The organism is Candidatus Roseilinea sp. NK_OTU-006 (genome assembly GCF_012931985.1).
Lineage (GTDB): Bacteria > Chloroflexota > Anaerolineae > J036 > Brachytrichaceae > JAAFGM01.
In genome coordinates, this window is sequence record NZ_JAAFGM010000012.1 from 1 (window position 1) to 57,306 (window position 57,306).

Below are 57,306 nucleotides of genomic sequence, written 5' to 3' on the forward strand. Positions count from 1 at the left end.
CATGTGCCGGACAAGGAGAACGCCCAAAAAAACGCCAGCGCAAGCCGGGCCGACGCAAGTCGCGCCGCTGGGTGGTCGAAGTGACTCATTCATGGCTCAATCGCTTTCGTCGGTTGCTGATTCGCTGGGAGAAGAAGGCGAGCAATTATCTGTCCCTGCTGTTTTTCGCCTGCGCCATCATCTGTTGGCGCAAATGCGAGGTTTAGAGATAGGCTCTAAGTCATTGTCGCTTCTGGAAGCCAGCCTACTATCTCCACCAAACGCATTTCCATGTTTGCATGGAGGAGATAGTCATGTCCAACAAGCGCATCCCCGTGATCGCCGGAGCGCTGGTCGTGCTCTTCATCGCCCTGTTGTTCATCGTCGGCCGTTCGCTGACTGCGCCCAGCGCGCCGCCAGCGACTGTCGCCTCACCCACCACAGCGCCTCAGGCACAAGCAACGCTTCCGGTGCAGGCCCAAACCGCAAGCCAGCAAACCCAAGAGGCTGCCGGCAAACCACCGGGCCTGTATGACGCCGAGCTGGCTATCTCGGCAATGCAGAAAGGCGGCTGCGGCGCATGCCATATCATCCCCGGCGTGCCGAACGCCGTCGGCACTATCGGCCCCAACTTGACCGACATCGCTACGATGGTGCAGACGCACTTGCAAGAGGGCAAATACACCGGCTCGGCCAAGACCGTGGAGGAGTTCCTGCATGAATCCATCGTTTCTCCCGATGCCTTTCTCGCGCCGGATTGCGGCGGCGCACCTTGCCAGAAGGGGTTGATGCCGGGCAACCTGGCGAACGTGCTCACGGCTAATGAGATCAATAGCGTCGTGGCCTATCTGATGCGCGGCCCGCAGGAGGCTGCTGCCAAGTCGGAGGCAGAAAGCGCCGCGCAGCCCGTGCCCGTCGCCGCCAGCGAATCGCCGATGCTCACCGAGGCCGAATTCGCCTGGGCCAAGCAGACCTACTTCGAGCGCTGCGCCGGCTGTCACGGCACACTGCGCAAAGGCGCTACCGGCCCGGCGCTCACGCCCGACAAGACGTTGCCCAAAGGCACGCTCGCACTATCCACCATCATCTTCAACGGCACGAACCGTGGCATGCCGGACTGGGGCAAGCAGGGGTTCATGACTCAGGCGCAAACCGAGGTGATGGCTAAGTTCCTGCAAAACGAGCCGCCTGCGCCGCCGGAGATGTCGCTCGCGCAGATGAAAGCCACCTGGAAGCAGTTCGTTCCACCGGCCGATCGCCCGACTACAGTGCAGACCGACCGCGACTGGCGTAACTACTTCGTCGTCACCTTGCGCGATGCCGGTAAGGTGGCTGTGATTGACGGCGACACACACGAGATCGTCGAGACCGTGGACACCGGCTATGCCGTGCATATCACCCGCATGTCGGCCACCGGCCGCTATGCCTACGTCATCGGGCGCGATGGTAAGTTGGCAATGGTGGACTTGTGGCCGGAGAAGCCGCAAAAAGTGGCCGAGGTGCAGGTGTGCTACGACGCACGCTCGGTCGAAGTGAGCAAATACAAGGGCGAGCTAGGCGACTTCACCGACAAATATGCCATCGTCGGCTGCTACTGGCCGCCGCACTTCGTCATCCTCGATGGCCAGACGCTCGAGCCGTTCAAAGTCGTCAGCACGCGCGGCTACACCGTGGACGCCAACGAGTTCCATCCCGAACCGCGCGTCGCCAGCATCGTTGCCTCGCACTTCAAGCCGGAATGGATCGTCAACGTGAAGGAGATCGGCCAGATCTGGCTGGTGAGCTATGCCGATCCGCACAACCCAACGATCAAGATGATCGAAGCCGCGCCCTTCCTGCACGATGGCGGGTGGGATGTGAGCAAGCGTTACTTCCTGGTAGCGGCCAACCAGTCCAACAAAGTGGCTGTGGTGGATGCGAAAGAGAGCAAACTCGTCGCGATGGTGGACACGCCGGCCGTGCCGCATCCAGGCCGCGGTGCAAACTGGGTGGATCCGCAGTACGGCCCGGTGTGGAGCACTTCGCACTTAGGCGACGCAGCGATCACGTCCATCGGCACCGACCCCGAAGGCCATCCTGACGCCGCATGGAAAGCTGTGCGTGTGACGAAGTTGCCAGGCGCTGGCAGCTTGTTCATCAAGACGCACCCCAAGAGCCAGTGGATCTGGGTGGACATGACGCTCAACCCCGACCCGGTGCTGGCACGCACGATCTGCGTCATTGCCAAAGCGCAGCCCGACCGCACGCACAAGTGCTGGGAAGTCGCCAGCTACGGTCGTGCCGTTCACCTGGAATACAACCAGCAGGGCGATCAGGTGTGGGTGAGTGTGTGGGGCGACGCCAGCAAGCCCGGCGAGACTGGTGAGATCGTGATCTACGACGACGCGACGCTGCAGGAGAAGGCGCGCATCCCGAATCTGATCACGCCGACGGGTAAGTTCAACGTCAATAACACAGTGGAGGATATCTACTGACGGCGTGTTCGGAATCTGGAGTCTTTCAACAAGTGTTCAGAACCTCGGTTTTTCGGAGAAACCGGGGTTCTGGCAAGTAGGCCAGATGCCGGCCCTGCACCCAGTGAGCGTGCATAAATCGGCGCACAGCGCGTTTATAATCGCAACCTATGCGCAGCACTGTCGTCCACCTCAGCTACCAACGCCTAAACGCAGTTTTCTGGCTCGCCGTTGCCTCGTTCATCTGCTTGAGCATGTGGACGGCGCGCGTTATCTACATCGGCTCGATCTCCTACCGCTTCCTTGTGTGGAACTTGTTCTTGGCCTGGATTCCGCTGCTGTGTGCGTTGATGGCCGAACGCAGCCGAGGGCCGCTGGCCGTCGCGTGTGGTGCGGCCTGGCTGCTGTTCTTCCCTAATGCCCCCTACATTATTACCGACCTGGTACATCTGCGCGATCATGGGCGTTGGATGTTCTGGGTGAACCTGATCACGTTGTTGTCGTTTGCTATGACCGGCCTATTGCTCGGCTATCTCTCGCTCTACGTAATGCAAAAGCGGGTGGGACAGCGCTTCGGCTCAATCGCCGGCTGGGTCTTTGCCCTCAGCACGCTGGGGTTGTGCAGCTTTGGCATCTACCTGGGACGTTTCGGGCGGTGGAACAGTTGGGACGTTGTGCTCGAACCGGTTTCGCTGTTGCGCGACATCTGGCAGATCATCCGGCACCCTGTCGGCAACGGGGAGGTGTATGCCATCTCTGCGCTGCTCGCTGCGTTCCTTGTCGGCATGTATCTGGTGCTGTATCACTTCGCGCGGCATACACCTGATCCCGTTCAACCAGTGCGCCAGCCTGCCGATAGCCGTTGAGACAGGCCTGCCGTTGCGCTTTCGGCCGGTGGTGCTCTAATGGACGCCATGATGACCCCGCCTGCCGAAACGCATACCGAACGCTACTTTTCGCCCGATCCCGCCGTGCGTGACGTGGCGCGCACGCTCTATGCGTCCATCGCTGCGCTACCGCTCGTTTGTCCGCATGGCCATGTGGACCCCCGCGTCTTCGCCGATCCCGACTACCACTTCGGCACGCCGGCCGATCTATTCATCATCCCCGATCACTACGTGGTGCGCATGCTGTATTCGCAAGGCGTGCCGATGGAAGACCTGCTGCCCACTGCTGAGGAGGAAGCCCACCTGTCGGCGGAAGATAAGGCGCGTCGCCATCGCGCAATCTGGCAAATCTTCGCCGAGCGTTTTCACCTCTTCCGCGGCACCCCCACCGGTCTGTGGATTCGCGACGAGCTGCGCGACATCTTCGGCATCCACGAGAAGCTGACCGGCGCGAACGCACAGGATATCTACGACCGCATCGCAGACCAGCTCGCGCAGCCCGGCTTTCGCCCGCGCGCGCTCTATGCCCGCTTCAATATCGAGGTGTTGTGCACCACCGACGCCGCAACCGATTCGCTCGAACATCATCAACGCATTCGACAATCCGGTTGGGGCGGGCGCATCCTACCCACCTTCCGGCCCGACGGCGTGATTAATATAGACGCACCCGATTGGCGCGCGAACATTGAGCGTCTCGCTGAGGCGAGCGGTATCTCTATCACCCATTACGCCTCATTCCTCGCCGCAATCGAGCAGCGCCGCGCCTACTTCAAGGCGATGGGCGCCGTGGCCACCGATCACGCCGCGCTTACGCCGTTCACCGTCCTGCTGAGCGCGCGCGAGGCCGATGCGATCTTCCAGCGCGCTTTGCGCGGCGAGACCATGCCGGACGATGCGTCTCGCTTCACGGGGCACATGCTGATGCAGATGGCGCGCATGAGCGTCGAAGATGGTCTGGTGATGCAACTGCATGTCGGCGCGCTGCGCAACCACAATCGCGTGGTGTTCGAGCGCTTCGGGCCGGACAAAGGCGCCGATATTCCGGTGGCTACCGAGTACACGCGCAACCTACAGCCGCTGCTGAACGCCTTTGGCGACGACCGGCGCTTCCGGCTGATTCTATTCACGCTGGACGAGGCGACCTACGCGCGCGAACTGGCGCCGTTGGCCGGGCATTACCCCGCCGTCCGGCTCGGCCCACCGTGGTGGTTCCATGACTCGCTCAACGGCATGCGCCGCTTCTTCAATCAGGTGATGGAGACCGCAGGAATCTACAACACAGCCGGATTCAACGATGACACGCGCGCCTTCTGCTCCATCCCCGCTCGGCACGACCTGTGGCGGCGCGCAGCGTGCGATTGGCTGGCCGGGCTGGTCGTGCGTCACGTCATTGATGAGCAGGATGCCCATGAGATGGCGCGCGCCTTGGCCTATGACTTGACCAAGATCACCTATCATTTATAATAGCTGTCAAACTTAGATTGATGCGCGCTGTAAATTCGTGTTGATCGCGTTAACGCGTTTGAGCCAGGCGCGCTTGTAAGGAGGTAAAAATGATTTCCGAACAAATGACATCCGCTTTGAACCAACAGGCCGCGGAAGAAGCCTATGCGTCGAGCGTCTACCTGTCCATGGCGCTGTGGTGTGACGCTCAGGGCTACGAGGGCGCAGCGCGTTATCTCGCTGCCAGCTCGCAAGAGGAGCGCGAACACATGGAGAAGTTCTTGCAGTACGTCGTGGATCAGGACAGCCCGGCCCGCGTGCCGGCCGTACCCGAGCCGCCCCACGAGTTCAACTCGTTGCCCGAGATTATGAAGTCTGTGCTCGAATTGGAGATGGATGTGGCGCGCAAAATTCATCGCATCGTGGATCTAGCCATCGCCGAGAAAGACCACGCCACCTGGAACTGGCTACAGTGGTTCGTGGCCGAGCAGCGCGACGCCGAGATCAAGGCGCGCAATATCCTCGACCGCATCGAGGTGATCGGCACGGACGCCACCGGCTTGTATGAGATTGACAAGATGCTCGGCAAGATGGCCAAGTCAGAGGAGGCGTAGCCCGCGGCGGCCAGGCTGCGCCGCGCAGTCTGACCGCCGCGGGCAATATAATCCAGCGCGTGGCTATCCTGGGCTTCTCCGTCCGCCGCGCGTGGCTGAACCTCCGGAATCGCTGGCGCCGGCGGCGCAAGTTTCCCCCTTTCGTCATCGTCCCTCTCGAAGGCGAAATCGTCGAGCTGCCGCCTTCATGGCCGGATCTGCCGTTGTTTCTCTCGCGGCTGGTGCCGATGCCTTTGGGGCCGCTCAGCGTTAGCGAGTTGCGCCGCACCTTCGAGCAGCTAGCACTTGACCCTCGGGTGAAGGGTGTCGTGCTTCGGATCGCGTGCGCGGCCAATCCGGCAGTCTATCAGAGCTTGCGCGATTTGTTGACGCGCTTTCGCAGCAGTGGCAAGCGCCTCGTCGCCTATGCGGAATCGCTCGGCCCTTTTCAGTATTATCTGGCGTGCGCCTGCGATCAGGTCGTGATGCCGCCCAGCACCGAGTGGAATGTGCTCGGCTTCCACGATGAATATGTTTTCCTGAAGGATGCGCTCGATCGTCTGGGCGTTGGCGTAGATGTGGTGAACGTCTCGCCGTTCAAGTCTGCCGGCGACATCTTCTCGCGCAACGACTTCTCGCCCGATTCACGCGCGCAGGCCGAGTGGCTGCTGGACGCGCGCTTCAACGAACTGGTACGCGGCATCGCCGAAGGCCGGAATCTCAGTCCGGAGCGCGTGCGCGAGTTGATGGATAGTGCGCCCCTGAGCGCTTGGGAAGCCGTGCAACAGGGCCTGCTCGATGCGGCACTCTACGAAGATGAACTCGAGCGCTTCCTCATGCCTGAACCGCCCGCAGCGGTGGATGGGCGCATCGCGCGCTTGGCGCAGCGCATCGAGAAGGTGGCGCCTAGACTCGCCGACGACCTGCGTCGCGCTCAACATGCGGCTGCCGAGCGGGCGCGGCGTGCCTGCGTCCACTTAGAGGAAGTGCGCAGGTCGCTGCTCATCCCCGTCGTCGAATATGCGCCCAGGATGATTGGCGTGGTGAAAGTCGAGGGACTGATTGCGCCCGGTGCCAGCCGGCGTCTGCCCATCCCGTTCCCGCTCGCCGGCGAGCAAATTGCCGGATCCAGCAGCGTCGCGCAGGCCATCCGGCGCGCCGAGGCCGATGATCGTATTGCCGCAGTGATCCTCTATGTGGATTCCGGAGGTGGTTCGGTGTTGGCGTCCGACCTGATCGCGCGTGAGATGCGCCGTCTGCGCGCCAGGAAGCCAGTTGTAGTTTACATGGGTGGCACGGCGGCGTCGGGCGGTTACTATGTGTCGGCGCTTGCGAATTGCATCGTCGCTCAGCCGCTGACCATTACCGGCAGCATCGGGGTCATTGCGCTCAAGCCGAACACGCGCGAGGTGTTCGAGAAGCTTGGCGTGCATCGCGTGACGCTGCAGCGTGGCAGGCGTGCTGCGCTATTCAGTGACGTTGAGCCGATGGACGAGGAGTCGCGCGCGGTTTTCGCCGGTCTGGTTGCACGCGCTTATGATGACTTCAAACGAGTGGTGGCGGAAGGGCGCGCCATTGCGCCAGACGCCCTGGAACCCATCTGTGGTGGGCGTGTGTGGACCGGCGCACAAGCGAAGGATCACCGGTTGGTGGATGCGTTAGGGGATTTCACGGTAGCGGTAGAGAAGGCGCGTGAGCTAGGTGGCTTGCCCAGCGACAAACGTGTTGGTGTGGTTGTCGTCACATCCCCGCGCAGGCCGATGCTGCCGCCGACCTTTTCGGCGGTTGCGCACCTGGGGCGCGCTATCTTTGATGGCTCGCGCGAGCTGCGTGAGCTGCTCACTGAAACGAGCGCGTGGGCAGTATCGCTTTGGCGCAGCAGCGTCACGCGTTAGCGTGGCCGAGCGCTTGCATCGCCCGCTACAGCGATGCGAACGCGTGTCGGTGACGGTGCAGCGCGCCGTCACTTTACACGCCACTCGCCGTCAATCGTCTCCGGGTGTTTTGTGCGGCCCGCGTCGGTGGATGAATAAGACCGGCGGCCCTCGATCTGGGCGCGATGTTCCTCGACGACGTACGCCGGGCAGATCGCGATGAACGATTCGATGCCCACGAGCAACACGCCGAGGTCGTCCAGTTGGCCGAGCAGCGGCGCGATGTCGGGGAAGAAGTCTACGGGCGACACCACATAGAGCGCCGCAGCAATCGGCAGCGCCTTGAGATAGATGGGCACACGTGGGTCGCGCAGCAAACGCCAGACCAACCGCGCGCGGTTGATCAGCGCCCTGAATGCCTCGACCTGGGGTGTGACCTTCTGACCGTTCGACACTTCGCCCTCCTCGCTTGCGCTTCGTCGCACGCCTCACCGGCGGCTTCGGCAAGCAGCGTATTCAAACCATATGGGATAAAGGCCAGCGGCGATCACGCGCCGATGCGATGCTGTGCATGCGCTATTCTAGCGCGAAGCCCGGCGCCCAGGGGCGCGCGGCGCCCTGTTCTCGCCAACGCTGCGTTTGTCCACGCAGCGTTGGCGCGTTCCGCATGCGCTAGGCGCCTCCGAGTTGGTGCGATTGGATAACGGGCTAACCCGGGCGTCTCGCCTGCGCCAGACTGCGCGCCTGGGCAATCCAGCCGGCGTAGTCCGGCTTGCGCAGCTTGTTGGGCGGGCAGATCTTCATCAGCCGTTCGATGGGCGTGTTGGCCAGCGCTTTGTATGTGCAGATGCCGGCGTCGTAGAGTTTACGCTCATACACGCTCCCGATGCCTTCGAGCAGTTTGAGGTCGTCGGGCGCTGTGCCTTGCCACATGCGCCCGACCGAATTCGTCTCTATCGCCAGGCGCTGCGCGTCGGCGCGAACTGCTCCGAAGTCCACGCGCAACAGCGTTGGGCCGTCTAATACGAGGATGCGCTTGAAGTCATCATCGGTGAGGTGGGCCAGCTCCCAGAACGTGCCGATGCCGGCGGCGTACAGCCGCTGCTCGAAGACTGTGCCGATACCCTTGGCCATTGCCAGGTCTTGTGGGCATTCGGAGAAGCGCACCTCGCTGCCGGACTCGACGGCGGCGCGCATCGCCGCCTCTTTCGTCCGCTTGACATACTCGCGTATGAGCGCCAGCCGTTCGTCGGGGGATGCCTCGGTGACCGGCGTCGTCGCTTTAGCCTCGATCGTCGCCTTGAGCGCATCGCGTTCGGCGATCGCCGCGTTCAACCGATCCTGGAGTTCGGCCAATTGCGTGTGGAGTTCGGCTTGGGCCTGAGCGCCGGTTTCCAGATCGCGCTGGAGCTTGGCTAGTTGCTCGTTCAGGCGGGTGAGTCGGGCATCGCTCTCCTGCAGCCGCGCTTCTGCATCTTCCTTGGCCTGCTTCAGGGCATCGGTGATGGACCGGAGCAGCGCCAGCTTGCTCGTTAAGTCGGCAGGAATCTCGCCTTCCGGCACTTTGAGCTGTGTGAGCAGCCAGGCCTGGAGGTCGGCCTCGACGGCGGAGAGTTGGGCGCGCAGGTCGCCGAGTTGGGCGGTTTGGATGTCGAGTTGAGCCGTCAGTTCGGCTTTTTGAGCGATCTCTGTGTCAAAGTCGGCGCAGAGCGCCTCGTATTTCTTCTGTAGTTCCTGCAGCGCCGTTGTGTGCGCTTGGAGCTGCGTCTCTAATTCAGCCTTGTCGGCGAAGACGGCGTCGAGTTCAGCCTGGAGCGCGTCGAGTTGTGACCGTAGCGCTGGGGTTGGCTCGCCCGGCTGCGTCGCTTCGGCTCGCGCAGCGCCGCCGGCAGCGCGCTCCGCGGTTTGGGCTGGGGGGATGCCTTGCTGCTCAGTCGTCTCGGGAGACTGCGCCTGCAGGTGCCTGAGCCGATCCTCATACGCCTTCGCGCGCTCCTCGTACATGGCGACGAGCTCCGCGCCGGCGAAGGCGAGTGTGGCAAGTCCATCGCGCAGGGAGCGAACTTCGTTCTGCAACGCTGCGACGCGCGCTTCGAGTTCTGCTGTGGCTATCTGCGGCGCTGCGCCGGCGGCAGGTGTGGCCTCAGCGGCCACTGCGGCGTCCGCTGGAGCGGTGAGCTTCCCCGGCGCTGCGGCGATCACTTCGGTCTCAAATTCAGGTGTTGTCGGCATGGCCTGGAATCCGGCGGTATCTTCCTGGGTGGTCTCAGTCGCCAATTGAGCGCGCAGCGCAGCGATCTCGCGTGGTGTTTCGATTGTAATGCGAGCGCGGAGCTCATCGGCTTCTGCCAGCGCTCTGGCCAGTTGCGCCCTTAGCTCGTCTAACTGGGCGTGGCACCGGCGCAGCTCGTCTTGCAGCTGCGCGATAGCCGCTTGCGACGCTTCTCGCCCTTGTTCGGCTAAGCGCCCCTTCGCCTGGAGGATGCCGATGTGGGCGTTGAGAGTCTGGATGTGCGAGTCCTTGACGACCAGCTCGGACTGCGCGTTTGTGAAGTCGCGCTTGGCGCTCTCTGCGAATGTCTGCGCTGTTCGCACGCGCGACTCCAGCTCGCGGATAATCTCCCTCGTCCGGCCTTGCGCTAAGAGCGAGCCGATAATGAAACCGATGACGAGCGCAGCGATCAGTACAGGGAGGTTGGTATCCATAAGCTCTGCTCCGGGATGTGTGGGGGCCGCACCGGCGCTTCCGCGCCCTCGGGCTAACTTGCAGTCAGCTCTCGTCGGGGGCCGGCAGTCCCGCTTCGCTCAGACGAGATTTCAATGCATGGATGTGCGCCATCGCCTTGCTCAACGCCTCCTCCTTCATCTTGATGAGGGTCGCGGTGTATAGCGCAAGTTCGGCGGCTACATCGTTGCGTGCGCGGGAGAGTTTGGCTTCCAATTCTTCTTTCTCGGCGCTGAGCGTTTCAACCTCCTGGCGCAGCGTTTGCGCACTGGCGGCGAGTGAATTGAGCGCTGCTTCTTTGTTGCTGAGCACGCTGATGATCGCGTCGTAGTTGGTCTTCATCGTCGCGATTTCGGCGTTGGCGCCGTCGAGCTGCGCGGTCAGTTCGGCGACGTGGGCCGTTGCTGCATCGAGTTGCCCGCGGATCTCGTCAAAGGCCGACTTCAGTTGCGCCCACTCGGTTGCCCGCTCGCTTAAGCGGGTTTCTAGGTCGGCCTTTTCCTCCGTCAATAATTGAAGGCTGGCTTCGAGGGCAGCCTTCTGGGTGTTGAGCGACTGGATGCTGGCTTCTAGCTTGTTCTTCTCGTCGCTGAGCGCGCGGACATGGCTCTCTGACGTGGCGAACCGTTGACGGGAGTCGAGCAGGTTGGCTTCGGCCGTGCGGAGGTTGGCTTGGAGCGTTTGCACTTGGCTGCGCGCGTCACTCAGGTCTCGTTCGGCGCTTTGGAGTTTCGCGTGTAGGTCACAGATGCGGCTCTCAACTTCTGCAATGCGCCGGCGATAGGGAATGAAGGTGAAGAGCGAGCCGACGACGATGCCGATGATCGCAGCGACGACGTGGGAGAACCAATCCATATTTCCTCCTGATGGGCTTTGTCCTTCGGAAACTGAGTTTGAACGAAGGTGAGGCAAAAGTCAATGAGTGTGCTGGCACGTGCTTGCGAGGATGATTTGCGCTGGGGATGGCTATCCGTTGCGGGCTACAATGGTGTCGCCATGAATCGGGGGTTCAAGGCGCTGGTCATCGGCGAGCGGCCGGAAGGTGGGTTCGAGCGGTCAGTGAAGACGCGCCAGCTTGCCGATCTGCCGGCGAATGACACGCTGATTCGCGTGCGTTATTCGTCACTGAACTACAAAGATGCGCTCTCGGCAACGGGCAATCGTGGGGTGACACGTTGCTATCCGCACACGCCGGGCATTGACGCCGCCGGGGAGGTCGTCGAAAGCGCAAACGCGGACTTTAGGCCGGGTGATGCAGTCATCGTCACCGGCTATGACCTAGGCATGAACACGCCAGGTGGCTTTGGCCAATACATCCGCGTTCCGTCGGCGTGGGTGGTGCGCAAACCGGATGGGCTGACCTTGCACGAGAGTATGGCGCTGGGCACCGCAGGCCTGACGGCTGCGCTCAGCGTGTATCAACTCCAGCGCCACGCGCTGACGCCGGAGCAGGGTGAGGTGTTGGTCACCGGCGCGAGTGGGGGCGTGGGCTGCTTGACCGTTGCCCTCTTGAGCAAGCTGGGATACGCCGTTGTGGCGGCAACAGGCAAGGCCGATGCCGGCGACTGGCTCAAGCAGCTTGGCGCTCAAATGGTCTTGTCCCGCGATGACCTGCGCGACGTGAGCGGCAAGGCGCTGCTCAAAGAGCGTTGGGCCGGTGTGGTGGATGTCGTCGGCGGGGATATCCTCGCCACGGCGATCAAGACGACGAAGCGCGGCGGCTGCGTGGTGTGCTGCGGCAACGTCGCCTCGCCTGAGTTGCGCATGACCGTGTATCCGTTTATCCTGCGTGGCGTAACCTTGCAGGGCGTGGACTCCGCCGAAGCGCCGATGGCGCTGCGGCTGCAAATGTGGCACAACTTGGCCAACGCCTGGAAGCCATCGCCGATGGTGTTCGCGGCGATTGCGCAGACCGTCGCGCTCACCGAGCTTGATCCGATGATAGATGCCATCTTGCAGGGCGGAATACGCGGGCGGGTCGTGGTGGATTTAAGTGGTTGATTAATTGGAGGCGAGATGACGGCCGTTCAGATTTTCAACCAGTATTCGTTTCTCCTGCTGTCGGCGATTGCTCTGGCGATTGTGGCTGTGGTGTTGACCCGCCAGCGAGCCAGGCCGATCTTCTGGGTGGTGTGGGGTGGGGTGTTCGTCGGCGTCGTTGCCTACGCGCTGATGAGCCGTGTGCCCCAGACGGCCACGGTGAAGTTAGACACTGCCGCTGACATCCGCATCGCGATCCAGACGGCGGGTAAGCCTGTCCTGGTCGAGTTCTACTCCAATTACTGAAGCGCATGCATCAGTGCGCGTCCGGCCGTGCGCCGGATCGAAGAGGAATGGAAAACCGGTCAGGTGCTGTTGCTCGACATGGCTAATCCTGGAACGCGACAATTCGCGGCTCAGGTTGGCTTCGAGTTCACGCCCACATTTATCTTGTATGACCCGCAGGGGAATGAAGTGCGGCGCTGGCGCCGGCCTCCGGAGCTGAGCGAGTTACCCTAAGCAGCGGCATGGGGCGTTGCCGCTCGTTGGAGGATGCCCATGCGCCTCTAGCCCTCGATGGCGCACTCGATGTGTTCGAGCTGCGGCGCGGCGTTGTGTCGGTCTAGCTCGATGGCGATGACATCAATCTGCCATTGGGCATCTTGAAGGCCGTGTGCGTCTAGGTAAGCCTGGGCGGTGGTGATCAGCTTAGCGCGCTTGCGCCGAGAGAGGGTCTCCTGCGGCCGGCCGTAGGCATCGCTGCGCCGGGCGCGCACTTCGACAAAGATGATCGTATCGCCGCGTTCGGCCACGATGTCGAGTTCGCCGTGGTCGTGACGCCAATTGCGCGCGCGCAAGACGTAGCCGCGCTCGGTGAGATACCTGGCGGCGATGGCCTCGCCCCAAGCGCCGACGTCTCTGCGCTTTGCCATCAAGCGTCTTCTTCCGCCTCAGGGGGGTGCGCCGTCTCGCGCCCGGCGATCGTGGCAGCGATCAGGCTGATGCCCAGGCTGATCAGCCCGAAGATGAGAATTAACCCGGGCCGGACATCTATCCCCGGCGCCTGTCCGCCGAGGACAAGGGTGGAGGCTACCAGCCCCATGACCGCGCCGACGCCCACCCACAGGCCGATAGCGCCACCGAGTATCCGACCGATGCGCGGGTCGGTGAAACCGGTTGCAGCTTTTCGACCTGCCATGATGGCGACGGTGGCGGCGGTGGCGAGATTGCCCCACCAACCCGCCGAAAGCGCCGCGCCGGCCATGAGCGCTTGATTCTGCTCCAACAGCGAGAGGATGAAGAGCTGAACGAGGACTGCGACTATTGCTGTGGCAATGAACGAAATGATCAAATACCGCAAATGTAGACGATTCATATCCTCTTATTCCCTGCCGTGGACTCGTGGAGAAGCCGCGCGTCGCGCGTTCAGTGTCTGAAGTGCCGCACGCCGGTAAATACCATCGCAATCCCAGCTTCGTCGGCGGCGGCAATGATCTCGGCGTCGCGCATGGCGCCGCCGGGTTGCACAATGGCCTTCACCCCGACCTTGGCCGCTTCGCGGATGCCATCCGGGAAGGGGAAGAAGGCATCGCTGGCCAACACGGCGTTCTTCGCCCGGCGGCCGGCGCGTTTGGCGGCGATCTTCACGCTATCCACCCGGTTCGGTTGTCCCCCCCCGATGCCCACCGTTGCCAGGACGCCGCGGCTTTCGCGGGCGATCACAATCGCGTTACTGCGTACGTGTTGGCAGGCCTTCCAAGCGAATCGCAGCGCGCGCAGGTCGTCCTCGCCGGGCTGCGCCCGGGTGACGACGCGCCAGCTTGCTGGGTCTGGATCGCCGCGATCCACCGTCTGGCGCAGCAAGCCGCCGGTGATGCTGCGATACTCGTAGGCGGGCGCCGTCGTTGCGGCAGGGTCTTCGATCTCGAGCAGCCGGCAGTTCTTGCGATGGCTCAACATCGCTTTGGCTTCGTCGGTGAACCCGGGCGCGACGATGCACTCGATAAAAAGGTCGCCCATCGCCTTGACCGTCGCTGCATCCACTTCCCAGTTCGAGGCGATCACCCCGCCGAAGGCGGATATGGGATCGGCATTGAAGGCCGCCGTGTAGGCCTTGTGCAACTCGTCGGCGCAGGCGATGCCGCACGGGCTGAGGTGCTTGACGATGACGATGGTTGGCTGTTCAAACTGTAAGGCTGCGCGCCAGGCGGCGTCGAGGTCGAGCAGATTGTTGTAAGATAGTTCTTTGCCTTGCAGTAGCCGGCCGCCGAGTGGGCCGGCGCATCCGTTGCCGTTGACGCTGAACAGCGTCGCTTTTTGGTGAGGGTTTTCGCCGTAGCGTAAATCCTGCACCTTGTGCAGGGTGAGGGTGTAAATCGGCGAGTCGCTCGATTGAATGCCCATCAAGTAATCGCGGATGGCGGCGTCGTATGCGGCGGTATGCGCGAATGCCTTCAGCGCCAGCACCTCGCGCGTCTCCAGCGAGACGCCGCCGTTTTTGGCGATGTCTTTTAGCACCAGGTCATAGTCGCAGGGGTCACAGACCACGGCCACGCGCGTGTAATTCTTGGCTGCGGCGCGGATGAGCGCGACGCCGCCGATGTCTATGTGTTCGATGGCGTCTTGCAGCGTAACATATCTCTGGGCGACGGTCTTTTGGAACGGATAAAGGTTGACTACAACCAGGTCAATCATCGGCGCGCCGATGCGCGCCAGATCGGCGCGGTCTTCTTCCGTGTCGCGCGCCAGGATGCCGCCGTGGATCATCGGGTGTAACGTCTTCACACGCCCTTCGAGAATTTCGGGCGAGCCGGTGAGTTGCTCAACGGTTATGACGGGCAATCCGGCGTGCTGGAGCACGCGGGCGGTGCCGCCGCTGGCGATCAGTTCAACGTTATGCTGGTGCAAGCTGCGCGCGAATTCAATCAAGCGTGTCTTGTCCGACACGGAGAGAAGGGCTCTCATGATGCGCGCATTATAAGACCCGTCCTCGTCTCGCCATCCCCCGCGCGCGTTGTAGGCTGTAGTTGTAGGGGATGTCCTTCTGCTCCTTGTCTGGGGTTCTCGATTACTGCTCTGATCGCTGCCACGAGCAGCTCGTGCTCCGCCGCGTGGTCGTTCGGATTGTCGGTGGGGTGGATGGGCACTTCGCGCGTCGCGATCACTGGCCCGGTATCCACGCCTTTGGCGACGTAGCGCGCCATTACTCCGGTGCGCCGGGTTTCGCCTCGCCGGAAGGTCTGGTATGCGGCTGCGATGCTGTGCATCCCGGGGAACATGCCGGGGCGTGCGGGGTGCAGATTGATGACCTTGTCGGCGAAGCGCCGCGCGAAGGGAGGACTGAGGATGTGCATCCGGCCGGCGCAGACGATCAAATTGGGCTGAGAGTGTTCGATGACCTGGGCCAGCGCTTCATCGTAGCCGGCGCGGTTGCGGTGCAGATTCTGCAAAACGGGAGTGGGATGGCCGGCATGCCGGCATCGCTCGCCCGTTGTAAGCCGAAAGCGTCGGCCCCGTGGTTGATGACCGCCACGACCTGCGCCGGCAGGCGTCGAGGATAGCCCGCGGATTGCTCCCGCAGCCTGAGAGCAAAACGACGAAGCGTTTCGCGGGTATGGCCGGGCTACGCCGCGTCACTGGGTTTTGTAGCAATCCACGATCACATGCCGCGGGATGGTGGTCGTAGTGCCATCGGACTTGACGACGTAGATTGTGAACAAATAGTAGCCCTTGTCGGGGATCGTGAATTGGAAGGTGCCGCTGGGCAGCAGCATGGGCATGCGTTTGTTCACGGCGTCGCTCGGCGCGATGCTCGATAAGTTGCCGGCCGGACAGTTCGCGAAGATGCCGGGCCCCTGCTGTGTGGTGATCTCCAGTTCGGCCTTTGTCGCGCCGTTGATTTGCCATTCCAAGGTTGCCGTCTTGGGTTGGCCTTGGTAGCCGAGCGGAACATCGCCGATGTCGTCGCGTGGCGAGAAGCGCACGTTCTGACTATAGGGCAACACCGCTGAAGCTGGGATGGGCGGCGTGGGTGTTGGCTGAGGCGGCGCGGGTGTAGGCGCGCTCGCGGGCATAGCTGCCGTGGGCGGCACCGGCGCGACGACTATAGGGACGGTTGCCGCGTCACCGGTCAAATCCACTAACTGCCCAAACACCCAGGCTACGCCTCCTGGCGCGCCGTCAAACGCGATTTGCCACCACTGGCCGTTGGCGCTCCTGCCCTTCACCGCGGCGGCATTTTTCCCCGTCGCCTGTAATTCGCCCACTTTCTGGTAAGCCGTGTCCGGTCCGGTGCGGAGGTTGGCGAATTCTTGCCCGGCCTTCAGCGTGACGAACGGCGGCTTCAGGCCGGTCGGATTGGTCGGCGAGGCGGCCGCGGATGTAGAGGCCGCCCGTGGCGTAACTACCGGCAGCGTCTCTGTTGGGCCGTTGATGCTGACGACGGGCGCGTACACCCATCCGGCGCCGTCGGCGCCGGACGGGAAGTTGATTTGATACCAGGAGCCGTCGGCGTTCTTGCCGCGCACAGGAACGCTCTGGCCTTTGTTGATCTGGCCGATGAGCCGCGCGTTGAGATCGGGGAGTTCGCGCACGTTAACAAAATCGTTCTCGGGGCGCGGGCTAAGCAGCACGTTGACGACGGCCGCCGGTGCGCCGGAGGCAGCAGGTGTCGCTGCCGGCTGCTCGGCTGCAAGGGGCGTGGCCGTCGGTATCGGCGTTGGCTCGGGGGTGGGCGTCGCCGTTGGCAGCGGGGCCTGAATGGTGATGAAGACCGCATCCGAAGCGATGACGGATTCGCCTTGGTCGTTGATGCCCTTGATTTGGATGACGCTTGTGCCGACAATTTCTGACGGTGCGATCCAGGTCACGCTAATCTCGAACTCGTTAGGACGGATGGCCTGATCCACGGTGGCGAATCGCTCGTTGTTGATGAAAACGTCCACCTGCTTAATGGCGCTGCCGACCACTTTGCCGGAAATTTGGATTTCGTCTCCGGCCCGAAACTGTGCGTTGGGCGCCGGCGAGGTGAGCAGCGCCGCAGGCGGGGGAGCAGGATTGCCACAGGCCGCAAGCAGCCCGACTGCGATCACCATCCCGCCGATGAAGAGTTTGTGGGCGAAGAGTGGCTTCATCATACATATCATCCGCGCATTGGCAATTCATCCTCGCGCCATGGCCGCTTTCGGCTCGTCTTCGGCAGAAAAGGGCGGCGTGACTCAGATGATTTCGGCCAATGACGTTAACCGAGATCGGCGCCGGCCCTCACCGAGGGTCGGATGGCGCGTTTTGGCGCGGATCGAGCGAAAATTCTAGCACCGGTTATGCCAAAGAGCAGCGCGGTGCCGGCTAGTGTGAACCACCATCCCGCCCCTACGCCGACCGGGCTGCGGTAGAGCGCTTCGATGGATGGCTTGACCGCGAAATAACCGATGAGCGGCACAGTTGAGGCAACTGCGCAAGCGATTGAGCAGGCCGCGTGCACTGGCGTTGGGAGCGCGTTGGTCAAGAGTATCGCGATGACCAGCGCAAAGACGCCCAGGGTGATGAAGAATTGCAGCCGATAATCGGGTTGGGCGTAGGCGGTCAGGGTGTGCGGATAAGCCGGCAGCCCCAGTGAAGCAATCAGCAGGGCGAAGGCGCCGCCGAGCGCGCGCTGCGGCCAGGGGACGTTGCGAATTGTCAGCGCCATGAGCACAGAGGCGGACCACAGCGGAAGCAAGAACCACTCGTTGAGGAAGATGCCGGCGCCGGGCGTGAAGTTGGTCGAGATAGACAAGTCGTGGCCGCTGCGAGTTAACGGCGCGACGGCGTGCGCTGCCCAGGGCAAGAAGTGGCCAATGAGGAGCGCGAGCGCTGCCGTGAAATCGAGAGCGGGGAATTGAGAATCGAGGACTGAGAACCGCCCGCGCTTGCTTATCTGCTCGGTTCTCATCTCTCGTCTCAATTCCCTTGTGGGTAAGTTTCTAACTGCTCGGTTCAGATCTTCCCAAGCGCCTGAAGCACGTTTTTCGGGTTCATCGGTAGCACGGTCATGCGCACGCCGGTGGCCCGATAGATGGCGTTGGCAATCGCCGCGGCCGGCGGGACGATGGGCACTTCGCCGACGCCCTTCACACCAAACGGATGGTTGGGGTTGGGCACTTCGACGATCACCGCCTCAATCATGGGCAGGTCGAGCGCTGTCGGCATGCGGTAATCGAGCAGGCTGGCGTTCATCAGGTGGCCATCTTTGTCGTAGTAGTACTCTTCGTTCAGCGCCCAGCCGATGCCCTGCGCCACACCGCCGTGAATCTGGCCCTCGACGTAGCTGGGGTGGATAGCGCGCCCCACGTCTTGCGCGGCGGTATAGCGCAGGATGTTCACCTTGCCCGTCTCGGTGTCCACCTCGACGTCCACCACGTGCGTCGCCAGCGCAGGAATAGCGCCCTTCGTGTCCAATGACACGCTTACGCTCATGGGGCCGCCGGTCTCATCCAGCTTCGCGCACAACTCCTTAAAGGTGATCCGCTTTTCGCCGTAGGAATACACGTCGCCTTCGACGTTGATGTCATCCGCCGGCACTTCCCACAGCACGGCGGCGCGCTGTTTCATCTCCCTGATGATCTCTTTGCCGAGATGATACGCGGCCATGCCGGAACCGTAGGTGGTGCGGCTGCCGCCTGTGCCGTCGTTGTAACCCACGGTCTGCGTGTCGCCCACCATCGGCTTGACATCTTCGTAGTGGATGCCGAGCGTCTCGGCCAGCATCATCGCCAGCGAGGCCCGTGTGCCGCCGATATCGGTGCTGCCTTCCAGGTAGGACACGGTGCCATCCGGGTTGACCACGGCCGAGGCCGACGACTTGCCATCCCAGTTGTACCAGAAGCCACAGGCCACGCCGCGCCCAACCTTCATGTAAGGCGCGCGAGGCTCGGGCAGCGGCGCGTGGTAGTGCGGATGCTTCTCGATAGCGTCCAGCGTCTCGATGAAGCCGATCCGGCCGTAGATCGGGCCATCGGCGCGTCGGTCGCCTTCCTTGGCCGCGTTGATGCGGCGGAACGTGATGGGATCCATGCCCAGTTTCTCGGCCAGCTCGTCTATCACCGTCTCGCCGGCGAACGCTGCGTTGGTGCCGCCAGGCGCGCGGTACGCCTTGGCAGCCGGCTTGTTCACTACCACGTCGTAGCCGTCAATTTGTACGTTGTCGAGCTTGTAGGGCGCGAAGATTACGCCCATGCCTGCGCCCACCGGCGAGCCGGGGAAGGCGCCGGCCTCGTAAGCCAACCAGGCCTGTGCGGCGGTGATCTTGCCGTCTTTGCGCGCGCCCATCTTCACGCGGATGACCGAAGCGCTGGTTGGCCCGGTGGCCTTCAGCACTTCGTCGCGCTGCATCCACATCTTCACCGGGCGATGGCCGGACTTAAGCGAGAGCAGGGCAGCCAGCGGCTCCAGGTAGACCGGGAACTTGCCGCCGAAGCCGCCGCCGATCTCCATCGGGATGACGCGAATCTGCGAGAGCGGCACGTGTAGGATTTCGCTCAGGTCGCGGCGCTGATCCCATGCGCCCTGCGTGCTGGTCCACACGGTGATCTGGCCATCGGCATTCCACAGCGCCGTGCCGTTTTGCGGCTCGATGTAGCCCTGGTGCACGGTGTTGGTGTGGAACTCGCGCTCGACAATCACGTCGGCCTCGGCGAAGCCGACGGCCAAGTCGCCGCGCGCATGCTGTTCGTGGCTGGCGATGTTGGTCGGCTTGTCGCTGACCACCTCGCCCAGTTCTTTGGTGCGCAAGTTGGGCAGCAGGATGGGGGCGTCGTCCTTCATCGCGTCGAGCACGTTCAGCACCGGCGGCAGCACCTCGTACTCGACCTTGATCAGCGCCAGCGCTTCCTCGGCGATGTGGATGCTTGTGGCAGCAACCGCGGCAACCGGGTGGCCGTGATATAGCACTTTGTCCTGCGCCAAGACGTTCTGGCTGAGATAGCTGTAGTTCACGCTGCTCTCGCCGCTCTTGGCTACCTTGTCCTCGGCGGGTTTGAGGTCTTTGCCGGTGATGACGGCCTTCACGCCGGGCAGCTTCTCCGCTGCACTGGTGTCGATCGAAAGGATGCGGGCATGCGCGTGCGGGCTGCGCAGCACCTTGCCGTACAGCAGGCCCGGCAGGATCACGTCGGCGCCGTATTGAGCGCGTCCGGTCACCTTGTCCACGCCGTCTGGTCGGATCACGCGCTGGCCGATGACCTTGAAGGGCTTGCCGTTCGTCTTCGCTTCTGTCTTCTTAATCACTGGGGTCATTTCCTCAACCTCCGGTCTTTCTGCAAGGAGCGATAAGCGATGGTTGATGTGCGTACACTTGGGGGTTACGCGGCCTGCTTCTCCGCGCGCAGGGTCGCCGCGGCGTCGAGCACGGCGCGTACGATTTTGTCGTAGCCGGTGCATCGGCACAGGTTGCCGGCCAGCCAGTAGCGCACCTCTTGCTCGGTGGGGTTGGGGTTCTTATCCAGCAGCGCCTTGGCGGCCACGATGAACCCCGGCGTGCAGATGCCACATTGCAGCGCGGCGTCTTCCAAGAACTTTTGCTGCAGCGGGTGCAGGCCTTCCTTGGGGGTGATGCCCTCGATGGTCGTGATGGCCGCGCCGTTGGCCTCGACGCCCAGCACCAGGCATGAATTCACCAACACGCCGTTCATGATCACGGCGCATGCGCCGCAGTTGCCGTTGTTGCAGCCTTCCTTGGCGCCGGTCAGGTGGAGCACGTCGCGCAGCACCTCGAGCAGGCTCTGGCGCGGCTCGCACACGAATGACCTCTCTTCGTCGTTGATCGTTGCGGTAACGAGAACTTTGTTGGACATGGTCTGGAGATTGGTAATTGGTAAAGTGGTGAGTGGTAAGTGGTGATTAGAGATCAGAGATTAGAGATTCGCATTCCACCTCCAATCTCGAATCTCCAATTACCAATGACGAATAACTAGCCGCCACGCGCTCGTTCGATCGCCCTCAACAACGCGCGCTTGGTCATGACGTACGACAGGTGCTTGCGCTGTTCGGCGCTGCCGCGCATATCGGTAATGGGTCGCGCCGCGGCTTGCGCGGCCCGCGCTGCGGCCTCGATCGCCTCGTCCGAGACCGGCTGTCCGGTCAACGCTGCGCCGGCTTCTGGCACGAACAGCGGCGTAGGGGCCACGGCGCCGAGCGCGAGGCGCGCGCCGACGAAGCGCCTCTTATCCTCGTCGAGCACGACCATCGCACCCGCGCTGGTCACGGCGATGTCCATCTCGTTGCGCGGGATGAAGCGCAGATAGGCGGCGCCGGAGTTCGGCTTGGGCGGCGGCAGCTTGAGTGCGACCAGGAGCTCGCCCGGCTGCAGCACCGTGCGGCCCGGCCCCACGAAGAACTTCTCCAACGGGATGGCCTTGGTGACGTTGCGCGAGGCGACGATACACGTTGTTTCATAGGCGATCAGGATCGGGATGGAATCGCCGGCGGGTGAAGCCGTGCACACGTTGCCGCCTAAGGTGGCGCGGCCTTGAATGGCAATGCCGCCGATCAGCGTCGCCGCGTCAATCAGCCCCGGATAGTGTTCGATCACGTGAGCGTCGTTGTAAATCCGGTGCAGCGGCACGGCGGCGCCGATGGTCAACCCCTCCTTAGGGCTGTAACCGAGCTGATTGAGTTCGGGGATGCCCTTGACATCCACCACGACTTTTGCGCTGCGCCGACCCTCGCGCAGGAAGACGATGAGATCGGTGCCGCCGCTCAGACACTTGGCCTGGTCGCCCTCGCGGGCCAGGATATCGGCAGCTTCCGAAAGTGTGCGCGCGGAAACGTAGGAGAATGCTTGCATATTTGGGCTTATACCACAGACTGGCTATACTGACACGCCTAGGGAACGGAGCGCGAGCCTCTGGCGTCTTTGTGGAACGATGAACGATCAACGCGATGCTGATCGCCGCACGCGGCGGATGGTTCGCAACACGCCGCCCTCGCAGCGCGCCGGCTATGTGCCGGCGGGGGCGCCCACCGCGTCGAAGCCAGCGACGCCCCGCGTCATTCTGGCCGGCGACGCTGCCGCGCGGGCTGTGGATCGCGCTGCGGCGCCGCAGCCCAAGTCACGATCGCTCGGCGTGCGACTGGCGCGCCTCTTCTTTGCTTTCGCGCTGGTCACCTTCGTCGCGTCTCTCGCTGTCGTCATCCTGGGTCTGACCGGTTATCTGCTGATCGTCCGCGAGATTCCCGACCCCGGTCAGCTCGCAGCGGCGCAGAGCGCGTTCGCCAGCACGAAGATCTTCGACCGCGAAGGCAACCTGGTCGCGGAGCTGACCGATCCGACTGACCCGACGGCCGGCCGGCGCACGCGCGTACCGCTCAGCCAGATCAGCCTTTACCTGATTCAGGCTACGCTGGCGACTGAAGATCCGAACTTTTACCGCTACGCGCACGGTGTGGGCTTTGACCCGGTCGCCATCGCTCGCGCGCTGTATTACGCCGTGACCGAACGCGAGTTCGTCAGTGGCGGCAGCACCATCACGCAGCAGGTGGCGCGCAATTTGCTGCTCTCGCCGGCCGAGCGCAGCGCGCGCACGCTGCAGCGCAAGATTCGCGAGATTGTGCTGGCCAACGAACTGACGCGCCGCTACACGCGCGATCAAATTTTGGAGATCTATCTCAACGAGAACTACTACGGCAATCAGGCCTACGGCGTCGAAGCGGCGGCGCAACTCTACTTCGGCAAGCCGGCGAGCGCGTTGAACTTGGCCGAGGCGGCGATGTTGGCCGGCATCCCGCAATCGCCGGTGTTGTGGGATCCGGTGACGAACAAGCCCGGTGTGCTGCGCCGGCAGAACGACGTGCTGCGGCTGATGGCGAAGGCTGGCTACATCACCCCCGATCAGATTTACGAGGCGCAGCGCGAGATCGAGCGTCGTGCGTTCACCGCCACGTTGCCGAACATCTCCACGATCGCGCCGCACTTCATGCAGTTTGTCAAGCAGCAGCTCGACGCCGAGTATGGCGCGCAGGGCTTGTATCGCGATGGCTTGCGGGTGTACACCTCGCTCGATCCGCGCATCCAGGCCATCGCCGAGGACGCCATCCGCCAGCAGATCGCCCAACTGCGCGATAAGAACGTGACCAACGGCGCAGCCGTGGTGATCGAACCGAAAACCGGCGAGATCCTGGCCATGGTGGGCAGCGCCGACTTCAACGACCCCAAGATTGACGGCCAGGTGAACGTCGCGCTCATGCTGCGCCAGCCGGGGTCGGCGGTTAAACCGTTCACCTATTTGGCGGCGTTAGAGCGCGGCTGGACGGCAGCGACGCTGTACTGGGACCGGCCGGTCACTTTTACCAACGAATATGGCCAGGTCTACGCGCCGCGCAACTATGATGGCAAGTTTCACGGCCCGATGCTCATGCGTGAGGCATTGGCGCGCAGCATGAACATCCCGGCCGTCGAAACGTTGAATTTCGTCACCGTGCCCGGCTTCCTAGAGATGGCGCAGCGCGTCGGCTTGAACTTTCCGCCCAACCCGGCCTATGGGCTGGCCGTGACGCTGGGCGGCGCCGAGGCGCGGCTGCTCGACTTGACCGCGGCTTATGCGGTGCTGGCGAACGGCGGCGTGCGCATGCCGCCGATCGCCATCACGCGTGTGACGAGCGCCGACGGCCGACTGCTGCGCGACTACCGACACACACAAGGGCAGCAGGTCGTTCGGCCAGAGCATGCCTGGCTGATCACCAGCATCCTGAGCGACAACGCCGCCCGCGCCAAGTCCTTTGGCTTGAATAGCCCGCTGCGGTTATCACGGCCGGCCGCCGCCAAGACCGGCACCACGAACGACTTCCGCGATAACTTGACGGTCGGCTACACGCCGGAGTTGGTGGTCGGCGTGTGGGTGGGCAACAGCGACAACAGCCCCATGCAGAACGTGAGCGGCATCACCGGTGCGGCGCCGATTTGGAAGCAAATCATGGAAAAGTCGCTAGCAGGTAGACCGGCGCTCGACTTTGCGCCGCCGCCCGGCGTGGTGGCGGCGGAGATCTGCGAGTACGGCGGCCGCGCGCCTTCGCCCCATTGCCCGCGCCGGCGCATCGAGTATTTCAGCGCCGACCAGTTGCCGCCCCCGCCCGATGAGAACGTGGAACGTGCCGTGCAGGTGGGCGATCCCGATTTGCTGAACAACGCGCAGTCTTCGGTCTCCAACCCTCAGTTCCCCGACATCCTGATCACGCATCCCTCCCTGGGTGAGCCGATCGCGCGTGGCTTGCTCTCGATCCGTGGTACGGTGAACCCGCCGGGCTTCCAGCAGTATGTCGTTGAGTATGGCGAGGGCGACAACCCCGGCGAGTGGAAATGGATCAGTGGGCCGCACCTCGCACCCGTGGTGGACGGTCAGCTCACGGAGTGGGGCATTGAAGGCTTACCCGCTGGACGCTACACCATCCGCGTCACGGCGAGCACGGCGAACGGCCTGCTCGTCGGCTATGCGCGCTTCGACGTGGGGCCATAGCGGCGGCGTTTGCCTGCCGCTTCTTTTAGCGCGAAGCCGGCTGCTACTGTCTCCGGCCAAGCGCCCCTATGGGCCTCCAGTTGCTCATCCGCGGCCCGCGTTGTACAAACCGCCCAAGCTTTGTATGACGCTTTCCCCTCAACTGGCGGCCACGTTGCGGTACCTCGAAACGCAACTCGCCGGCTCGCTGGAAGACGACGTGCGTTACAACATGCGCGTCGAGATCGTCAGCGCCGTTGTCTATGGCGTGTTCATGGCCACGCTGACGTTCATGCCGGCAGTGTTGACCAAGCTGGGCGGCTCACCGGCGACAGTCTCGATTTATCTCTCCCTGAGCTACCTCGGCCATATCTTCAGCAGCGTCAGCCTGCTGGTCGTACGCAAGATGACGCCGAAGGCCTTCGCCGTGATGAGCTGGACGCTGGGGCGCATCATGCTCATCGTGATGGCTTTCGCCGGTGACGCGCCCGCCTTGCTAGCATTGGCGACGGTGCTATGGTTTTTGGAGATCGGCCCTGGCCCGGCCTATACGCGCATCTTGCAGAGCATCTATCCGATTGCCCATCGGGGCAGGATCATGGCCCTGGTGCGTTTTGGCATGGCGCTGACCATTCTGGTTGCCACGCCGCTGATCGGCCTGGGGCTCGACCGGCTGGGCTACCCGGTGGTCTTCCCGCTGGCGGGCGCGCTGGGCCTGGTCTCTTCGCTGGTGTTCAGCAGAATGCGCATCGTCGTCGAACCGGGTGGGGCGCAGGCGCGCAGCTCGGCGCCGGACGCCATGCGAGTGGTGACTCGCAACCGGCGCTTCATGATGTATCAGCTTGGCTTGATACTCTTTGGCCTGGCCGCGCTGGCCGCAAGCCCAATGTATCCCGATGTGCAGATCAACCGCTTGCAGTTGTCATACACCGAGCTGGGCTTGCTGGGACTGGTGCAATCCGTCAGTTGGCTGATCGGCTATTTCGTTTGGGGGCGGGTGGTAGACCGCTATGGCGCGTTGCGGTGCATTATGCTCACGTTCGCCATCCAGGCGGTCGCGCCGCTGACCTACGCTTTTGCCACGGCGGGGTGGATGCTGCTGCCGGCGTTCATCGCTATCGGGCTGGTGATGGCCGGCGGCGACATCGGCTTTACTAACGCCTGCCTAGAGCTATCTGAGCCTGATCGCACCCAGGAGTACGCTGTGGCGCAGTCCACGATCATCGGCTTGCGCGGTTTCATCGCGCCCTTTCTGGGAGTGGGCTTGCTTAGCCTGGGCGTGGCTCAGCCGATCGTCTTCCTCCTGGCCGGTTGGCTGGCGCTTGTGGCCGCGGTGTGCGCCGAGCGCGCCAGGCGCATGTGACGGCGCGGGTACAATTTCGGTCGCATGGTCGCCGACGTTCGCACTGTATTCAGCCCGGCCGATCCGCATATCCGGCAGATTGATCCCTGGCGCGATGGCCGCGCCGTCGCCAACCTGCTCGAGGCTTCCTTTCGCGATGAGGCGATGGGTGACGATGGCGTCCGTCTGATCCACGCCTTGCGCAACTACAGCCTGCTGGATGCGCTGGCGCTCGGTGGTGCGACGGGCTTCGTATGGATCGAAGACGGGCAACTGATTGCGAATGCCTCGGTGCAACGCAACTATACACGTCGGGATACCTGGATTATCGGCAACGTGGCGACCCAGCCGGCCTACCGCAACCGAGGCATCGGCCGAGCTGTCGTCGAGGCGTGCATCCGCTACGCGGCCTCGCGCGGCGCGCGCTATATCGCGTTGCAGGCCGACGTTAACAACTCGCCGGCGTTGCACCTCTATGAGAAACTCGGCTTTCGGCGCTTGGGCGAGGTGACGCACTATCTGCGCCCGGCAAAATTGAATCTGCTGGGTGACGCGCCATCACGGCGTGCGCGCAAGGCCAGATGGTCGGATCGCGCTGCGGTGTGGGCGCTGGCGCAGCGACATATCCCCGAGCCGTTCACCTTTGCCGAGCCGTTCGATGCGAACCTGTATCGCCTCGGCCTGCGCTGGTCGTTGCTCAATTCGCTAAACGGGAATGCGCAGCAATGGCGGGTGATGGACGCAGATCGGCGTGGGGCATTGCTTGGCGCCGTGCGGACGCGTGCGACTTTCGAAGGGAGCTATCATCACCTCGAAGTGCTGCCCGGCGCCGGCGCAACGGTCGAGGATGTCCTTCAGTTGATCGCGAGCGGCCTGCACCGCTTGGGTGATTACGCGAGTAAGCCAATCTACGCTGCGCATGCGCGCATTGACGAGACGCCCCATGCAGCGCTGCAGGCTGCCGGCTTTCGCCCTACGCGCACGCTTGTTCACATGCGGCTTGCGCTGGACGAGTGCGAAGGCTGACGCGCTGTTGCTAGCTTCATGCCTGAGCTGCCGGAAGTCGAGACCGTAGCGCGCGCGCTGCGCGAGGGCGCCCCCAACGGCGCGTCGCCGCTTGTGGGTCGCACCATTCAATCCGTCAAAGTGCTATGGCCGCGCGAGGTGGCCAGCCCAACGCCACGCGCGTTTGTGCGTCGGATCGCCGGTGCGCGCGTGCAATCCATCGGACGCTACGGCAAGTATCTCCTGATCGGCCTGCGCGGCTCAAGGGATGACGCAGATGCGCTTAGCTTGCTCGTCCATCTCAGGATGAGCGGGCGACTGGAAGTCGTCTCACGTTCGGCGGCATTCACCCCGCACGCGCGCTTGGTGTGGCTGCTGGACGATGGCCTAGCGCTGCGCCTTGAAGATGCGCGCAAGTTCGGTCGCGTCTGGCTGGTGGACGACCCGGCTGAAGTCATCAGCAAGCTCGGCCCAGATGCGCTAGCCATAACGCTTGAGGAGTTCGTCTCCCGCCTGCGCACCCGACATGGCGCATTGAAGCCGCTCCTGCTCGACCAGACGTTTATCGCCGGCGTTGGCAACATCTATGCCGACGAAGCGTTGCACCTTTCCCGCCTGCACCCCTTGCGCGCCGCCGATTCTCTCTCAGAGGACGAGGCAGTTCGGCTCTACGCTGCGATCCGGCAAGTTTTGTTAGAAGGCATCGCGGCCAATGGCGCCAGCTTCGACTGGGTATATCCCGGAGGGAAATTCCAAGAGAACTTCAAAGTCTATGGCCGAACCGGTCAACGCTGTCTAACGTGCGGTAGCCCCATCCGGCGCCTTACCGTGACCCAGCGCAGCACATACTTCTGCCCCGTTTGCCAACCCCCAGCCGGATGATTCCTCATTCAGCTTGTGCTAAATTTCACTATCAAAATCTATCGCTCCGGCAGCCCCGCCAAGCTTGCCTGATTTTGACAGGATAGCGCCCTTAGAATGCCGATCAGCAATAAGAGTTGATCTTCAAGAGTCCAAGTGGGTAAGATAACCCAAGAGAATTTGGGATAAATTTGGGAAATCAAGGTATGGCGCTGATGAAACCGGTGAAACCGGTTGGAATAACGGGTTATGGTGCATATGTGCCGAGGTATCGCTTGTCAGGACAAGCGATATCGGAGTTATGGACTGGAGGGAATGTCACGCCGCCGGTGAACGAAAAGGCGGTTCCTGGACTGGACGAGGATGTGGTCACGATGAGCATCGAGGCGGCGCGCAATGCCATCGCGCGCGCCGGCTATGCCGACCCCGGCTTCAGCTCAGCGAGTCTGGGCGCGGTATGGGTAGGCAGCGAATCGCATCCTTATGCCGTGAAGCCTACCAGCACGATAGTCGCCGAGGCAATCGGTGCTACACCTTACACCCAGGCTGCCGACTGGCAATTTGCCTGCAAAGCAGGCACGGAGGCCATCCAGGCGGCGATTGGCTTTGTTGGCAGCGGCATGACGGCCTATGCGCTGGCGATTGGGATGGACGCTGCACAAGGGCGACCGGGCGATGCGCTGGAATATACCGCTGGCGCAGGCGGGGCGGCCTTAGTCATTGGCCCGGCCGAGAACGCGCTGGTCGAGATCGAAGGCTCGGTGTCGTATGTTACCGATACGCCTGACTTCTGGCGGCGGCAATACGAGAAGTTCCCTGAGCACGCCGGGCGTTTCACGGGCGAGCCGGCCTACTTTCATCACATCACGTCGTCCGTCACGGCGCTGCTGCAGGCCATGCACCTCTCAGCGCGCGATTTCGCGTATGCCGTCTTTCATCAGCCCAACGTCAAGTTCCCGCTCAAAGTGGGCGAGGAGTTGGGCTTTACGCTTGAGCAACTGCGCCCGGGCTTGCTGGTCAACGAGATCGGCAACACGTATGCCGGTTCTTCGGTCATCGGGTTGACGGCCATCCTGGATATCGCGCAGCCGGGGGATCGCATCCTGCTGGCCTCATTCGGCAGCGGCGCGGGCAGCGATGCGTTCTGTCTGCGCGTCAAGAAGACTGTGCCGGCAAAGCACGTGTGGACGACGCACGAATACGTACAACGGCGGACGCCGATCGATTACGCGCAGTATGCGCGGATGAAGGGGAACTACAAGTTGAATTGATGTGACGGCTTTCGCTTCTCATGCCCGACTCCTGAGCAAGTTGGGGGTGGGAAGGGGAGTAGGACGCCGGAAGTCGTTATGCGAGACGTTTCAATTATCGGGATTGGACAGACGCCAGTGGGCGAGCACTGGGATAAAAGCCTGCGCGAGTTGGGCTTTCAGGCGCTCCAAGCAGCGATGAACCATAGCGGGGTCGAGCGAATTGATGCGCTCTACGTCGGCAACATGCTGTCGGGTGAGTTGACCGGCCAAGAGCACCTGGGCGCGTTGATCGCCGACTTTGCCGGCCTGCGCGGCATCGAGGCCATTAAGGTCGAGGCGGCCTGCAGCAGCGGCGCAGCCGCGCTGCGCGTGGGCTATATGGCGGTCGCGAGTGGGTTGCACGACATCGTCGCCTGCGTCGGTGTGGAGAAGATGACCGACCAACAAAGCGACGCCGTGACAAGCGCCCTGGCGACCGCAGCAGATGCCGAGTACGAGGCGCTGCAAGGGTTGAGCTTTGTCAGCATCAATGCATTGTTGATGCAGCGCTATATGCACGAGTATGGCTACAAGAAGGAGGATTTCGCCAACTTTGCCATCACCGCGCATGCCAACGCGATGAACAATCCATATGCCATGTTCCACACGCCGATCACGCGCGAGCAGTTTGCGGCGGCCAAGCCGATCGCTGACCCGATCAATTTGCTCGACTCGTCGCCGATTGCCGATGGCGCGGCGTGCGTGATCCTGGCGCCTATGGCAATCGCCAAAGAGTTCACCAGCAAGCCGGTTCGCGTGCGGGCAATGGCCATCGCAACCGATACCCTGGCCGTCCACGATCGGCGCGATCCGCTCTACCTGGAGGGTGGGGCGATCAGCGCGCAGAAAGCCTATGCCGTGGCGAACGTTGGTCCATCGGACATAGATCTGTTCGAGGTGCATGATGCGTTCACCATCATGAGCGCGTTGTCGCTGGAGGCAGCCGGCTTTGCGCCGCGCGGCCAGGGGGTCCGATTGGCGATGGAGGGCGAGATCGGCCTGAACGGTCGCATCCCGATCACCACCATGGGCGGGCTGAAGGCGCGCGGCCATCCGGTCGGCGCGACCGGCATCTATCAGATCGTCGAGGTGGTTGAGCAACTCCGCGAGGAGGCCGGCGCCAACCAGGTGAAGAACGCGCGGCTGGGTATGGCCCAGAACATCGGCGGCAGCGGCGCAACGGTGGTGACCACGATACTGGAAAGACTGTGATCTCAGAGAGAGGGATGAAGGTATGGAAGTAGCACGATTCTGGAGGACAACGGGACAACGCTATCGCCTGATCGGCGAGGTATGCCCGAACTGCGGCAAGCGCCTCTTTCCGCCGCGCGATGTGTGCCCGGTGTGCGCGAAGGAGGCACGGGCGCCGTTCACTTTTAGCGGGCGGGGCGAGGTGTATTCGTACAGCACCGTCCATGTGCCGCCGCAGGGCTTTGAGAAGTTCGCGCCATATACCGTGGCGTTAGTGCGGCTGGCCGAGGGGCCGCTCGTGACCGCGCAACTCACCGACGTGGACGAAGCCGAGATTTACATCGGCATGCCGGTAGAAATGGTGACGCGTGTGCTGCGCGAGGATGGCGAGCGCGGCATGCTCGTGTATGGCTACAAGTTCCGCCCGGCGCGCCCGGTGCGCGATGACGCTTCGCCGTCCGTTACTGAACCGGCGCATGTGCCTCAGCCGGCAGAGAGCGCGCCGCCTGAAGGCGAACCGGCGGCGGCGCAGCCCGTAATGGCATGAACCACCAGAGGCGGGACTGAAACCCGCCTCTTTGTGTCTATGTTGTCGGTGTCAGACGCGAGCCGCAACTGCGGCAGAACTTCTCCGTGCCCAGGATCGGCGCGCCGCATGTTGGACAGACGCGTTGCAAGGTCGGCGAGGGCGACGACGGCGGCGTCGGTGCAGGAGGGGGGGAAGCCTGCAGAGATGGTGATCGCGGCGGAATAGGCGGTGATGCCGATACGACGGACGGTGGCTTCACCTGCGCAGGCATCACCGGCGCGGGCGAAGGTGCTGCCGGCGGGGGAGCGGGAGGCGGCTCGGGATTCAAACGTTGCGTCGGTTGGATCGGCCCACTCGCCGTTGGCGCCAGGTAAGGGTTGGGCGTCATCGGCGCGCCGTTTGCGCTGACTTGCGCCTGGAGCATGGCAGCCTGGGCGATTTGGCGCGGGTTCAAGCCGGGCTTCCGCGCGGCGAGCGTCGCGCCGAGCATAGCGACGATTGCGCCGATCAACCCCACGCCGCTGGCGATCACCGGCGTGCGCGTGTCAATCAAGTTGATCACCCCGACGCGCAGCTCGGGTAGTTTGTCATTCACCGAGACGCCGAGCCCGGGGAAGCCGGCGGCGTTCTGCGCGAGCGAAGCGCGGATCACCGCGTCCAGTCGCTCGCTCAGATAGAGCATCGAACCGGCGGTCGTTGCGGAAGCCAGCAATGTGAGCGCGATGAGCGTGACGCCCTTGACCAACTGCTCACCGAAGTATCCCTGGCTGAGCGCCACGATGATGGCCATGAAGAGCGCCAGCGCCGGCAGCGTGAAGAACGCCGCCTGGAACAGCATGACCAGGCCGGGGAGCGACTCGGTTTGGGCGGCGAGGTCGCGAAGGTAACCTTGCTGCCGCTCTCCAACGTCATATTGGCCGATGAGCTGCTCGCCGCCTTCCTGCTTCTGAAGCTCGCCGATGAGGGCCGCGGTCTTCTTGGGAATCATCGCCAGGCCGTTCGCCATCATCAGCGCCTCGTACCCCGTCACATTCAGGAAGATCGGCGTGCTATCCGCCCTGAGGTTGATCTGCAACCGAGCAAACGTGCGCGTAGGGAGCCATACCAAGACCGCCATCGCCAGCGCGACGGTGATGCAGCCCAGCATGCAGATCACGTTGTTGATGAAACGAATCACTCCCACAGCCTCGATTTTAAACCGCTACGGCGAATTGCCTGCGACGATGATGTAGTGGCGGCGCACCGGAAAGAATTGCTGATCGCGGTGGGGGGTCTCGGCCTCGTTCGGCGCGATGAGCGCGTTGCAAGAGCGATCGTTGGCCTGCACGCTGGTCATGGCGACACGAATGTCCACGACCACGGTTTTTGTGTCAAGCCTAGGAATGACGCGCGCGTGGATGTAGTGTTGCTGGCCCGGTTCCCAGTTCAGGAAGTACGACTCTGCGACGGGGTAGGTGATGGGCGTCTGCGATGGCCCGCAGGTGAGGTAGGACACCATCTGGTTGCAGCGGTTCTTAGGAGTGATCACGCGGGCGTAGGAGTCGGTGCTGAAGATGCAGTTGTCCGGCTCGACGTTGACGATGTTGTTGTCCACGTTGAGCAGTTCGATGGCCTCGGCTTCCTGGAAGGAGATCGTGATCGAGCCGGCATCGGCTGCCGTGCCGCCGGCGTTGCTGCCCCAGACGATCACATCGAACGGTTGTCCGGGCCGGATGGTGCCTGGGATGGCAACGCCGTCAATGCGCGGCTGCGGCAGGTTGCCTGCGCCTTTGCTCGGCGCGAGCACGATGACGACCGTCGGCGATGGCGTGGGTGTCGGGCTGGGCGTCGGCGTCGCGGTCGGCGTGCGTGTGGGTGTCGGCCGGGGCGTTTGTGTCGGCGTCGCCGTTGGCGTGGGCGTCGCTGTGGGTGAAGGTGTGGGCGTCGGCGTTCGCGTTGGCGATGGCGTGAGCGTGGGCGGCGGCGTTGGTGTCACGGTTACCTCGCCGGCGGTGGGCGGGATGACGACCGGCGCCTCGATGGGCGTAGGGGTAGCCCTGGGCGTATTCGTGGGCCGCGGCGTCGGGGTGAGGGTCGGCGTGGGTGAGGCCGTCGGCGTAGGTGTGTCGGTGGGTCTCGGCGTGTGCGTCGGCGCGGGGGATGCAGCAGCCGTGAGCTCATTGGCACTCGCGCTGCCGGCCAGCACCGATGCGCCGGGCAGCGTGATGCCGAATGCGCTGCTGAGCATCAGCCCAATCCCGGCGCACAGCAGCAGGCTGAGCGCGATCGCGGTGAAGCTCAGACCAATCCGCGCGCGTTGGCTGAGCGAGGCCAGCCCTTTGCGATGTAGCGCTTTGCGAAATTCCTCAACGGTTTGAAAGCGTTTGCTGATCTCGACCTGAGTCGCTTTAGCGATAGCATCGGCGACGGCTGGGCTGACCGCTTTTAAGTCGCCATGCACGCGGTCGGCGCGCGGTAGCACAAACGGTGTCAAGCTCGGGTCGTAGCCGGTCAGCGCATGCAGCAAGGTGGCGCCCAGCGAATAAATGTCGCTGTAGGGGCCGGTTTGCCCTTTGCCGTGTTGCTCCGGCGGCGCGTAACCCGCTGTGCCGAACGGTTCGGTGTCCGACGTTTTGCCTTGTTTGAACGTGCGGGCGATGCCGAAGTCAATCAGCTTGATTCGGTCGCCGGTGGTGAAGATGATGTTGCTGGGCGTGAGGTCGCGGTAGATCACCGGCGGCGATTGCGTGTGCAGGTAGGTGAGCACGTCGCACAGTTGGTCGGCCAAATCCAGCACCTGCTCTTCCGGCAAGCCATACCACTGGCCCACCATGCGCTCGGCCAGCGTTTCGCCCTGGATGTACTCGGTGACGAGGATAGGCTTGTCGTCCTCGGTGACGAAATAGTCTATGACTTGAACGATGCCGGGATGGCTGAGCTGCGACAGCATGCGGGCTGTCGTCTCGAATTGGCGCCGGGCAGCTTCGGCGTCGGAGGACATGCCGATGCCGAGCTTGAATACCTTGACCACGACTTGCCGGTTGAACGTGCGCTTGTCGGCTGCTAGGTAGATCGTTGATTGCCCGCCGTCGGCCATCCAGCGGAGGATCTCGTAACGATCGTTGAGAATCGTTCCCGGGTTTAGCATCTCCGTTGGGCAATTGTCGCACAACGAATCAGCTCGGTGCTGCGTGGCTGAGGCGAGTTTGCGCTCGCTGCCGGAGAGCAGCCTGTGCGCTCGGGCGATGGGACCGGATATCGCCGCGAACTGGGCCGGTGGCGCGGGTTTCTGGGGTTGCGAGGGCTCCGGTCATCAAGTGGTAGCTGTCGGCGCGGGCTTGGGCGTCGGCGTATCTACAAAGATGGGTCGGCGAGTTGGCGTGACTGTGCTCGCTCCGGTTGTAGTCGTCGTCGTGGCTGTCGCGGTCAGCTCCGGCGCCGGTGAAGGCGTCCAGGTGGGCGTCGGCGCTTCGGCTGGCGTTGCGGTAGGTGAAGATGATGACGTTGGCGTGGGCGACGGTGTAGGCGTTGGCGGCAGCGTGCGAGTTGGCGCGACGGTCGCCGTGGCGGTTTCGGTTAAGCTGAGCGCTGCCGGGGCCGGTGCGCTGCCAGGCAGCACGATAGCGGTCGCATTGTCCTCCGTTGGGCCGCCGGGCAATGTGCCGAGCGCGCTCGCCAGCATCAGGCCGATGCCGCCGCATAGCACGAAGACCACGACGGCGAGCCCGGCGATTGCGCCGACGTGTGCGCCGCGAATGGGCGACCGAACGATGGTGATGTTGGGTGAGCGGCGGCGGGCGCGCCGGATGTCGCGTCGAAATTCTTCGACCGACTGGTAACGCTCGGTAATATCTAGGCGCGTCGCTTTTTCGATTGCGTCTGCCAGCGCCGAGCTTACTTCCTTCAGATCAGGATGGACGAGGTCGGCGCGCGGCAGCATGAACGGCGTCAGGCTGGGATCGTAGCCGGTCACTGCGTAGAGCAGCGTGGCGCCGAGCGAGTAGATGTCGCTGTAGGGGCCGGTTTGCAGGTTGCCGTACTGCTCGGGCGCGGCGTAGCCTGTCGTCCCGAGCGGTTCGGTGTCCGATGTTTTGCCCACCTTGACCGTGCGGGCGATGCCGAAGTCAATGAGCTTGATCCGGCCGCTTGATGAGATGATGATGTTGCCTGGCGTCAAGTCGCGATAGATGACCGGCGGCGTTTGGCTGTGTAGGTAGCTCAGCACATCGCACAACTGCTCGGCGATGTCCAGGACTTGCTCTTCCGGCAGGCCGAACGCTTCCAGTTGCATGCGGTGTTGCAGCGTCTCGCCTTCGGCGTATTCGGTGATCAACAGCGGTGTGTCTCCGTTCAGCACATACTCGATCACCTGGATGATGCCGGGGTGGTGAAGCTGGGCCAGCATGCGCGCGGATGCCTCGAATTGGCGCATCGCTGCCTCGCGGGATGCCGGCGTGCCCATCCCGATTTTGAACTCTTTCACCACCACGCGATGGCCGAACGCTCGCTCGTCGGCGGCAAGGTAGACGATGGACTGTCCGCCCTCAGCGATCTGCTCGATGATGCGGTAGCGTCCGTTAATGAGTTGGCCGGTAATCAGCATGGCGGATGAGTGTGGCCGGTGTGCGACGACTGTCTGTGTGCCTGCGTCGGGCGCGAGTTAGCTTTGCATATCGAAGGTGACGACACAACGGCCGAATTCGATCCGATCCCCCGGACACAACAGGACGGGCTGGCCGGTTTCGATGCGTGTGCCGTTGATCTTCGTCCAGTTCGTCGCCGTGATGCTGACGATGATGGGCTGATTGCCGGCCGTCAGCATAATGCGCGCATGTCGTCGTGATACCGTGCGATCCGGATCGTACGGCGTCAAATCAATGTCGGGATGAATGGCGTTGACAGGGTCCTCGCGGCCGATCAACCAGGCGTTCGCCGGGTTCGGCGGGAAGTGGATGATTGTGCCGTTGCTGCTGATCAGCCGCAGCGCGGTGCTCACGATCGGCTCGGCCGGCGGCTTGCCGACGAGATGCGCGGGCGCCGTCGGCTGAGGCGACATCGGGGCTGCTTCGAGCGGCGCGCCGCACTCCCCGCAGAACTTGCTGCCGGCGGGGTTGACGTGGCCGCACCGAGCGCACGTTAAACTGATAGATGTCAGCACCGGCTGGGATAGGCGCGTCCCGCACCGGTTGCAAAAGTTCGCCCCTTCGGGCTGCTCTGCACCACAATTCGGGCAAATCATCTTGCTTTCTCCCGAACTTGATAACCCCTTTGCCGTAGATGCAGCGCGCTGGTCTTTGAGCGATCCTCTGGCTGCGTGTCAAAACGATGTCGCAGCGCTGGCTGCACGGCGGCGAAAATTGGCCGGCAAGGCGCTCACGGGTTCAAGCGTTGCGTCCTCCGGCCTTGTTGAAAGATCAGTTTCGTCATGCCCACCTCGATTTCGGCGTCCTCCGGCAGCGGCGTGCGTGTCTTGATGGGCAGCGGCATGCGATTGACGCGGGTGCCGTTGGCCGTGCCTTCGTCGAGGATGTAGAACTGCTGCGTGACGGGGTCGCGCGTGATTTGGAAGTGGCGGCTTGAGACGTACGGATCGCTCATCAGCACGACCTCGCACTGGGAGGGATCGCGGCCGACCCATACGGTATCTGCCCCCACCGGTAACGAGGTGCCGGCCATCGGGCCGGATACCACCTTGAGTTCGGCGATTGGCTGGCGGTTCAAGCCCAGTCGCTGCGTGACCATGCGGATGCCGCTCTGCACGCCCTTCGACATGTTCGCGCGGAGCACGGCGAATTGATCGCTGTAGCGGCGGTTCATGATGATGAGGGCCGCGATCAGGCCGAGCGTGATGAGCGCTAGGCCGCACAAGCTGGCAGCGAGGGCGGTGTTCTGGCGCAGCCACTGGTCGAACGACGGCGCTTCGGTGGGCACGAACGGTATGGCTGGCACGGAGGCCACTTGGAGTACGGTGCGCACCGATGGGCTGTTGCTCGTCGTCCCGAGGTACGAATCTGTGGCGATGGCTTGGAAGGCATAGGGAAGCGTCTTGGTCACGACGCTGCGGTCTTCCTTGGGGGGTTGCCAGACCAATTCGTAGGGTGGGGCGTCTAACCGTCCGATGGATGTGCCGTTGGCGAAGAACTCGATGCTTACGTCGCGCGCTCGGCCGTCGGGGAAATCTACCTGCGCAGTGATCGTGATCGGCGGCGCGGGTTCAGCGGTCTCCTGGAAGAAGGTTTCGCCTTCCAGTGGGGTGAGCAGCCTCACGGTGGGCGGTCTGAGCGCGGACGCAAAGCGCACCTCGGCTGTGTCGCTGCCGAGTGGGGTGTTCACCGTCAGCCGCGCCGAGTGCTCGCCGGCCGGCCTGATGCTGGTGAAGCGCAAAATGTACTGCGACCGCTGCGAGTCTATGCGGCTGTACAGGGCGCGCAGTTGCTCCTCGGCCTGCGCCAGCGGCACGCTCGAATCCAATAGCACGTAGCCGCCGTTGGTCTGTGCTGCCAGCGCGCTCATGTTCGTGAATTCGCGTGGGCCGCGCTGGTTGACCTGCACGGCGAAGATCGAGACGCCGGCTTCGATGGCCCGCCGCAGGATATCGCCGCGGATGCCTTCGTCGCTGAACTTGTTGTCGGCGCCGTCGGAGAACAGCAGAATAATCTTGCGACGCTGGTCGAGCGCTTCGCGCGTAGCAGCGTCGGGGTTGCGCGTCAACAGGTTGAGCGCTTGGTTGAGTCCGTCGAACAGCGCCGACGTGCGCTCTACCGGCAACTGCGGAATCGTTTCCAGCCGCGAAGTGACTGCGCCCAGGTCGTTGGTCGGGGAGACGAGCGCGGCGATCTTGTTGTCGCCCGTGCCGGTGGTGATCACCAGGCCGACGTAGTCTTTGCCGCCACTGTTTGCCGAGATCGCTTGCATGAATTGCTGTGCGACGCGGCGGACGTTCTCGGTGTTGACCACGTTGTAGTCGCGCGTGTTGTTGAGGCCGGCCAGGTCGGCCACGATGATTGCGCCGATGCCTGCGTTGTCCGATTCGACGTTGGCGATGGGAATCGGGCTGTTATCGGCCAGGTTGGTGAGCGTGAAGTTCTGCGCCGTCAACCCGCTCGCAGCGCTGCCGTCCGGCCAAACGACCGAGGCTGTGATCGTGTAGTCCGGGGCGCGTGTGCTGTCCACCTGCTTGACCTCGAGCGTGGGCCCGCCGGTTTGCGCAGCAGCCGGATAAGGCAGGAGCGCGGTGCCAACGATGAGCGAAGCCAGCGCGGCGATGACGGAAGCATGTTGCCAGGTCGGTTTGATCATCTCTACGTTGCCTTTGAACATCTGCATCTCAGCTAGATCAGCGCCTCTTTATCGCGTGAGTGCCGAGACCTCAGAACACTACCAGGGTGGTGCGCGAAAGCCTGACACGAACGTGGCGGTCCGCGCGCCTGACGCCCCTGATTTTAACCAGGTGCGTTTCTCACAAGAACCTGCCGATCGCCACGGCGATATTATCCTCGCCCCCATTGGCATTGGCCAGATCGACGAGGCGATCACAGGCGATTTGTGCGTTCGAAGAAAAGGTTAATACATCTCGCATCGCCTCGTCGCGCACCATCTCCCACAGGCCATCGGAGCATACGATCAGCCAATCGCCCGGCTGCAGGGGCACCGGCTCGTGTGCATCGGATACGCCGGTCTTGGGGTCGCCCAACGACCGGTAGATCAGGCTGCGTTCCGGGTGGGTGTAGCGGTCTTCGTCGCGCAGTATGCCGGCGTCTACCAGCGACTGGACGAGTGAATGGTCCTTCGAGAGGCGGACGAGTGGACCGTCCTCCTGCGAGCGCCACAGATAGATGCGGCTGTCGCCGACGTTGCCTAAGTAAGCCTTATCGTCCACCACCAGGGCGAAGGCGAGCGTGGAGCCCATCTGATTCCCGCGGCGACTGCCTTCGGCGACGATCCGGTCATTGATGTCCTTAACGGTGTGCAGCACCCAGGCGTTGATCTCGGCGGACGAGTGTGTTTTGCCAGAGGCGAAGAATTGCTGCGCCGCTTCCACCAGGGTGCGGATGGCGATCTCGCTGGCGACTTCGCCGGCTTCCACGCCGCCCATGCCATCGGCGACGGCCAAGAGGATGGGCCTGCGCTGGGGCTTGTCGTCGTCCGACGGGCCAGGCGTGATCTCGATGGCGCACACGTTATCCTCGTTTTCGGCGCGCACCATGCCGGCGCTCGTCGCGTGGCCGAGCTCGGCTTCTAGGTTGTCGCCACGAGGAGCGGCGTCGGCTTGGGCGCGCTGTAGCCTGCCCAGCAGCATCGCCGCGCTGATCCGTTCGCGCGGATCGGCTGCCCGACGCATCGCATAGCGCACGTGCGACTGTGCTTCGACCAACCGGGTGTGCGCGAGCGCCGAGCATAGCGCGCGCACATCGGCGTAGGCCGCTTCCGGTTCGTCCTCCAATAGGACGAGCGTGCCCAGGTTCCGCCAGTGCGCGCCGTTAGCATTCACGCCGATGTGCCGTAACACTGTATCGTCATCGGCCAGGCCGAGCGCTACGCCGCACTGGTGCAGCGCGTTCAGCCCCTCGACCAATTGTTCGAACCATGCCTCCCACTGTCGCTTCGATTGTTGATTGAGCCAGGCGACGCTCATCAGATCCGGCGCGACGACCTCCGGCACATAGTAGCGCACGACGCGATCGAACCAGCCCATCTCGAACATGGGCAGCAGGCGCGCTACATGGGGTATTGGCTTTTGTTGGAGTTGTTCGCTCAGCGTGATGGCGCCGGCGAGGTCGAGCGGTGCCAGCCCCTCGTGCAATAACAAGCGCGCCGAGCCATCGGAGACGATGGCCTCGTAGGTGCGCGATCGGCTGTTCGTGTGTGAGCCTTCGTCGAAGGCGGCGATGATGTAGGACGTGTGGCGCGTCGCGTCGGTCACGTATTCACCGATCGGCAGCGGATCGGAGGCCGTGGAGAGCGTGGACGTCGAAAGGGTCATCAGGGATGCACCACCCGTCAATTTTGCAACATGAATTGAAAGACGACTTGTTGCGATTTGCCCAGCGAGATGGTCGCGCCGGAGCGCAGGCGATTGTGGCGTGAGCGCCGGCCATCCACGAACATGTGCTCGCCTGCGAGCAGACGTGCTTCCCACATACCATCCGGCGCGCGGAAGATCTCGGCATGTTCCTCGGCCAGGTCGGCCACTGACTTGCCGGTGATGCGGTACCACGACGTGCGACCGAGGCGGATCGGCTCGGTCAGCGGGAAGCGCTTGCCGCCGATCACCAGATAAGCCGAAGGTGTCCTGGGCGCGCGGCGGCGTGAGAACAAGCCGAACAGGCCGGCCAGGCCGCCGATTCCGAGGAGCGCTGCATCGGCGCAGGTGGCAACAACGTCGTATAGCGGGAAGGGAGCGTTCATTTGTTGGATGATCTGCCGAGGATGCTGCTCACCAACGAGCGCCGTGGGCCGAAGACGATCGCCCCCAGGGCGCCTTGCGCGCCTTTCTCCTTCGCCATCGCCAGCAAGCGTTGGACGGCGCCCTGCGGATTGCGTGAATACACGGTGAGCGCGATGTCATATTCGTCTAGCTTTTCGCTCACCGAAGACGTGCAAATCAGTAGGCTGTCCGCCGGCTCCAGCTTGCGTTGGGCGGCGGGTTCCATGCGAATAGCGTCAATGCGACCGCTGGCCTGGATGCAGTAGCAGCGAATCGTGCCGACGCCGATACCATACCATTGATTGCCGACCACGGCGGCGATCACCATCGGTATATGCGTCGGCGCGTCGGCGTCTTTCGACTGGCGCTTGAGCACCCGGTTCGCTTTGTCGAGCGTGGCGCGCAGGGCGATGAGCCGATCTACGTCGGGTGGAACTTCTTCATAGGCCTGGCGGATTTGTTCTATCAAGCTCTGGCCGGCTAGCGACGCGCCGCCGGCATCGGCGAGGGCCATCAACAACCCGCGCTGCGTTGAACTGGCAGCCCGGGCGTCGGGGTGTGGGCCTAATGGGTACACGGCGGCGCCGGCTGCCCCACCGAATGCGCTCCGGACCGGCTGCCCGCCGGAGCGCATTCGTACGCGGAATGTATCGAGCGTCTGTCGGCTGAACACAGGCCGAGTTTAACGCAGTCTAGGGAGATGTTCGACGGCTGATGCGCGTCTCTCCACGGCTGGATTATAGGAACAGCTCCTCGCTTGTCCCGCGCACGTCCAACTCGAACTCGACCTCCTGGATGGGCGGCTTGCTATACATCCAGTGCAAGCCGTAGTGCCCTGCCGGGCCGATGTGCGCGAACACTGTCTCGTCGAGATAGCCGCCTTCTATGTGCGCGGTGTAGAGGTTGACCTGCGTCGCATCGTCCCAGGTTGCCCCTAGCGCCTTCAACGTTCCCTCGATGGACGCCATGACGAATTTGGCTTTCTCGCGCATGGCATCGGGTGTGGTCTCGCCGACGCGCACGATGGACTCGCGGGTGGGTGGGCCGTCTTTCAATTCGCCTGCGCCGGAGACGATGAACGCTTTGCGATCGTCGGCGCGTGTGCGCGGCGCGGTGTAGGTAAACGCGAACAGCCCGGGTTCGCTTGGGGCGATGGTTGCCGGGAGCGGTGCGACGTTGGTGCGGGTCATCGTCGCGCGCCCATCTTGTCGTAGGCCATATTGATCGAGCAGGGCGATGTAGTCCTGGTTGAACGCGCTGAAGCTCTCGAACGTGAGCGGCTGCGGCACGCGCACCTCGGCGCCGCACAGCGCGGCCATCGGCCGGCCGACACTTTCTAGGTGGCGTCGTATAGCCTCAAACGCCTGGGCGACCGGTATCACGCGGCGGAAGGTGGCGTGAACCAACACGAAGCCGGCGTCGGCTCGCACGCCGCGGCAGAAGGCGCCGCCGCCTGCGAGATAGGAGAAGTTGCCTTCAGGTCTGTGGATCATAGACACCGGGGATTATTGCGCATTACGTGTTCGGTTGCATGTCGCACCGATGAACTCGGGTGGTGAAGAAGCGCATGGATCGAATTGGCTCGTTCCCCTGCGGCAGTTCGCCGATGGGACGATGTGACGTGAAATGGATGCTGTTGCCGGCGCTGACGTTCGCATCCGATGCGCTATGTTTTGGATCATCGTTGCGTTCGACCGGCCATCTGTTCTCATTGAGCTAGCACCATGCGCAGGAAGCGCACCCAGTTCCTGAACATGATTTTCTCGATGTCGTCGTGGCTGTAGCCGCGCTCAGCGAGCAGCCCGGCCAGCTTTTGCAAGTCGGCGATGGTGTCGAGGTCGCGCGGTGACTGTTCGCGGCCGAAGCCGCCGTCGAGGTCGGAGCCAATGCCGACATGATCGGCGTTCCCGGCCAATTCGCACACGTGGTCAATATGATTCACTACCTCGCGCATCATGACCGGGTTTGGTGCGGTCAGGTTGTTCATGGCGGCCCACTGCCAACCATCGCGCACCATGACGATGTCGAACGATGCGCCCAACACGCCGCCCCGCTCGATGACCAGCTTGATCTGTTCATCGGTAAATTGCCGCTGGAGCGAGGCGATGGCGCGACAGTTCTGATGGCTGGCCAGCAGTGGCCCGTCATACAGGCGTACTGCTTCCCAGAAGGCCTCGTCGCTCAGATGGGTGCAGTCGAGCGCGATGCCCAGTCGGCGCATCTCGCGCAACAACGCCGGTCCGATGCCCTCGGTGATGCCCAGCGCTGTGCCGGTGCCGCCGGCGTAGCGGTTCGGCCCGTAGTGGGCTGGGCCGAGCAGGCGCAGCCCCAGCTCGCGCCAGTGCGCCAGTTCGTCGGGTGTCGTGATAGGGTCGGCGCCTTCCATCGAGATGACGAAACCGAGGGGCGGCATTTCCCTCACCCCCGTCCCCTCTCCCGCAGGGGGAGGGGTGCTTTCCCACGTCAGCCACTCGGCCACGTGCTCGTCGAGTTGTGCGGCAGTCTCGATCACGCGCACGACGCCCTGTCGTTCGAGCGCACGGTAATATGCCATTTGGCCCTTGACTACAGCATGTGCCTGGGCCACCGAGCTGTACTCGATGCCGGGCGAGGGCCGGCCGGAGGCACGCGCCAGCAGTGTGGCGACGCTGAGGAAGACGCGCCCGCGACGCATGTCCGGCAGCGCTACGGTGTTCATGGCGCGGCTTTTGCCGGTCATCGGCGCTTCAATCTGGCGGATGACGTGCACGGGCAACTGCAGATCGCGCTCGAACGTCAGCGCGTTCCAGGCGAGATCGAGATGAGCGTCGGCGATGAGCATCATGGCCTCCACGCATCACTGTATCCCCGCCAGCACCTTCCGCGCGGCGCGCACGGCGAAATCAATGTCGGCTTCGGTGTGCGCGGCGCAGAGATACCACGTGCCCCGGCTGAGGATGCGCACGCCTTCCTCTTGCAATCCATACACGAACCGTGCGAGCTTAGCCTTGTTGAATGCGAAGGTGTCGCGCATGTCGCGGGCACAGAGTAGTGATGTGAATGCCAAGTTTAGCACCGGTCCGGGACCTTGCACCAGCACGTCGTGGCCAGTCTCGCGGGCGGCCTCACACAGGCCGGCCTGCAATCGCTTGCCCAGCCGATGTAGCTTCTCGTGCACGCGCTCGCGCTGCATCACCTCTATGGTCGCCTTAGCTGCGGCGACGCTGGGGTTGCCGGCGTTGGTCGTGCCGGCGTGGATCACGCTGCCCTCAGCAATCGGTTGCATCCACGCGCGCTTGCCGACGAGTGCACTGATTGGATAGCCGTTGGCCATTGCTTTGGCGAAGACGGCCAGGTCCGGTGTGACGCCGTAATACGCTTGCGCGCCGCCCACGTGCACGCGAAAGCCGGTGATGACTTCGTCGAAGATCAGCGCGATGCCATAGCGATCGCACAGCGCGCGCAAACCTTCCAGATAGCCAGGCTGTGGCTCGATGCAGCCGGTGTTGCACATGATCGGCTCGGTGATGATCGCGGCGATCTCGTCGTGGCGTTGAGCGACCGTTCGCTCGGCGAGTGTCAGGTCGTTCCACGGCAGCAGGATGAACTCGTCGCGTATGTTGGTGGGCAAGCCTTGTGTCCATAGCTGGGCGATCGGTGCCTCGCGCGGCCCGAGCGCTTCGAGCGACGCGCCGTTGATTCCCCAGGCGATGTTGTCGAACCAACCGTGATAGTGACCCTCGAAGCGGACAAACTTTTGGCGTCCGGTCACTGCGCGCGCGACGCGCAGCGCGGCGTGAGCCGCTTCCGACCCGCTGACGCTGAAGCGCACCAGCTCGGCACAGGGGATGATTTCCTGCAGCTTCTCGGCCAGCTCGATCTCGGCCAGGTGCAGCGCGGCGTAGAGTTGCCCATCGTGACTAGCGCGTTCTACGGCTTCGAGTACTTCGGGGTGACTGTGGCCAAGCACCATCGGCCCCTGGCTAAGCGCGAAGTCCAGATACTCGTTCTCATCTGCATCTACGAGACGGGCACCGTGTGCGCGCACGTAGACGAGTGGGTGGGGCGCGTTGCTCTTGCGGAATTCACTGGATACCCCGCCAGCCAGTGCGCGCTGCGCGCGTTCGAATAACACACGTGATTCTTCGTGGTTCAACATGCATGCAACACGCTCTAACACAACGACTGCACGGGTGAAAAGAAGCGCTTGTATCGCATGAAGAAACACTTAAACTTTGGCTCATGAAGCGCGGATCACACAATGCCCCTTCGGCCTACGTGATCAAACCGGTGTTCAAGGCGCTGCGTGTGCTCAAGTGCCTGGGCGACGCCGGGCGCGAGCTGCCGCTGGTCGAGATTTGTCGCCTCGTCGGCCTGCCCAAGCCGACGGTCTACAAGTACCTGCAAACGCTGAAGGCAGCCGGCTTCGTGCTCTACGATCCCGAGTGCGAGTGCTACTGGCTCGGGCCGAATGCGTGGTCGCTGGGCCGCACGGTGGATCCCAGCTTGCGCGTGCGCGAGGTGGCTCGGCCGATCATGCAGCAGTTGCGCGACCGGTTCGGCGAGACGATCAACCTAGGCGTGTTGCACGGCGACGAAGTGGTGTATTTGGAGATGGCAGTGAGCCGGCAGGCGCTCCGGTTGCAGGCCACCATCGGCGCGCACGATCCGGCCTACAGCACGTCGCTAGGCCGGGCGATGATCGCGTTTCTGCCGAGGGAAAGATGGGCGAAACACATTCCGCGGCGGTTGCAGCCGCGCGCGCCGCGCACGATCACTTCGTTCGAGGTGCTGCATGCCGAGCTGATCGCGACGCGCAAGCGTGGCTATGCGATCGAGCGCGAGGAGAACGAGCCGGGCGCGCTGTGCATCGGTGCCCCGATCTTCGACCAGGATGGGGAAGTTGTCGCGGCCATCAGCCTGTCGGCGCCGGCGGCGCGCATCAGCCCCGCGGACGAGGGCGAGGTTGCCGAGGCTGTCATGCGCGCCGCGCGCGACATCTCTGGCCGTCTGGGCTACACCCCACAGTAGCTGTCAGCTATCAGCTATGAGCCGTCGGCTGATCGCTTACTTCTCACGGCTCTCGGCTCACAGCTCATCCAACGGATAGACTGGCCGCTTCAACCGTCGGAACGGCAGCACGCACACGTCGTTGGCACACGGTCCGGGCGTGTTGACGAAGTAGCTGGCCTTCGCGATCGGGTCGTACGCCTGACGGTGCGCCACAGCAGCCTTGATGTTGATGACGAAGAAGTCCTCCGGGTTGATGCCCTGGCTGCGCCACTGCGCCAGATCCATCGGCGCGGTCTTGATGCTGTTCAGCAGGATCGTCGCGCTGCCGCCCTGTGGCGAGGTCGCGCGCACGACGGCCGTCGGTCCCATGTCGTGATGCAAGCCGCCCACGGCCATGTGGCTGTGTGGATCTTCGAGCGTGACCTTGCCGTCGCTTTTGGAGATCAGCTCGACGTCCAGTTCCAGTGGTTGTGCGCCGACCACGCTGCTCTTGCCGCCGATCCGCATGCGCCTGCGTTCCCCGGGCCGCAGCGGCCATACCTCGCGCACGGCTTCCGGATCGGCAATGGCGACGCCGGCGTTTCGGATGCCGCGCTCCAGCAGCCCTTTCAGCACGATCGTCAGGTCGCCCGGCGCGCCGCCGCCGATATTGTCGGCCGGCTCGACGATGAGCACCGGGCCTTCGGTGTGTTGCTGCACGCGATCGAGCGCCTCATCGAGTGACAAGCCGGTAGGCAGGGCGTGATGCTTGTGCGCCATCGCGATTTTGCTCAGCGTCCTCAGTTCGCGCTGGGCAACGTCGGGATCGCCGACCGTCACTGCGGTGAAGCTCACGCCGGCGTCGGGCATGTCAGCATAGGCGAATCCGCCGAACACGTTGACGGCGAGGATGTCCGGGTGCGTCGCCTCGATCTTCCGCGCGCGCGCTTCGAGCAGCGCCATCGGCTCGAACGCCGTGCCGGTGGCCGTGGGCGGTAAGATCAACGGCGGCCTTTCCCAGACGGTCGTTGCGCGTCGACCGGTCGTGATCAGATCATCCAGCAGGTGCGCCGAGAACTCGGCCGTCGCTTTGCCGTCGGTGTGTGGGTTCTGGCGATAGGCGACCAGGGCATTGCTGAGCGCAGCCATCTGCGCCGTGATGTTGCCGTGCAGATCGAGCACGCCGCCGATAGGGACATCCTCGAATGCGGGCAGCGCCCGAATCCGACGCAATAGCTCACCCTCCACATCGGGATAGGACGCGCTGACCATTGCGCCGTGCATATCCAGCCAGATGCCGTCTATGCCGGCCTCGGCTTCCCGCATCGCTGCCTCGGCGAAGGCTTCCCACCACACCTCGATTACCTCATCGGCGACCATGCCCGATGGTTGCGCCGACATGTGAATCGCCGGCAGAACGTGCCAGCCGCGCGCCTTCGCCACGGCCAACCCGCCGGCCAGGCACGAGGCGTCGCCGTCGGCCTGCCATATTGCGTTGCCGCGCAATATGCGAAACCGATCGAGCGTCGTTCTGTCCGACACGAAAGTGTGTGTCTCGTGCGACAGGCCGGCGATGAGAATGCGTTTAGTCATGGATAGAGGTGTCGGGTGGTGTTGATAGTGTCAGATGGCGTCAGTGGTGTCGGTGGTGTCGAGTGGTCGGTGTTGGGTGTCGGGCATCTGACATCTGGACTCTGGTTGCTAGCGTCAGTTGGGCTGCACCGGTTGCCAAGTGGCGAACTCGCGCACGAAGCGCACCACCTCGCGCGTCGCCGTGGCGAGGATTTGCTCACCCTTGTCCGCCGTTGCCAGCTCGGGGTGGCCGAGCGCGCCGGTCTGCGTAATCTGATCGAATGAGACGCCGACTGCCACGCGACTGGGGCCGGCTGCGTCGGGTGTCCAGAATTCCGATGGATAGGTGTAGTGTGCACCGCGCGCCAGATCCATGTGCACCAACGTCGGCCGGATGCGCAGGATGGCGCTGGTCTCCAGCTCGCAGGCGTGCGTCACGAACTTTTGTTCCAGGGACTCGATCTGCGCAATCTGCTGGCGAGCGATGCCCCCGAACCAGCTCGAGAAGGCGATGAACAGGTCGGGGTGTTCCTTATAGCGCTGGAGTTGCAGTTGCTGGATGGCCATCATGGCCGGCACTTCGTTGCCGCCGTGGGCATTGAGCATGAAGATGCGCCGGAAGCCGGCGGCGATGATACAGCTCAGCATCTCCTTCAATACCTCGGTGTAGAGCGGCGCGCTCAGGCTGACGGCGGCGAAGGGCAAATGGTGATGCGACGCGCCGACCCACAGCATGGGCAGGAAGATCGCCGCATCACCTAGCTCGGCTTCGGCGCGCCGGGCGATCTCGCCGCCGATCAGGCTGTCGGTCAGCAGCGGCAAGTGATGCCCATGCTGCTCGAGCGAACCGGTGGGGAAGACGACGACTTTGCCGGCCTGCGCCTGCGCGCGCAGCTCCGGCCAGGTGAGTTCTCCGTACTGCATAGTGCGATAAGGTTGAACGCACTCGCGTATCGTGTCAAGCGAGCGCAGGGTCGGGCGGAGAGATGGGTGGCACGCGGCTAATTGAACTCTGCGAACGCCCGGCGATAGCGCTGCAAGGCATCGCGGTCGAGTTCGATGCCCAGCCCCGGCCCAGATGGGATGGGCAGCGTGCTATCGGCGTAGGGCCAGTCCCAGGTGACCAGCGTGTGCTCGCGGATGTAGGCGCTCTGTAAGTCCGACGGCATCGTGCAGGCGCGCGCGGCAGCGGCCGCATGGAGCACGGCGGCCTGTCCCACCCCTAGCTCCAGCGACGAGCCGTGCCAGCAGCAGTAGCCGGCTACTTCGACCGCATGCGCCATCGCCATGAACTCGGCCACGTACCCACTGCAGTTGAAGTTGTCGGCGTAACCGTGTTGCAGCCCATGCTTCAACACGCTCATCGTGCGCGTGTGCAATACCAGTGGCGCGGCCGTCGCCTGTCGCGCCCGCTGCCACATCTCCGACTGCTCCCAGGGGAAGGGGTCTTCGATGCGCAGGTTGGAGAACGCCTCGAGCTGTTTAAGCGTGTGCAGGGCGTCGTGCGGGCTGAGCCATTGCCACATCGGGTCAATCGTCACGCCGAAGTCGTCGCCGCCGGCTTCTTTGATAGCGCGCACCTGCGCGACGGTCGGATCGCCCAGCTTCGACTTCATCTCGATGCCTCGGAAGCCGCGCGCCCGCGCCTGCGCGACGATGCGGCGCAGGTCTTCCGGCGTCTGCCGGCCGCGCCAGGCGTCCACCGGCACGCGCTCGCGGACGGAGCCGCCGAGCAGGTCAACCATGCGGCATCTGTTGCGCTTGCCCATCCAGTCGTGGAGCGCCATCTCGAAGGCGTAGGTCACCGGCGAGGGCGAGTCGTAGAGCGCTGGGGGGGGCTGGTCAGCAGTCCCCAGCGATAGCCGGAGCGAAGGGTTTCCGGCAACACGCCCAAGTCCAGCCCGCGCAAGCGATAGCCGATGAGTTGTTCCAACCAGGGTCTCAACTCTGCAATTGTCGGCCCGCGCCCGACCTCACCCAGCGCGATGATGCCATCGCTCAGGCGAAACTCTAGCAGGACGATCGGCTTCTCGTCCCACGCATCGGCGAACCGCCCAAGCGCCGGGCCGTCCACTGCGCCGGCCTTGCCAGGGACGATGACTTCGTGCGCGAGGATGGACTCGATGCAGGTCTCCTTCATGCGATGTCACCTCACAGGGTAGCGCCAAACTTCGCCGCCGAGCGTGATGGCCCACAGCGCAGCGCGATCTGTGAATAGCGCCACTACCGGGACCTCGGTGAGCATTGATCCTATGGGCCGGTGTGCGCCGGTCGCGCTTAGATAAATGACGCCGCGGTTGCTCGCCAGGTAGGTTTCTTCGCCCTGAGTCGCGACGGCGGTAAAAGCAATGCCCGGCTCGGCGCTGACCCGGCGCACCTCCATGGGATACCCATCGGCGTCGAGATAGGCCTGTGCAATGGCGTTTTGTGCTGCGAGCACGACGCGGTCGCCCTCGACCGCTAAGCAAGCGAACGGTGTCTGTAACCCATCCAGCGCCATCAGCATGTGCCAGGCTGTTTCGTCTGGATGGGGAAGCACGAGCACTGGCAAGCGCCACACTTCGGCGCTGAAGCTCGACGCGCTATCGGCATCAGCGGCGATATGCAGCGCGAACAGGCCGCCCGCTGGTGTGAGATGAAGCGCGGTCGCGGCACCCGCGCCGGGCAACGCCAAGTCGTGCCAGGGCAGGCCGGCGCCGCCTACCTTGCACTGCCCGGACCGCGTGCCGATCAAACACACGCCGTCGTGGGTGAGGGCCAGAGCGGTGATTGTGTCGTCATCGTCGAGCGACGGTTGGCCGGGCAGGGGCAGCAGGGTACGCGCGTCGGCATCCCAAGCCAGCACGCGCCGTTCTGTCGCTGCCATGAACGCCGCTGGGCGTGGTGCAGGGTTGGCCGTGACGCACACGAGCGCATCGTCCACAGCAACCGGACGCCACGCTACACCGTCGTCGGAATACACGATGCTGCCCAGTGCATCGGCCAGCAGGCAGGTGCCATCGCCGGCGCGTGCAGCGAGGGGCGGCGTATGCGCGGTCAGCCCTTTGTGGGTGCGCTGCCAGATGCGCCCGCCGTCATCGCTGCGCCAGACGCCACTGTGGGTTGTGCCGCAGAGCGCGACCCCATTCGTCGCGCAGGCCAGCGCCAGCACCGGCTCGCCCAGGCTGGTGGGATGCCATTGCAGATTTGCGTCGGCGCGGAAGATGCCACGCGTCGTGCCGGCCAGCAACGTGCCGTCGCACGCCGCAAGGCAGTTCACTTCCATTCCCTCCAAGCCGCAGGGCAACCATTCGTCACCCTCCGTGAGCCGGAACACTCCGGCTTCCGTGCCCGCGAGCAGGCCGGCTTCGGTGAAAGCGATGCACTGCACAGCGGCGTCGGGCAGGCCATACCCTGCCTCGCGCCAGGCCCGGCCGGCGTTGCGCGAGCGATATAGCCCACCATTCGCGCCGCCAGCCCAGATCACCTCGCTCTCAGCGAAGTCCGGCGCGCATGTCAAGCAGAGGATCTCCGGATCTAACAGGCCGAAGTTGGCGCTCTGCCAGCTTGCACCGCCGTCCAGCGAGCGATATATCCCCTCGTCGGTCGCTGCGAAGAGATGTGCATTGCCATCCTTATCGGTGGCGAAGGCAAGCGCGTTGGTTGGGCCAAAGCCCCACGCATCCAACGTTTGCCACTGCGTGCCGCTGTCCCGCGAAACGACCAGCGCGCCGGCCTGGGTAGTTGCGAATGCCATGTCGGACGGGTCGAACGCGACGCAGCGCGCCGGGACGTAGCCCATGTTGCCGGCGCGCTGCCATGTTCGTCCGCCATTATCGGAGCGGAACAGGCCAGCGTGCGTCGCGGCCAGGGCGATCCCGTCCTCTGCGAAGCGCAGGGAGAGGGCAAGGCTATACACCGCACCCCCTGCCCAGGCACCGACAAGAGACCAGTCTCTTTCTTGCATGGCTAAGGGTTCAACATCACATCATCATCGCGCGTCGAGCGTGGTTTGTGCACCAGCGCTTCGGTCGTCAGCGCCATCGCCGCGCAGCTCGTCGCTGCGCGCAGCGCCGTCGTCACCACACGCAGCGGATCCACGATGCCGGCCGCCCACAAGTCCGTCACTGTACCGGCGCGCACATCGAAGCCGAATCCATCCCCTCGCGCGATCGCTTCGTGAATGAGCGGTCCAGGCTCGTAGCCAGCGTTGCGGATCAACGCCGACATCGGCGCCAACAACGCCCGGCGCAAGATCGTGCTTGCGCGCGCTTCGTCGCCTTCCAATTCGAGCTGCTGCAGAGCCGGCACGGCTGCCAGGAAAGCCGCGCCGCCGCCGGCGACCAAGCCACCCTCCATGCCGATGCGGATCGTGCGCACCGCTTCTTCGGCGCGCTGCATCAGGTGAGACCGCTCGGCTTCGGTAGCGCCGCCCACGCGTAGCAACGCGACGCCGCCCAGCAACTTGCCGATGCGTTCGGTCAGGCGGTCGCGCTCGGCATTGCCGGTCGCGTGGGCAAGCGACCGGCGGATCTCGGCGATGCGCTGACGGATGGCTGCCGGCCGCCCCTTGCCGCCGGTGATCGTGAATGCGGAGCGGATAGCGTTCACCTCGTCGGCCTGTCCCAAATCAGCCAGCCGGGCCGATTCCACGCGGTCGCCCGCTTCTTCGGCAAAGAGCTTGCCGCCGCACAACGTCGCCAGATCATTGAGGATCTCGAACCGGTCGTTGCCCGCGCCGGGCGCGTGGATGGCCAACGCCGGCAGCACGCCGCGCACCTTGTTCGTCACCAGGATGTTGAGCGCATCGCTCTCGATGGCGAAGGCGATGACGACCAGCCCGCGCTGCTCGTTGCGCGCTTCGTTCGCTTCGATCAACGCGCTCATCAGTGGGGCGAGCTGCGCTGCTTTCGTCAGGCGATGTGTGGCGAATAGAATGTAGGGCCGTTCGAGCACCGCTGCGCCGCCTTGGGTGACGAAGTGTGAGGACTTCCACCCTTCATTCCACAATACGCCCTGGATGTATTCCCGATCGTGCGCGACGCCGTGGCCGGGCCGCACCTCGATCACGCCATGCGGGCCCACCACATCAAAGCACTCGTGGATGAGTCGCGCCAGGTCGTCGCGGCCGGTGATCGCACCGGCCAGCGAAAGGATATGCTGATCGTCTTGCAGCGGACGCGCCGTGCGTTCGATGGCCTGCAACGCCACCGGCAGCGCGCGCTCCAGCCCGCGCCGTAAGCGCATGGGGTCGCAACCGGCGGCGATGTGCCGCAGCCCTTCGGTCATGATGGCGTGGGCCAGCACGATGGTCGTGCTGCCGCCGTCGCCCACGGCTTCTTCGACTTGCGCCGCGGCGTGGCGCGCCATCAGCAAGCCCATGGTCTGCCAGCGATCGGGCAGCGCCCAAACGCGCCGGGCGATGGTCGCGCCGTCGTTGAGCAAGTCCGGCGCTTTCGTCTTTGGACTCGTCTCGCGTTCGACGGCGACCAGCCGGCCGAGCGGGCCGAGCGTCGGTTCGACGGCAGCGGCCAGCAGCGCCATGCCGCTGTGCAGCGATTCGCGCGCGCCGCCGAGCAAGGTCTTCCCGCTACGTCGTCTCATGGCTGCGGCTGATAGGCGATCTGCAACTGCGGCGTGTCCACGCGCCGGCCAGGGGTCGTCAATGCCTGCATGCAGGCAGCGATGGTCATAGTAGTCAGCAATGTGCGCTCGATGGGCTCAGCCGCGTGGCCGGTCATGAACATCTCCTGTATTTTGGCATCGAGCGCGGCGAAGTGCCCGTAAAAGTCTTCCGAGTCGCCGGCTTCCCAGCGGTTGGCGTGGATGGCGCCATTGCTCTGCAGGATCGCAATTGCGAAATCCTCGACGTGCCCTTCGAGCTGGATGTGCGCCGTGCGCAGGCCGTCGGTGTGCTCGAAGACAAAGGCGGTCGGGCTGCCCCAGGGATCATGCGATGACGACCGGCGGGCGTTCGCGCGCACGTCGCCGGGCGTGACGCTTTGGCAAGCGGCCAGCGCCGCCTCAAACAAATCGCGCGACCACGCGCCACGCGCCATCGCTTCCCACACACCGTCACCGCGATACGTCGTAATTGCTCGGATGCCCCGCTCACCGCCGGCGCGCGTCTCGATAAAAGCCTGCATGGCCTCCAGGCTGTGAAAGCCATACACCTCGGCGCCGCCGTAGAACACGGCCACACCTTCGGCCAGCTCGGCGCCGGCAGGCAACGGCGGTTTGAGCCTAAAGGAGTAGGGCAACGACGATCCGGCCATGAGCGGGAAGCCCAGCTCACGCGCGACGGCGACCATCGCTTTCGCCCAATCGCTGTTCCACGACAGGTGCTTGTCGCAGAACACCGGCACGCCCCGGCCCGATTCACGGAAGACGGCGACGATCTGATCGAAGAATTCCTTGCGTGGATACAGCTTCTGCCCGAGCTCATTGGTCGGGTAGTCGCCATGCTCGCCGATGAGCAAGATGCCGTCCACTGCCAGCGAAGCGCCGCCCAGCGTGAGCGCGTCGCGGATCGTGCCGAACATCAGCACGCTATGCGCGCGGGCGATGGGCTGGCCCAGCTCCAGGTCGGGGTTGAACCCGAGGTTGCGCCATTGCGAACGGGGCGTGTCCAGCAGCCGGAGGTCGGGGCGTGGTTGAGCGATATACAGCGAGGCGATCTGGGTGCGCGGTTGCCATCCCCAGCGGGCGTCGGTCGGGTGCGGTTCCAGCCAGCGCGACACGATGACGTCGGCGTGCGATGCGGGAAAGTAGGTCGTGCAGATGGCGGCAATTTCGAGCACGGAACAAAGCCTGATCGAACGCGCAGGAGATGGAAAGATGCCGATGTTTCTCCTGGGGAAACCCCCACGTCTCGCATCGAGCGTGTGACTCCTCTACACTCCGCCGCAGCACTTGTAAGCTTGACATTGATTGCAACGTTTCTATACTCCGTTCAAGTCTAGGATTCGTCCCTCGACGCGCTCTCGTCCATCCACTTTCATCGCGCTCGATGTCGCCGAGCAGGGGAGATGAGAATTTCGCACCAACCCGGATGAGGAGGCTCGCGCTTTGGGAACCGATGCTCGTGTAATTGCACCGGCCCGTGCCCCGTCGCATCGGCCCTGGCTCGCCCGGATCGTCGGCGCGCAAACCGCCGTGCAGACACATCGCGCGCTCTGGGGTTATCTGTTCGCGCTGCCGTGGGTGCTCGGCCTGATCTTCTTCTTCGGTGGGCCGATCTTGGCGTCGCTGTACTTCGGCTTCACCGAGTATGCCATCCTCAGCCCGCCCAAGTTTATTGGCCTGGCCAACTACGACCGTGCCTTCAACAAGGACGATCTCTTCTGGCCGTCGTTAGGGCGCACCTTCCTCTTCACGCTGATGTTCGTGCCGTCGGCGATCGTTGGTTCGCTGGCGCTGGCGTTGCTGCTCAATCAGAAGCTGAAAGGAACGACGTTCTTCCGCACCCTGTTCTACATCCCGCATCTCATCCCGGCGGTTGCGCTCACAGTGTTGTGGATGGCCATCTTGCAGCCGCGAATGGGTCCGGTGAATGCGGTGCTCCGCGCGCTGGGCGTAGCCGACCCGCCCGGCTGGCTGGCTACGCGGGACACGGCGCTCTTATCGGTCACCATCATCAATGTGTGGGCGGCAGTGGGTGGTAACACGATGCTGATCTTCCTGGCCGGCTTGCAGGGGATCCCGAACGAATACTACGAGGCTGCTTCGATTGACGGCGCCAGCGCCTGGGCGAAGTTCCGCAAGATCACCTTGCCCATGCTCTCGCCGACCATCTTCTTCAACTTGGTGCTGGCCATCATCGCGGCACTGAAGGTGTTCACCACGGCGTGGGTAGCCACGCAAGGTGGGCCGTCGTACGCTACGTGGTTCTTCGTGCTGCACATCTACAACGAGGCCTTCCAGAACTTCCGCATGGGCTACGGCAGCGCGCTGGCGTGGATCCTGGCGGTCATTCTGATCGCTTTCACGCTGATCCAGGTATACGCGTCGCGCAAGTGGGTGTATTACGATGGCGATTAGTCAACCCTTCCCGGCGACCACGCCGGCGTCGCGCGCCGACCGCCGCCGCAAGCCCCTACGCCCATCGCGCGTCGTGCTGTACGCCGTCGTCCTGTTCTTCGCGGCGCTCTTTGGCTTTCCCCTGTTGTGGACGCTGATGGCGTCGCTCAAGACCGTGCAGGAGACGTTCGCCTACCCACCGGTTTTCTTCCCGGCGACGCCGCAGTTCGGCAATTACATCCGCGTGCTCAGCATCGAACGCATCCCCGTGTTGCTGTGGACGTGGAACGCGGCCTACATCACTGCACTGACGACGCTGGGCACGGTCATCACCGCGTCGCTGGTGGGCTATTCGTTCGCCCGCTTCTCGTATCGCGGCCGTGATGCGCTCTTCCTGATCACCCTGGCCACGCTGACGCTGCCGGCGCAGGTTACCTTGATCCCACAATTCGTGCTGTTCCATCGCTTGGGCTGGATCAACACCCATCTGCCGCTGTGGGTGCCGGCCTGGTTCGGCGGCGGCGCGTTCGGCATCTTTCTCATGCGCCAGTTCTTTCTCACCATCCCGCGCGACCTGGACGAGGCCGCGCTGATTGACGGCGCGAGTTACCCGCGTATCTTCTGGTCAGTGCTGTTGCCGTTGCTGAAGCCGCCGATCGTCACGCTCGCGATCATTACAGCGCTGGCGACGTGGAGCGATTACCAGAGCCCGATCATCTACCTGAACTCGCCGGATAAGTTCACCATCTCGGTTGGCCTGCACTTTTTCGTGCAATCGCCGGAGGTGGGCGGCGAGCCTTTACAACACCTGCTGATGGCGGCGTGCGTGCTGGCGATGATCCCTGCAGTGATCATCTTCTTTGCCGGCCAGCGCTACTTCGTGCAGGGCGTCGTGATGTCCGGGTTGAAGGGGTGACCTTTCGGCCCGTCGGCACCTGCTTTCTACACCCGAAAGACGAGAGAAGAGCATTCACACAGGAGGATACGATGCAACGAAAGTTCACCAGACGCCAGTTGTTGAAGGGCGCAGCGGTCGGGCTGGGATCGGTCAGCGCCGGCATTCTGGCTGCGTGCGCTGCGCCGCCTGCCAGCGCGCCACCCGCGCCGGCAGCGCCCGCTGCCCCGGCGACCGAAGCGACCAGCGCGCCGGCCGCTTCGAGCGTGACCTTGCGCCTGCAGGCGCCGGCGGTGCCGCTGGGTGGCATGGCCATCGAGTTTGCCAAACGTTTTCAAGACGATACCGGGATCAAGGTCGAGGTCGAAGAGACGATCTACGGCGAGATCGAGAAGAAGACGCAAACCGGCTTCATCTCCGACACGTTGCAAGATGTGGTCTACGGCCACCACCGCTGGTTGTTCCTCAACTTCACCAAGGGCATCTATGCTGTGCTCGATGACATGTTCAAGAGCGATCCGCCGCCGGACTTCGCCGACATCTTCCCCAGCGTGATGGAGGGCAACAAGTTCGATGGCAAGAACTTCAGCCTGCCGGATGTCGTGCATCCCGGTGGCAACATCGCCGTCAGCTATAACAAGACTTTGCTGGCCGAGAAGGGCCTCGAAGAGCCCAAGGCCGGTTGGACGCTGGCCGATTGGGAGGCCTTGGCGCGCAAAGCCGCAGATCCGGCAAAGGGCATCTTCGGCATGTCATTCGACAACATCACGGCAATGCACTACTACAGCAACATCGCGCGCTCGTTCGGCGAGAAGAACTCGACCGACATGTGGTTGATGGATCGCGAGGGCAAGACCTTCCAATACAACACGCCGATGCACAAAGAGATCGCCGGTTGGTTCGTGAGCCTGCACAACGACAAGATCGCGCCGCGCAAGAAAGATCAGATCGAGACCGGCCTGTTTGTCGGCGGGCTCTCGGCTACACACTCGGGCATCGTCGGCAGCGTGGCCGACTTCCTGAAGAAGACCGCCGGCAAGTTCGAGATGGACGCCGTGCTGTTGCCGGTGGGTGATAAAGGTCGCCAAGGTACGTGTTACTCTGGCAACCAGTGGATGATCAACGCGAAGACCAAGCACATGCCCGAGGCATACAAGCTGCTCAACATGCTGACCTCGAAGGACGCCGGCGTGTATCTGGCTACCAACGTGGCGGTGCAGCCCAACGGCCGCAAGTCGGCATGGACCGATCCGGCGGTCAATCAGATCAACCGCATGTTCGGGGTGGCGGCTGGCTTGATCGAGGCCGGCGTCGAGCCATTCCCCATGCCATACAACACGCGCTTCACCGAGGCCAACACTGCCTTCCAGGCCGAGATCGAGCAAATCTGGGAAGGCACGGTGACCTGGGACGAGCATGCCCCGGTCATCCAGAAGAAGCTGCAAGAGATTCTGGATCAGCCGCGCCCGTAGTTGCCTTTGGCGATTCGTATCGCACAAACGGTCGAACGCCCGGTGGATTGCTCTCCGCCGGGCGTTCGACCGTTGGAGAGGGCGCGTGTCACTTCAACTGTGCCAATCGCACGGCCAGGTCTTCGAGCGAGGCCAGGTTGTGCACCGGCAGGAAGTCGTCAATGTAGGGGAGGGCAGCTTGCATGCCGCGCGCCAGCGGTTGGTAATCTGCACTGCCCAGCAATGGATTCAGCCAGATCACGCGGCGGCAACTGCGCTGCAGGCGGGCCATCTCGCGCCGGAGCAGGTCGGGGTCGCCGCGGTCCCAGCCGTCGCTGATGATGAGCACGACGGCGCTGCTGCGCATGACGCGCCGCGCCCATCGGTAGTTG

The 57,306-nt window shown here is 63.5% G+C and carries 51 protein-coding genes (1 of these 51 only partly in view); 20 read left to right on the plus strand and 31 right to left on the minus strand.

Annotated elements, in window-relative coordinates; all coding sequences use genetic code 11:
* From GXH28_RS08285 to sppA, 6 genes are all read left to right on the plus strand, one after another.
* Positions 1–206: transposase (locus tag GXH28_RS08285; RefSeq protein WP_169237924.1), on the plus strand; the 206-nt coding region annotated here is incomplete at its 5' end.
* 72 nt (positions 207–278) lie between these two features.
* The gene (locus GXH28_RS08290; RefSeq protein ID WP_240550284.1) at positions 279–2,453 is read left to right on the plus strand and encodes a cytochrome D1 domain-containing protein; all 2,175 of its coding nucleotides are present in this window, start codon (positions 279–281) and stop codon (positions 2,451–2,453) included.
* A gap of 149 nt (positions 2,454–2,602) precedes the next feature.
* Positions 2,603–3,298, plus strand: coding sequence for a DUF1361 domain-containing protein (locus GXH28_RS08295; protein ID WP_169238557.1), 696 nt, complete (start codon positions 2,603–2,605; stop codon positions 3,296–3,298).
* Between the two features lie 51 nt (positions 3,299–3,349).
* Positions 3,350–4,783, plus strand: a complete 1,434-nt coding sequence (gene uxaC, locus GXH28_RS08300) for a glucuronate isomerase (protein WP_445082648.1) — start codon at positions 3,350–3,352, stop codon at positions 4,781–4,783.
* Between the two features lie 104 nt (positions 4,784–4,887).
* The gene (locus tag GXH28_RS08305; RefSeq protein ID WP_169238559.1) at positions 4,888–5,376 is read left to right on the plus strand and encodes a ferritin; all 489 of its coding nucleotides are present in this window, start codon (positions 4,888–4,890) and stop codon (positions 5,374–5,376) included.
* A gap of 59 nt (positions 5,377–5,435) precedes the next feature.
* Positions 5,436–7,250: a signal peptide peptidase SppA gene (gene sppA / locus GXH28_RS08310; RefSeq protein ID WP_169238560.1), complete on the plus strand. Its 1,815-nt coding sequence runs from the start codon at positions 5,436–5,438 to the stop codon at positions 7,248–7,250.
* 68 nt (positions 7,251–7,318) lie between these two features.
* On the opposite strand, the gene GXH28_RS08315 is transcribed toward sppA, so the two are convergent.
* The 3 genes from GXH28_RS08315 to GXH28_RS08325 form a co-directional block, all read right to left on the minus strand.
* Complete coding sequence (locus tag GXH28_RS08315; protein WP_169238561.1) at positions 7,319–7,684, minus strand: DUF1232 domain-containing protein; 366 nt, start codon at positions 7,682–7,684, stop codon at positions 7,319–7,321.
* A gap of 253 nt (positions 7,685–7,937) precedes the next feature.
* Positions 7,938–9,935, minus strand: coding sequence for a helix-hairpin-helix domain-containing protein (locus GXH28_RS08320; RefSeq protein WP_169238562.1), 1,998 nt, complete (start codon positions 9,933–9,935; stop codon positions 7,938–7,940).
* Positions 9,936–9,999: 64 nt separating this feature from the next.
* Entirely contained in the window at positions 10,000–10,809 is an 810-nt protein-coding gene (locus GXH28_RS08325; RefSeq protein ID WP_169238563.1) for a hypothetical protein, read from the minus strand.
* Positions 10,810–10,950: 141 nt separating this feature from the next.
* Here GXH28_RS08325 and GXH28_RS08330 point away from each other — a divergent pair, with 141 nt between their 5' ends.
* The 3 genes from GXH28_RS08330 to GXH28_RS08340 are packed head-to-tail and all read left to right on the plus strand — an operon-like array spanning position 10,951 to position 12,453.
* Entirely contained in the window at positions 10,951–11,955 is a 1,005-nt protein-coding gene (locus GXH28_RS08330; protein ID WP_169238564.1) for a YhdH/YhfP family quinone oxidoreductase, read from the plus strand.
* A gap of 15 nt (positions 11,956–11,970) precedes the next feature.
* Entirely contained in the window at positions 11,971–12,240 is a 270-nt protein-coding gene (locus GXH28_RS08335; RefSeq protein WP_169238565.1) for a hypothetical protein, read from the plus strand.
* 27 nt (positions 12,241–12,267) lie between these two features.
* Positions 12,268–12,453: a hypothetical protein gene (locus GXH28_RS08340; RefSeq protein WP_169238566.1), complete on the plus strand. Its 186-nt coding sequence runs from the start codon at positions 12,268–12,270 to the stop codon at positions 12,451–12,453.
* Positions 12,454–12,500: 47 nt separating this feature from the next.
* Here the strand turns inward: GXH28_RS08340 and GXH28_RS08345 are convergent, their stop codons facing one another.
* From GXH28_RS08345 to GXH28_RS08385, 9 genes are all read right to left on the minus strand, one after another.
* Positions 12,501–12,866, minus strand: a complete 366-nt coding sequence (locus GXH28_RS08345) for a YraN family protein (RefSeq protein ID WP_169238567.1) — start codon at positions 12,864–12,866, stop codon at positions 12,501–12,503.
* A complete protein-coding gene (locus GXH28_RS08350) occupies positions 12,866–13,309 on the minus strand; it encodes a hypothetical protein (RefSeq protein WP_169238568.1) in 444 nt (147 codons plus the stop codon). The genes GXH28_RS08345 and GXH28_RS08350 overlap by 1 nt, the downstream gene beginning before the upstream one ends.
* Positions 13,310–13,359: 50 nt before the next feature.
* Positions 13,360–14,898: a bifunctional phosphoribosylaminoimidazolecarboxamide formyltransferase/IMP cyclohydrolase gene (gene purH, locus GXH28_RS08355; protein ID WP_169238569.1), complete on the minus strand. Its 1,539-nt coding sequence runs from the start codon at positions 14,896–14,898 to the stop codon at positions 13,360–13,362.
* Positions 14,895–15,503 carry a formyltransferase family protein gene (locus GXH28_RS08360; RefSeq protein ID WP_320447937.1) on the minus strand — a complete coding sequence of 203 codons (609 nt, stop codon included), beginning with the start codon at positions 15,501–15,503 and terminating at the stop codon, positions 14,895–14,897. Before GXH28_RS08360 ends, purH begins: the two co-directional genes overlap by 4 nt.
* Before the next feature lie 63 nt (positions 15,504–15,566).
* A complete protein-coding gene (locus GXH28_RS08365) occupies positions 15,567–17,069 on the minus strand; it encodes an SH3 domain-containing protein (protein ID WP_169238571.1) in 1,503 nt (500 codons plus the stop codon).
* Positions 17,070–17,173: 104 nt separating this feature from the next.
* Positions 17,174–17,866 (minus strand): hypothetical protein, encoded by a 693-nt coding sequence (locus tag GXH28_RS08370; RefSeq protein WP_169238572.1) that lies wholly within the window; start codon positions 17,864–17,866, stop codon positions 17,174–17,176.
* Between the two features lie 44 nt (positions 17,867–17,910).
* Positions 17,911–20,199: a xanthine dehydrogenase family protein molybdopterin-binding subunit gene (locus GXH28_RS08375; RefSeq protein WP_320447935.1), complete on the minus strand. Its 2,289-nt coding sequence runs from the start codon at positions 20,197–20,199 to the stop codon at positions 17,911–17,913.
* Between the two features lie 74 nt (positions 20,200–20,273).
* Positions 20,274–20,765: a (2Fe-2S)-binding protein gene (locus tag GXH28_RS08380; protein WP_169238574.1), complete on the minus strand. Its 492-nt coding sequence runs from the start codon at positions 20,763–20,765 to the stop codon at positions 20,274–20,276.
* 116 nt (positions 20,766–20,881) lie between these two features.
* Positions 20,882–21,757: an FAD binding domain-containing protein gene (locus tag GXH28_RS08385; protein ID WP_169238575.1), complete on the minus strand. Its 876-nt coding sequence runs from the start codon at positions 21,755–21,757 to the stop codon at positions 20,882–20,884.
* 79 nt (positions 21,758–21,836) lie between these two features.
* Here GXH28_RS08385 and GXH28_RS08390 point away from each other — a divergent pair, with 79 nt between their 5' ends.
* The 7 genes from GXH28_RS08390 (at position 21,837) to GXH28_RS08420 (ending at position 30,639) form a co-directional block, all read left to right on the plus strand.
* Complete coding sequence (locus tag GXH28_RS08390) at positions 21,837–24,422, plus strand: PBP1A family penicillin-binding protein (RefSeq protein WP_169238576.1); 2,586 nt, start codon at positions 21,837–21,839, stop codon at positions 24,420–24,422.
* Between the two features lie 124 nt (positions 24,423–24,546).
* Entirely contained in the window at positions 24,547–25,764 is a 1,218-nt protein-coding gene (locus GXH28_RS08395) for an MFS transporter (RefSeq protein ID WP_169238577.1), read from the plus strand.
* 24 nt (positions 25,765–25,788) lie between these two features.
* Positions 25,789–26,769 (plus strand): GNAT family N-acetyltransferase, encoded by a 981-nt coding sequence (locus GXH28_RS08400; RefSeq protein WP_169238578.1) that lies wholly within the window; start codon positions 25,789–25,791, stop codon positions 26,767–26,769.
* Between the two features lie 18 nt (positions 26,770–26,787).
* Complete coding sequence (mutM, locus tag GXH28_RS08405; RefSeq protein WP_169238579.1) at positions 26,788–27,630, plus strand: bifunctional DNA-formamidopyrimidine glycosylase/DNA-(apurinic or apyrimidinic site) lyase; 843 nt, start codon at positions 26,788–26,790, stop codon at positions 27,628–27,630.
* Between the two features lie 185 nt (positions 27,631–27,815).
* Entirely contained in the window at positions 27,816–28,880 is a 1,065-nt protein-coding gene (locus GXH28_RS08410) for a hydroxymethylglutaryl-CoA synthase (RefSeq protein WP_169238580.1), read from the plus strand.
* Positions 28,881–28,958: 78 nt separating this feature from the next.
* Positions 28,959–30,113 (plus strand): thiolase domain-containing protein, encoded by a 1,155-nt coding sequence (locus GXH28_RS08415; RefSeq protein WP_169238581.1) that lies wholly within the window; start codon positions 28,959–28,961, stop codon positions 30,111–30,113.
* A 22-nt stretch (positions 30,114–30,135) separates the two neighbouring features.
* Positions 30,136–30,639, plus strand: coding sequence for a Zn-ribbon domain-containing OB-fold protein (locus GXH28_RS08420; RefSeq protein ID WP_169238582.1), 504 nt, complete (start codon positions 30,136–30,138; stop codon positions 30,637–30,639).
* Between the two features lie 37 nt (positions 30,640–30,676).
* On the opposite strand, the gene GXH28_RS08425 is transcribed toward GXH28_RS08420, so the two are convergent.
* From GXH28_RS08425 to GXH28_RS08475, 11 genes are all read right to left on the minus strand, one after another.
* The gene (locus GXH28_RS08425; RefSeq protein ID WP_169238583.1) at positions 30,677–31,804 is read right to left on the minus strand and encodes a zinc ribbon domain-containing protein; all 1,128 of its coding nucleotides are present in this window, start codon (positions 31,802–31,804) and stop codon (positions 30,677–30,679) included.
* Positions 31,805–31,822: 18 nt separating this feature from the next.
* Positions 31,823–33,748, minus strand: coding sequence for a serine/threonine protein kinase (locus tag GXH28_RS08430; RefSeq protein ID WP_169238584.1), 1,926 nt, complete (start codon positions 33,746–33,748; stop codon positions 31,823–31,825).
* 165 nt (positions 33,749–33,913) lie between these two features.
* Positions 33,914–35,203 carry a serine/threonine-protein kinase gene (locus GXH28_RS08435; RefSeq protein WP_169238585.1) on the minus strand — a complete coding sequence of 430 codons (1,290 nt, stop codon included), beginning with the start codon at positions 35,201–35,203 and terminating at the stop codon, positions 33,914–33,916.
* 57 nt (positions 35,204–35,260) lie between these two features.
* Positions 35,261–35,839, minus strand: coding sequence for a double zinc ribbon domain-containing protein (locus GXH28_RS08440; RefSeq protein ID WP_169238586.1), 579 nt, complete (start codon positions 35,837–35,839; stop codon positions 35,261–35,263).
* Positions 35,840–35,973: 134 nt separating this feature from the next.
* A complete protein-coding gene (locus tag GXH28_RS08445; protein ID WP_169238587.1) occupies positions 35,974–37,926 on the minus strand; it encodes an FHA domain-containing protein in 1,953 nt (650 codons plus the stop codon).
* A gap of 133 nt (positions 37,927–38,059) precedes the next feature.
* Positions 38,060–39,583, minus strand: coding sequence for a PP2C family protein-serine/threonine phosphatase (locus GXH28_RS08450; RefSeq protein WP_169238588.1), 1,524 nt, complete (start codon positions 39,581–39,583; stop codon positions 38,060–38,062).
* Positions 39,584–39,600: 17 nt separating this feature from the next.
* Positions 39,601–40,008 carry an FHA domain-containing protein gene (locus GXH28_RS08455; protein ID WP_169238589.1) on the minus strand — a complete coding sequence of 136 codons (408 nt, stop codon included), beginning with the start codon at positions 40,006–40,008 and terminating at the stop codon, positions 39,601–39,603.
* Positions 40,005–40,541, minus strand: a complete 537-nt coding sequence (locus GXH28_RS08460; RefSeq protein ID WP_169238590.1) for a hypothetical protein — start codon at positions 40,539–40,541, stop codon at positions 40,005–40,007. Before GXH28_RS08460 ends, GXH28_RS08455 begins: the two co-directional genes overlap by 4 nt.
* A 223-nt stretch (positions 40,542–40,764) precedes the next feature.
* The gene (gene cnbZ / locus GXH28_RS08465; RefSeq protein ID WP_169238591.1) at positions 40,765–41,520 is read right to left on the minus strand and encodes a 2-amino-5-chloromuconate deaminase CnbZ; all 756 of its coding nucleotides are present in this window, start codon (positions 41,518–41,520) and stop codon (positions 40,765–40,767) included.
* A gap of 215 nt (positions 41,521–41,735) precedes the next feature.
* Complete coding sequence (locus tag GXH28_RS08470; RefSeq protein WP_240550285.1) at positions 41,736–42,851, minus strand: dipeptidase; 1,116 nt, start codon at positions 42,849–42,851, stop codon at positions 41,736–41,738.
* A gap of 12 nt (positions 42,852–42,863) precedes the next feature.
* Positions 42,864–44,141: an aspartate aminotransferase family protein gene (locus GXH28_RS08475; RefSeq protein WP_320447936.1), complete on the minus strand. Its 1,278-nt coding sequence runs from the start codon at positions 44,139–44,141 to the stop codon at positions 42,864–42,866.
* A 107-nt stretch (positions 44,142–44,248) separates the two neighbouring features.
* On the opposite strand from GXH28_RS08475, the gene GXH28_RS08480 reads away from it, so the two are divergent.
* Entirely contained in the window at positions 44,249–45,037 is a 789-nt protein-coding gene (locus GXH28_RS08480; protein WP_169238593.1) for an IclR family transcriptional regulator, read from the plus strand.
* Positions 45,038–45,094: 57 nt separating this feature from the next.
* Here GXH28_RS08480 and GXH28_RS08485 read toward each other — a convergent pair whose 3' ends face one another.
* The 7 genes from GXH28_RS08485 to GXH28_RS08515 form a co-directional block, all read right to left on the minus strand.
* A complete protein-coding gene (locus GXH28_RS08485; RefSeq protein WP_169238594.1) occupies positions 45,095–46,591 on the minus strand; it encodes a M81 family metallopeptidase in 1,497 nt (498 codons plus the stop codon).
* Between the two features lie 114 nt (positions 46,592–46,705).
* Positions 46,706–47,494 carry a creatininase family protein gene (locus GXH28_RS08490; RefSeq protein WP_169238595.1) on the minus strand — a complete coding sequence of 263 codons (789 nt, stop codon included), beginning with the start codon at positions 47,492–47,494 and terminating at the stop codon, positions 46,706–46,708.
* Between the two features lie 77 nt (positions 47,495–47,571).
* Positions 47,572–48,375 carry a mandelate racemase/muconate lactonizing enzyme family protein gene (locus tag GXH28_RS08495; RefSeq protein WP_169238596.1) on the minus strand — a complete coding sequence of 268 codons (804 nt, stop codon included), beginning with the start codon at positions 48,373–48,375 and terminating at the stop codon, positions 47,572–47,574.
* Positions 48,372–48,710: a hypothetical protein gene (locus GXH28_RS08500; protein ID WP_169238597.1), complete on the minus strand. Its 339-nt coding sequence runs from the start codon at positions 48,708–48,710 to the stop codon at positions 48,372–48,374. The genes GXH28_RS08495 and GXH28_RS08500 overlap by 4 nt, the downstream gene beginning before the upstream one ends.
* A gap of 6 nt (positions 48,711–48,716) precedes the next feature.
* Positions 48,717–50,516, minus strand: a complete 1,800-nt coding sequence (locus GXH28_RS08505) for a WD40/YVTN/BNR-like repeat-containing protein (RefSeq protein ID WP_169238598.1) — start codon at positions 50,514–50,516, stop codon at positions 48,717–48,719.
* Between the two features lie 2 nt (positions 50,517–50,518).
* Positions 50,519–52,153 carry a chaperonin GroEL gene (groEL, locus tag GXH28_RS08510; RefSeq protein ID WP_169238599.1) on the minus strand — a complete coding sequence of 545 codons (1,635 nt, stop codon included), beginning with the start codon at positions 52,151–52,153 and terminating at the stop codon, positions 50,519–50,521.
* Positions 52,150–53,349 (minus strand): hypothetical protein, encoded by a 1,200-nt coding sequence (locus GXH28_RS08515; protein WP_169238600.1) that lies wholly within the window; start codon positions 53,347–53,349, stop codon positions 52,150–52,152. The genes groEL and GXH28_RS08515 overlap by 4 nt, the downstream gene beginning before the upstream one ends.
* Positions 53,350–53,704: 355 nt before the next feature.
* Here GXH28_RS08515 and GXH28_RS08520 point away from each other — a divergent pair, with 355 nt between their 5' ends.
* From GXH28_RS08520 to GXH28_RS08530, 3 genes are all read left to right on the plus strand, one after another.
* Positions 53,705–54,589, plus strand: a complete 885-nt coding sequence (locus tag GXH28_RS08520) for a carbohydrate ABC transporter permease (RefSeq protein ID WP_206156771.1) — start codon at positions 53,705–53,707, stop codon at positions 54,587–54,589.
* Positions 54,579–55,484: a carbohydrate ABC transporter permease gene (locus GXH28_RS08525; RefSeq protein WP_169238602.1), complete on the plus strand. Its 906-nt coding sequence runs from the start codon at positions 54,579–54,581 to the stop codon at positions 55,482–55,484. The genes GXH28_RS08520 and GXH28_RS08525 overlap by 11 nt, the downstream gene beginning before the upstream one ends.
* A gap of 71 nt (positions 55,485–55,555) precedes the next feature.
* The gene (locus GXH28_RS08530; RefSeq protein WP_169238603.1) at positions 55,556–56,935 is read left to right on the plus strand and encodes an extracellular solute-binding protein; all 1,380 of its coding nucleotides are present in this window, start codon (positions 55,556–55,558) and stop codon (positions 56,933–56,935) included.
* Between the two features lie 88 nt (positions 56,936–57,023).
* Here GXH28_RS08530 and GXH28_RS08535 read toward each other — a convergent pair whose 3' ends face one another.
* A protein-coding gene (locus GXH28_RS08535) for a vWA domain-containing protein (RefSeq protein WP_169238604.1) crosses the window boundary here: on the minus strand, positions 57,024–57,306 show its end. It continues 881 nt past the right edge of the window; the window shows 283 of its 1,164 coding nt (coding positions 882–1,164); its start codon lies off the right edge, out of view; it ends in the stop codon at positions 57,024–57,026.

Excerpts from the sequence above, each read along its gene's own strand:
- GXH28_RS08290 (WP_240550284.1), top strand. The coding sequence starts at position 279 with ATGGAGGAGATAGTCATGTCCAACAAGCGCATCCCCGTGATCGCCGGA.
- GXH28_RS08295 (WP_169238557.1), top strand. The coding sequence starts at position 2,603 with ATGCGCAGCACTGTCGTCCACCTCAGCTACCAACGCCTAAACGCAGTT.
- uxaC (WP_445082648.1), top strand. The coding sequence starts at position 3,350 with ATGACCCCGCCTGCCGAAACGCATACCGAACGCTACTTTTCGCCCGAT.
- GXH28_RS08305 (WP_169238559.1), top strand. The coding sequence starts at position 4,888 with ATGACATCCGCTTTGAACCAACAGGCCGCGGAAGAAGCCTATGCGTCG.
- GXH28_RS08320 (WP_169238562.1), bottom strand. The coding sequence starts at position 9,935 with ATGGATACCAACCTCCCTGTACTGATCGCTGCGCTCGTCATCGGTTTC.
- GXH28_RS08325 (WP_169238563.1), bottom strand. The coding sequence starts at position 10,809 with ATGGATTGGTTCTCCCACGTCGTCGCTGCGATCATCGGCATCGTCGTC.
- GXH28_RS08330 (WP_169238564.1), top strand. The coding sequence starts at position 10,951 with ATGAATCGGGGGTTCAAGGCGCTGGTCATCGGCGAGCGGCCGGAAGGT.
- GXH28_RS08335 (WP_169238565.1), top strand. The coding sequence starts at position 11,971 with ATGACGGCCGTTCAGATTTTCAACCAGTATTCGTTTCTCCTGCTGTCG.
- GXH28_RS08345 (WP_169238567.1), bottom strand. The coding sequence starts at position 12,866 with ATGGCAAAGCGCAGAGACGTCGGCGCTTGGGGCGAGGCCATCGCCGCC.
- GXH28_RS08350 (WP_169238568.1), bottom strand. The coding sequence starts at position 13,309 with ATGAATCGTCTACATTTGCGGTATTTGATCATTTCGTTCATTGCCACA.
- purH (WP_169238569.1), bottom strand. The coding sequence starts at position 14,898 with ATGAGAGCCCTTCTCTCCGTGTCGGACAAGACACGCTTGATTGAATTC.
- GXH28_RS08365 (WP_169238571.1), bottom strand. The coding sequence starts at position 17,069 with ATGATGAAGCCACTCTTCGCCCACAAACTCTTCATCGGCGGGATGGTG.
- GXH28_RS08370 (WP_169238572.1), bottom strand. The coding sequence starts at position 17,866 with ATGAGAACCGAGCAGATAAGCAAGCGCGGGCGGTTCTCAGTCCTCGAT.
- GXH28_RS08380 (WP_169238574.1), bottom strand. The coding sequence starts at position 20,765 with ATGTCCAACAAAGTTCTCGTTACCGCAACGATCAACGACGAAGAGAGG.
- GXH28_RS08385 (WP_169238575.1), bottom strand. The coding sequence starts at position 21,757 with ATGCAAGCATTCTCCTACGTTTCCGCGCGCACACTTTCGGAAGCTGCC.
- GXH28_RS08390 (WP_169238576.1), top strand. The coding sequence starts at position 21,837 with ATGAACGATCAACGCGATGCTGATCGCCGCACGCGGCGGATGGTTCGC.
- GXH28_RS08395 (WP_169238577.1), top strand. The coding sequence starts at position 24,547 with ATGACGCTTTCCCCTCAACTGGCGGCCACGTTGCGGTACCTCGAAACG.
- GXH28_RS08400 (WP_169238578.1), top strand. The coding sequence starts at position 25,789 with ATGGTCGCCGACGTTCGCACTGTATTCAGCCCGGCCGATCCGCATATC.
- mutM (WP_169238579.1), top strand. The coding sequence starts at position 26,788 with ATGCCTGAGCTGCCGGAAGTCGAGACCGTAGCGCGCGCGCTGCGCGAG.
- GXH28_RS08410 (WP_169238580.1), top strand. The coding sequence starts at position 27,816 with ATGGCGCTGATGAAACCGGTGAAACCGGTTGGAATAACGGGTTATGGT.
- GXH28_RS08415 (WP_169238581.1), top strand. The coding sequence starts at position 28,959 with ATGCGAGACGTTTCAATTATCGGGATTGGACAGACGCCAGTGGGCGAG.
- GXH28_RS08420 (WP_169238582.1), top strand. The coding sequence starts at position 30,136 with ATGGAAGTAGCACGATTCTGGAGGACAACGGGACAACGCTATCGCCTG.
- GXH28_RS08430 (WP_169238584.1), bottom strand. The coding sequence starts at position 33,748 with ATGCTAAACCCGGGAACGATTCTCAACGATCGTTACGAGATCCTCCGC.
- GXH28_RS08435 (WP_169238585.1), bottom strand. The coding sequence starts at position 35,203 with ATGCTGATTACCGGCCAACTCATTAACGGACGCTACCGCATCATCGAG.
- GXH28_RS08440 (WP_169238586.1), bottom strand. The coding sequence starts at position 35,839 with ATGATTTGCCCGAATTGTGGTGCAGAGCAGCCCGAAGGGGCGAACTTT.
- GXH28_RS08445 (WP_169238587.1), bottom strand. The coding sequence starts at position 37,926 with ATGCAGATGTTCAAAGGCAACGTAGAGATGATCAAACCGACCTGGCAA.
- GXH28_RS08450 (WP_169238588.1), bottom strand. The coding sequence starts at position 39,583 with ATGACCCTTTCGACGTCCACGCTCTCCACGGCCTCCGATCCGCTGCCG.
- GXH28_RS08455 (WP_169238589.1), bottom strand. The coding sequence starts at position 40,008 with ATGAACGCTCCCTTCCCGCTATACGACGTTGTTGCCACCTGCGCCGAT.
- GXH28_RS08460 (WP_169238590.1), bottom strand. The coding sequence starts at position 40,541 with ATGGCCCTCGCCGATGCCGGCGGCGCGTCGCTAGCCGGCCAGAGCTTG.
- cnbZ (WP_169238591.1), bottom strand. The coding sequence starts at position 41,520 with ATGATCCACAGACCTGAAGGCAACTTCTCCTATCTCGCAGGCGGCGGC.
- GXH28_RS08470 (WP_240550285.1), bottom strand. The coding sequence starts at position 42,851 with ATGATGCTCATCGCCGACGCTCATCTCGATCTCGCCTGGAACGCGCTG.
- GXH28_RS08480 (WP_169238593.1), top strand. The coding sequence starts at position 44,249 with ATGAAGCGCGGATCACACAATGCCCCTTCGGCCTACGTGATCAAACCG.
- GXH28_RS08485 (WP_169238594.1), bottom strand. The coding sequence starts at position 46,591 with ATGACTAAACGCATTCTCATCGCCGGCCTGTCGCACGAGACACACACT.
- GXH28_RS08490 (WP_169238595.1), bottom strand. The coding sequence starts at position 47,494 with ATGCAGTACGGAGAACTCACCTGGCCGGAGCTGCGCGCGCAGGCGCAG.
- GXH28_RS08500 (WP_169238597.1), bottom strand. The coding sequence starts at position 48,710 with ATGAAGGAGACCTGCATCGAGTCCATCCTCGCGCACGAAGTCATCGTC.
- GXH28_RS08505 (WP_169238598.1), bottom strand. The coding sequence starts at position 50,516 with ATGCAAGAAAGAGACTGGTCTCTTGTCGGTGCCTGGGCAGGGGGTGCG.
- groEL (WP_169238599.1), bottom strand. The coding sequence starts at position 52,153 with ATGAGACGACGTAGCGGGAAGACCTTGCTCGGCGGCGCGCGCGAATCG.
- GXH28_RS08525 (WP_169238602.1), top strand. The coding sequence starts at position 54,579 with ATGGCGATTAGTCAACCCTTCCCGGCGACCACGCCGGCGTCGCGCGCC.
- GXH28_RS08530 (WP_169238603.1), top strand. The coding sequence starts at position 55,556 with ATGCAACGAAAGTTCACCAGACGCCAGTTGTTGAAGGGCGCAGCGGTC.